This window comes from Hymenobacter arcticus (assembly GCF_054779975.1).
In genome coordinates this window covers 1-56582 of record NZ_BAAGXF010000002.1, presented here as the reverse complement: position 1 = coordinate 56582, position 56582 = coordinate 1, and the positions used below count along the sequence as shown (strand labels likewise).

51 protein-coding genes and 1 tRNA gene (1 of these 52 running past the window's edge) are annotated in these 56582 nt (G+C 61.0%); 22 read left to right on the top strand and 30 right to left on the bottom strand.

Annotation, left to right across the window (positions count from 1 at the left end; all coding sequences use genetic code 11):
- The 4 genes in view from ACYVGC_RS03835 to ACYVGC_RS03820 are tightly spaced (at most 54 nt apart) and all read right to left on the bottom strand, a layout consistent with a single transcriptional unit that may run on beyond the window.
- Positions 1-415, bottom strand: partial view of an efflux RND transporter permease subunit gene (locus ACYVGC_RS03835; RefSeq protein ID WP_460582468.1) — the 5' end (the start) only. 2024 nt of this gene lie to the left of the window's left edge; 415 of the gene's 2439 nt are visible here — the first part of the coding sequence; it begins with the start codon at positions 413-415; its stop codon lies off the left edge, out of view.
- Between the two features lie 45 nt (positions 416-460).
- Positions 461-811 carry a helix-turn-helix domain-containing protein gene (locus ACYVGC_RS03830; RefSeq protein WP_460582467.1) on the bottom strand — a complete coding sequence of 117 codons (351 nt, stop codon included), beginning with the start codon at positions 809-811 and terminating at the stop codon, positions 461-463.
- Positions 812-822: 11 nt separating this feature from the next.
- On the bottom strand, positions 823-1119 hold the full coding sequence (locus ACYVGC_RS03825; protein WP_460582466.1) for a type II toxin-antitoxin system HigB family toxin: 297 nt from the start codon (positions 1117-1119) through the stop codon (positions 823-825).
- A gap of 54 nt (positions 1120-1173) precedes the next feature.
- A complete protein-coding gene (locus ACYVGC_RS03820; protein ID WP_460582465.1) occupies positions 1174-2685 on the bottom strand; it encodes a glycine--tRNA ligase in 1512 nt (503 codons plus the stop codon).
- A 254-nt stretch (positions 2686-2939) separates the two neighbouring features.
- On the opposite strand from ACYVGC_RS03820, the gene ACYVGC_RS03815 reads away from it, so the two are divergent.
- The 6 genes from ACYVGC_RS03815 to ACYVGC_RS03790 all read left to right on the top strand — a co-directional run bounded on the left by ACYVGC_RS03815 (position 2940) and on the right by ACYVGC_RS03790 (position 10564).
- Complete coding sequence (locus tag ACYVGC_RS03815; RefSeq protein WP_460582464.1) at positions 2940-3551, top strand: porin family protein; 612 nt, start codon at positions 2940-2942, stop codon at positions 3549-3551.
- 332 nt (positions 3552-3883) lie between these two features.
- Entirely contained in the window at positions 3884-4267 is a 384-nt protein-coding gene (locus tag ACYVGC_RS03810) for a hypothetical protein (RefSeq protein ID WP_460582463.1), read from the top strand.
- Positions 4268-4384: 117 nt separating this feature from the next.
- The gene (locus ACYVGC_RS03805; protein ID WP_460582462.1) at positions 4385-5152 is read left to right on the top strand and encodes an energy transducer TonB; all 768 of its coding nucleotides are present in this window, start codon (positions 4385-4387) and stop codon (positions 5150-5152) included.
- Positions 5153-5544: 392 nt separating this feature from the next.
- Positions 5545-7974 (top strand): TonB-dependent receptor, encoded by a 2430-nt coding sequence (locus ACYVGC_RS03800; RefSeq protein ID WP_460582461.1) that lies wholly within the window; start codon positions 5545-5547, stop codon positions 7972-7974.
- A 36-nt stretch (positions 7975-8010) separates the two neighbouring features.
- Positions 8011-9006, top strand: coding sequence for a DUF4249 domain-containing protein (locus ACYVGC_RS03795; RefSeq protein ID WP_460582460.1), 996 nt, complete (start codon positions 8011-8013; stop codon positions 9004-9006).
- 154 nt (positions 9007-9160) lie between these two features.
- Positions 9161-10564 (top strand): inorganic phosphate transporter, encoded by a 1404-nt coding sequence (locus ACYVGC_RS03790; RefSeq protein ID WP_460582459.1) that lies wholly within the window; start codon positions 9161-9163, stop codon positions 10562-10564.
- A 280-nt stretch (positions 10565-10844) separates the two neighbouring features.
- Here the strand turns inward: ACYVGC_RS03790 and ACYVGC_RS03785 are convergent, their stop codons facing one another.
- The 15 genes from ACYVGC_RS03785 to ACYVGC_RS03715 all read right to left on the bottom strand — a co-directional run bounded on the left by ACYVGC_RS03785 (position 10845) and on the right by ACYVGC_RS03715 (position 27866).
- Positions 10845-11336 carry a hypothetical protein gene (locus ACYVGC_RS03785; RefSeq protein WP_460582458.1) on the bottom strand — a complete coding sequence of 164 codons (492 nt, stop codon included), beginning with the start codon at positions 11334-11336 and terminating at the stop codon, positions 10845-10847.
- A gap of 129 nt (positions 11337-11465) precedes the next feature.
- Positions 11466-11960 (bottom strand): DUF4385 domain-containing protein, encoded by a 495-nt coding sequence (locus ACYVGC_RS03780; protein WP_460582457.1) that lies wholly within the window; start codon positions 11958-11960, stop codon positions 11466-11468.
- An 806-nt stretch (positions 11961-12766) separates the two neighbouring features.
- Positions 12767-14413, bottom strand: a complete 1647-nt coding sequence (locus ACYVGC_RS03775; RefSeq protein ID WP_460582456.1) for an Ig-like domain-containing domain — start codon at positions 14411-14413, stop codon at positions 12767-12769.
- Positions 14414-14513: 100 nt separating this feature from the next.
- Entirely contained in the window at positions 14514-15461 is a 948-nt protein-coding gene (locus ACYVGC_RS03770) for a methyltransferase domain-containing protein (protein WP_460582455.1), read from the bottom strand.
- Positions 15462-15577: 116 nt separating this feature from the next.
- Positions 15578-17446 (bottom strand): tRNA uridine-5-carboxymethylaminomethyl modification enzyme MnmG/GidA, encoded by a 1869-nt coding sequence (mnmG, locus tag ACYVGC_RS03765; protein WP_460582454.1) that lies wholly within the window; start codon positions 17444-17446, stop codon positions 15578-15580.
- Between the two features lie 185 nt (positions 17447-17631).
- The gene (locus ACYVGC_RS03760; protein WP_460582453.1) at positions 17632-18348 is read right to left on the bottom strand and encodes a GNAT family N-acetyltransferase; all 717 of its coding nucleotides are present in this window, start codon (positions 18346-18348) and stop codon (positions 17632-17634) included.
- A 21-nt stretch (positions 18349-18369) separates the two neighbouring features.
- Positions 18370-18837 (bottom strand): rRNA maturation RNAse YbeY, encoded by a 468-nt coding sequence (gene ybeY, locus ACYVGC_RS03755; RefSeq protein ID WP_460582452.1) that lies wholly within the window; start codon positions 18835-18837, stop codon positions 18370-18372.
- Positions 18834-19265, bottom strand: a complete 432-nt coding sequence (locus ACYVGC_RS03750; RefSeq protein WP_460582451.1) for an ATP-binding protein — start codon at positions 19263-19265, stop codon at positions 18834-18836. The genes ybeY and ACYVGC_RS03750 overlap by 4 nt, the downstream gene beginning before the upstream one ends.
- A gap of 184 nt (positions 19266-19449) precedes the next feature.
- Positions 19450-22959, bottom strand: a complete 3510-nt coding sequence (locus ACYVGC_RS03745) for a DUF4175 family protein (protein WP_460582450.1) — start codon at positions 22957-22959, stop codon at positions 19450-19452.
- A gap of 105 nt (positions 22960-23064) precedes the next feature.
- Positions 23065-23499: a hypothetical protein gene (locus ACYVGC_RS03740; protein ID WP_460582449.1), complete on the bottom strand. Its 435-nt coding sequence runs from the start codon at positions 23497-23499 to the stop codon at positions 23065-23067.
- A gap of 80 nt (positions 23500-23579) precedes the next feature.
- Positions 23580-23990, bottom strand: coding sequence for a hypothetical protein (locus ACYVGC_RS03735; protein WP_460582448.1), 411 nt, complete (start codon positions 23988-23990; stop codon positions 23580-23582).
- A 272-nt stretch (positions 23991-24262) separates the two neighbouring features.
- Entirely contained in the window at positions 24263-25585 is a 1323-nt protein-coding gene (locus ACYVGC_RS03730) for a M56 family metallopeptidase (RefSeq protein WP_460582447.1), read from the bottom strand.
- A 2-nt stretch (positions 25586-25587) separates the two neighbouring features.
- Positions 25588-25953, bottom strand: a complete 366-nt coding sequence (locus ACYVGC_RS03725; RefSeq protein WP_460582446.1) for a BlaI/MecI/CopY family transcriptional regulator — start codon at positions 25951-25953, stop codon at positions 25588-25590.
- Between the two features lie 162 nt (positions 25954-26115).
- Positions 26116-26568: a hypothetical protein gene (locus tag ACYVGC_RS03720; RefSeq protein WP_460582445.1), complete on the bottom strand. Its 453-nt coding sequence runs from the start codon at positions 26566-26568 to the stop codon at positions 26116-26118.
- A 41-nt stretch (positions 26569-26609) separates the two neighbouring features.
- On the bottom strand, positions 26610-27866 hold the full coding sequence (locus ACYVGC_RS03715) for a TCR/Tet family MFS transporter (RefSeq protein WP_460582444.1): 1257 nt from the start codon (positions 27864-27866) through the stop codon (positions 26610-26612).
- A 190-nt stretch (positions 27867-28056) separates the two neighbouring features.
- Here ACYVGC_RS03715 and ACYVGC_RS03710 point away from each other — a divergent pair.
- The 7 genes from ACYVGC_RS03710 (at position 28057) to ACYVGC_RS03680 (ending at position 33299) form a co-directional block, all read left to right on the top strand.
- Positions 28057-28132 (top strand) — tRNA-Met (locus tag ACYVGC_RS03710).
- 25 nt (positions 28133-28157) lie between these two features.
- A complete protein-coding gene (locus tag ACYVGC_RS03705) occupies positions 28158-29429 on the top strand; it encodes a tyrosine-type recombinase/integrase (RefSeq protein ID WP_460582443.1) in 1272 nt (423 codons plus the stop codon).
- Positions 29430-29493: 64 nt separating this feature from the next.
- Entirely contained in the window at positions 29494-29907 is a 414-nt protein-coding gene (locus ACYVGC_RS03700; RefSeq protein WP_460582442.1) for a BRO-N domain-containing protein, read from the top strand.
- A 248-nt stretch (positions 29908-30155) separates the two neighbouring features.
- Complete coding sequence (locus ACYVGC_RS03695; protein ID WP_460582441.1) at positions 30156-30449, top strand: hypothetical protein; 294 nt, start codon at positions 30156-30158, stop codon at positions 30447-30449.
- Positions 30450-30991: 542 nt separating this feature from the next.
- Positions 30992-31843: a hypothetical protein gene (locus ACYVGC_RS03690; RefSeq protein WP_460582440.1), complete on the top strand. Its 852-nt coding sequence runs from the start codon at positions 30992-30994 to the stop codon at positions 31841-31843.
- Positions 31844-31981: 138 nt separating this feature from the next.
- A complete protein-coding gene (locus ACYVGC_RS03685; protein WP_460582439.1) occupies positions 31982-32743 on the top strand; it encodes a BRO-N domain-containing protein in 762 nt (253 codons plus the stop codon).
- A 190-nt stretch (positions 32744-32933) separates the two neighbouring features.
- Positions 32934-33299 (top strand): hypothetical protein, encoded by a 366-nt coding sequence (locus ACYVGC_RS03680; RefSeq protein WP_460582438.1) that lies wholly within the window; start codon positions 32934-32936, stop codon positions 33297-33299.
- Positions 33300-33726: 427 nt separating this feature from the next.
- Here ACYVGC_RS03680 and ACYVGC_RS03675 read toward each other — a convergent pair whose 3' ends face one another.
- Together ACYVGC_RS03675 and lepB are read right to left on the bottom strand one after the other, a co-directional pair.
- The gene (locus ACYVGC_RS03675; protein WP_460582437.1) at positions 33727-34035 is read right to left on the bottom strand and encodes a hypothetical protein; all 309 of its coding nucleotides are present in this window, start codon (positions 34033-34035) and stop codon (positions 33727-33729) included.
- Positions 34036-34124: 89 nt separating this feature from the next.
- On the bottom strand, positions 34125-35285 hold the full coding sequence (gene lepB, locus ACYVGC_RS03670; protein WP_460582436.1) for a S26 family signal peptidase: 1161 nt from the start codon (positions 35283-35285) through the stop codon (positions 34125-34127).
- Positions 35286-35510: 225 nt separating this feature from the next.
- Between lepB and ACYVGC_RS03665 the strand changes: the two genes are divergently transcribed.
- From ACYVGC_RS03665 to ACYVGC_RS03645, 5 genes are all read left to right on the top strand, one after another.
- Complete coding sequence (locus ACYVGC_RS03665; protein ID WP_460582435.1) at positions 35511-36101, top strand: BLUF domain-containing protein; 591 nt, start codon at positions 35511-35513, stop codon at positions 36099-36101.
- Positions 36102-36439: 338 nt separating this feature from the next.
- Positions 36440-39481, top strand: coding sequence for a CheR family methyltransferase (locus tag ACYVGC_RS03660; protein WP_460582434.1), 3042 nt, complete (start codon positions 36440-36442; stop codon positions 39479-39481).
- A gap of 146 nt (positions 39482-39627) precedes the next feature.
- Positions 39628-42666, top strand: coding sequence for a PAS domain-containing protein (locus ACYVGC_RS03655; protein WP_460582433.1), 3039 nt, complete (start codon positions 39628-39630; stop codon positions 42664-42666).
- 174 nt (positions 42667-42840) lie between these two features.
- Complete coding sequence (locus ACYVGC_RS03650; RefSeq protein ID WP_460582432.1) at positions 42841-44427, top strand: PAS domain-containing sensor histidine kinase; 1587 nt, start codon at positions 42841-42843, stop codon at positions 44425-44427.
- A gap of 117 nt (positions 44428-44544) precedes the next feature.
- Positions 44545-44907, top strand: coding sequence for an STAS domain-containing protein (locus ACYVGC_RS03645; RefSeq protein ID WP_460582431.1), 363 nt, complete (start codon positions 44545-44547; stop codon positions 44905-44907).
- Between the two features lie 240 nt (positions 44908-45147).
- Here ACYVGC_RS03645 and ACYVGC_RS03640 read toward each other — a convergent pair whose 3' ends face one another.
- Both ACYVGC_RS03640 and galK read right to left on the bottom strand, forming a co-directional pair.
- Entirely contained in the window at positions 45148-46203 is a 1056-nt protein-coding gene (locus ACYVGC_RS03640) for a galactose-1-phosphate uridylyltransferase (RefSeq protein ID WP_460582430.1), read from the bottom strand.
- 141 nt (positions 46204-46344) lie between these two features.
- Complete coding sequence (gene galK / locus ACYVGC_RS03635; RefSeq protein ID WP_460582429.1) at positions 46345-47514, bottom strand: galactokinase; 1170 nt, start codon at positions 47512-47514, stop codon at positions 46345-46347.
- Positions 47515-47683: 169 nt separating this feature from the next.
- On the opposite strand from galK, the gene ACYVGC_RS03630 reads away from it, so the two are divergent.
- Positions 47684-47884 carry a hypothetical protein gene (locus tag ACYVGC_RS03630; RefSeq protein ID WP_460582428.1) on the top strand — a complete coding sequence of 67 codons (201 nt, stop codon included), beginning with the start codon at positions 47684-47686 and terminating at the stop codon, positions 47882-47884.
- An 80-nt stretch (positions 47885-47964) separates the two neighbouring features.
- Here ACYVGC_RS03630 and ACYVGC_RS03625 read toward each other — a convergent pair whose 3' ends face one another.
- The 5 genes from ACYVGC_RS03625 to ACYVGC_RS03605 all read right to left on the bottom strand — a co-directional run bounded on the left by ACYVGC_RS03625 (position 47965) and on the right by ACYVGC_RS03605 (position 52655).
- Positions 47965-48627, bottom strand: coding sequence for a sterol desaturase family protein (locus ACYVGC_RS03625; RefSeq protein WP_460582427.1), 663 nt, complete (start codon positions 48625-48627; stop codon positions 47965-47967).
- 86 nt (positions 48628-48713) lie between these two features.
- Positions 48714-49253 (bottom strand): shikimate kinase, encoded by a 540-nt coding sequence (locus ACYVGC_RS03620; protein ID WP_460582426.1) that lies wholly within the window; start codon positions 49251-49253, stop codon positions 48714-48716.
- A gap of 179 nt (positions 49254-49432) precedes the next feature.
- Complete coding sequence (locus ACYVGC_RS03615) at positions 49433-50494, bottom strand: ABC transporter permease (protein WP_460582425.1); 1062 nt, start codon at positions 50492-50494, stop codon at positions 49433-49435.
- Between the two features lie 368 nt (positions 50495-50862).
- Complete coding sequence (locus tag ACYVGC_RS03610; protein WP_460582424.1) at positions 50863-52026, bottom strand: BT_3928 family protein; 1164 nt, start codon at positions 52024-52026, stop codon at positions 50863-50865.
- 89 nt (positions 52027-52115) lie between these two features.
- Complete coding sequence (locus ACYVGC_RS03605; RefSeq protein ID WP_460582423.1) at positions 52116-52655, bottom strand: DUF1599 domain-containing protein; 540 nt, start codon at positions 52653-52655, stop codon at positions 52116-52118.
- 184 nt (positions 52656-52839) lie between these two features.
- Here ACYVGC_RS03605 and folP point away from each other — a divergent pair, with 184 nt between their 5' ends.
- Both folP and cdaA read left to right on the top strand, forming a co-directional pair.
- Entirely contained in the window at positions 52840-53700 is an 861-nt protein-coding gene (folP, locus tag ACYVGC_RS03600) for a dihydropteroate synthase (RefSeq protein ID WP_460582422.1), read from the top strand.
- Positions 53701-53772: 72 nt separating this feature from the next.
- Positions 53773-54576: a diadenylate cyclase gene (cdaA, locus tag ACYVGC_RS03595; protein ID WP_460582421.1), complete on the top strand. Its 804-nt coding sequence runs from the start codon at positions 53773-53775 to the stop codon at positions 54574-54576.
- On the opposite strand, the gene ACYVGC_RS03590 is transcribed toward cdaA, so the two are convergent.
- Positions 54573-55007, bottom strand: coding sequence for a hypothetical protein (locus tag ACYVGC_RS03590; RefSeq protein ID WP_460582420.1), 435 nt, complete (start codon positions 55005-55007; stop codon positions 54573-54575). The two genes, cdaA and ACYVGC_RS03590, sit on opposite strands and share 4 nt — an antisense overlap.
- Positions 55008-55358: 351 nt before the next feature.
- Here ACYVGC_RS03590 and ACYVGC_RS03585 point away from each other — a divergent pair, with 351 nt between their 5' ends.
- Positions 55359-55655, top strand: a complete 297-nt coding sequence (locus ACYVGC_RS03585) for a KGG domain-containing protein (RefSeq protein WP_460582419.1) — start codon at positions 55359-55361, stop codon at positions 55653-55655.
- A 96-nt stretch (positions 55656-55751) separates the two neighbouring features.
- Here ACYVGC_RS03585 and ACYVGC_RS03580 read toward each other — a convergent pair whose 3' ends face one another.
- Positions 55752-56396 (bottom strand): response regulator transcription factor, encoded by a 645-nt coding sequence (locus tag ACYVGC_RS03580; protein ID WP_460582418.1) that lies wholly within the window; start codon positions 56394-56396, stop codon positions 55752-55754.
- Between the last annotated feature and the right edge of the window lie 186 nt (positions 56397-56582).

The window sequence follows — 56582 nt, the reverse complement described above, 5'->3', positions numbered from 1 at the left end:
GCGAATCGAGCTGCGCCTGGCTGGTGGGCGGCCTCGCAAACACGGGCGTGGTTACGAAGCTATTGTTGACCGTATCCTTCTGAATCTGAATCAGTTTGGGTAGGCCCAGCACGCCCGACACGCCCGGCACCTTCACCAGCTCATTGGCGAGCTGGTCGTAGAGCCGAAACTGCGGCAGCTTGTAGACGGCGCTGTCCTGCATGCCCAGCACCAGGATGTTGCCATCCTCACCAAAGGTTTTTTTGAACTGCTGGAAGTACACCATGTCGGGGTCCTTCGGGCTCACCACCTGGGCAAAGTCGTAGGTCATCTGCACGTCCTTCGCTATCCAGGCCATACCCAGGGTCGAAACGGCAATGAGTATCAGCAAAATTCGGCGGAACTTGATGATAGAGAGGGCGATATGTCCCCACATAGGCTTTAGAGATGAGTAGTAACGTAAATAAAACGGGGCGCTGACCTAGGCCGCTTCCAGAATAAAATCACCCGGGATACCCAAGCGGCTGTGTAGCCGCTTGGCAAAGTCTAAATCGATAAGCCGCTGGCCGTTCAGTACGGCGCGCAAGCTTTCGGGGCTGATTCCGAGAAGCTCGGCTAGCTGCTGCTCATCTAGCTGGCGCGCTAGGCGCTCGCGCTCCAGCCGGGCGATGAGCGAGTTGGGCGGCAGGGGCCGGTGGCCATTATTGTTTTCGTACTCATTCACTACATTGCCCAGCACCGTAATCTCTACCAAGTTAGTAGGCTCGTGGTCAAGCAAATACTCCAGGCGATACAGGGCCTGCTGGTACTCGGCTTCGGTACTGATTTCCATAATAAGGCTAGCTAGATGGTAGTAATATCGGCAATCCGGTCATACTCGGCGTGGTTACCGATGAAACGCACGTACACTTGGCGGGCCGGGAAGAAAATACGAACTACTAGCCGGTAGCGGTTGCGGCGCAGATTGAACACCCAGCGGTCGCCACCAACGTAGTCGGCCGTGCGGTCAAATGCCCGCACGGCCGCACCATTTTCCCATTCGGCGGCTTCCACCGCGTCGAACCAGTCCAGGATATCGGTTGCTACATCGGGATGCAGCAGGCCAAATTCCCGCAAGGCACGCTTCGTCAGTACTTGCATAGTCGAAAGCCGATTACCTCCGCTCAGAGTTCCGGCGAAGCGCCGCCGCGTAGGTTACAGCTTTGCAAACACCGTTTTGAAGCTCACGGCCTCGCCGATATAGGCGCGCAACTCACTGACGGGCATGCGGGTTTGCTCGCGGGTGTCGCGGTGGCGCACCGTCACGGTGTCGTCTTCCAGGGTCTGGCCGTCCACCACAATGCAGAAGGGCGTACCGATGAGGTCCTGGCGCGTGTAGCGCTTGCCGATGGCGTCCTTGTCCTCAATCACCAAGCGGAAATCGAACCGCAAATCATCGAAAATCTGCTGCGCTTTTTCGGGCATCCCGTCCTTGCGCACCAGTGGGAAAATGGCGGCCTTGATGGGTGCTACCGCCGGGTGCAGCTTCAGCAGGGTGCGCTGCTTGGTGGTTTGGGCGTCGCCCTCCCCTTCCGTAATGGTTTCTTCCTGGAAAGCCTCGCAGAGCGTGGCCAGGAACAAGCGGTCGGCGCCCACTGAGGTTTCGACCACGTAGGGCACGTAGTTGCCGTAAGGCTTGCCGGTGGCTTCGTCGATGTCGTTGTCGAAGTACTGCTGCTTCTTGCGGCTCAGGTTTTGGTGCTGGGTCAGGTCGAAGTCGCCGCGCGAGTGAATGCCCTCCATCTCCTTGAAGCCGAAGGGAAACTCGTACTCGATATCCACGGCGGCCTTGGCGTAGTGGGCCAGCTTATCGTGGTCGTGGAAGCGCAGCTTGGCGGCCGGCAGGCCCAGCGCCTCGTGGAAGCGGCGGCGGGCCGCCTTCCAGGTGTCGTACCACTCGCCTTCGGTGCCGGGGCGCACGAAGAATTGCATCTCCATCTGCTCAAACTCCCGCATGCGGAAAATGAACTGCCGGGCCACAATCTCGTTGCGGAACGCCTTGCCAATCTGGGCGATACCGAACGGAATTTTCATCCGCGCCGACTTCTGCACGTTCAGGAAGTTCACGAAAATGCCCTGCGCCGTTTCGGGGCGCAGGTATACGGGCGGCGCGTCCGAGTCTACGGCCGAGCCCTGGGTCGAAAACATGAGGTTGAACTGGCGCACGTCAGTCCACTTGGTCGAGCCGGAGAGTGGGTCGGCGATTTTTTCGTCGAGGATGAGTTGCTTCACGCCGGCCAAGTCGTTGGCCGTGAGCAGGCGGCCCATCTCGGCCGTGAGGGCCGCGCCGCGCGCCGGGTCGCCGGCGTTTTCATACTCGGCGGCTTTTTCTTCGAGCAGCACGTCGGCGCGGTAGCGCTTCTTGCTGTCGAGGTTGTCGATGAGCGGGTCGTTGAAGCCCGCCACGTGACCGCTGGCCTCCCAGGTTTGGGGAGCCATGAAGATGGCCGCGTCGATGCCCACCACGTTGCCGTGCAGCTGGGTCATGGCTTCCCACCACAGGCGCTTCAGGTTATTTTTCAGTTCCACGCCGTTGGGGCCGTAGTCGTACACGGCGGCGAGGCCATCGTAAATCTCGGAGGACTGGAACACGAAACCATATTCCTTGGCGTGGGCGACAATATCCTTTAGCTGAGTATTCTCAGGAGTAGATGCGGGCTTGCTCATAAGTGGCAAAGGTAGATAATACCGTTCGGGCCTCCGCGCGCCAAAACCACACGCCCGACCGGGGTATCAACTATTTTCCGGGATAAAAGCAACCGGACGACCCAGCATTGGCTCATTTCAAAGCCAAGGTTGCCGCACGGGCACCGTGCCGATAACCATCGCCAGCCACCGCGGGGCTCCAAAGGCGATGCGGGTCAGCTAGTACTTTTAGCGCTTATCCTAACTTTTCCACGCCTGTTTTCCATCTTTTTTGCATGAAAAAAACACTTCTATCCACGGCGCTGCTAGCCATGGCGGCCAGCGCAGCCCACGCGCAAAGTCCGTCGTTTGGCATCAAAGCCGGCGTTTCGCTCACCAATGCGGTCGGCAGTGGCTATGACTTCAAGAATAAGATAGGTTTTCACGGTGGGTTTGTGGCTAACCTACCCATCAACGGCGTTTTCTCCATTCAGCCCGAGCTTTTATACTCTATGAAGGGCTACAAATTCAGCGGCCCCGACCCTATCGATGGTACCCCGCTGAGCAGCCAACAGACCCTGCACTACATCGACGTACCCATACTAGCCCGAATCAAAGCCGGTGGGTTATTTTTTGAAGCTGGCCCCCAGATTGGTTACCTGGCAGCGGCCAAGTTCTCGCAGGATGGCAACGCTAACATTCCCGCCAGTTCTTACAGCACCCGCAACGGCTACCGAAAAATGGACTATGGCTACGCCGCGGGCCTAGGCTACCAGCTGCCCCAGGGGCTGGGCATTGGCTTGCGCTACAACGGCAGCTTCCGAAATTTAGCTGAATACTCCAATGGGCAAGGCGCTCGCAACAGTGCCTTCCAACTGTCCCTGTCCTACATGTTGGGCGGCAAGTAAGCTGGCGGGCGGTACCAAAAATCCTGGCTCTTCGTGAGGGCTTGTCCTTACCCAAAACTCAAACGCCCTTCCGGCCATGTGGCTGGAAGGGCGTTTTTGCGCGGTTGCCTAGCTGGTTTGCCACTTTTCAAGCGGGGTCAGCCAGCCAAAAATGGCCTTTGCGTTGCCTCAGCAAATTCGGGAAAAGTTTTGGGTAAGGACAAGCCACCACGGGGCTTTTTTATGCTAGCCCCTTTCCCGTAGCTTCGTACCCCACCATTTCAGTAGCCTAGCCGGCCCATGAAGAACTACCCCAGCAGGTAGTACCGATTCCAGAGGCGTTCCAGGCGCAAATGCTGGCACTCAATACGCTGCTGGCTGCCGTGCGCGGCCAGGACGTGCTGGCGGGCACCGACGTGCGCGATGCGTCCAACCGCTCGAACCGGGACTGGCCCTTGTGGGAAGTCGAGTTCAGCCATACCTATGCCCACGGGGTGGAATCCTGCCGCATCGCCGCTACCATTGCCCAGGCCTGCTCCGTGCAGGAGGAAATAGGCGCATTAACGGGTAGCTGGCGGGCCGAAGTCTGGATAGACGTTGCCCCCAACCGCCTCGACCTGCGGGGCTCGCAATTGCTGGCGGATGGCGACTTAGCTACCCCCACTGCGTTCCTAGCGGTAGTGGTCACCCTGCTCGACTATGCCCGCATGGCGCTGGCACAGGCAGCCCAGCAGTAGCCAAGAAACCTCATGGCTTCGTTTCCGGCTGTGCTTTTTCCTGCCTCAAGACTCCCGTAGACCCGCGAGTAGGAGAGTAGCCCCGCTCACCCTGAGGATTTCTATACCTTCGCTCGCATGAAAGCCCACCTCCTGCTTGCCCTAGTGCTCCTGCCTTCACTGGCGCACGCCGATGCGCTCAGTGCGTATGGGGCAGGCTTAGCCTTTTTCGCGCTGCTTATGTTAGGGGTGACGCTACTAGTCGTCATCGGCTTCCTTTTCGTGATATATAACTGGCCGCGGTGGTCAGGAGTGCCCTATGTATTGGGTGTTCCCCTGCTGGTACTGACCTGGGTGCGCTTGCAAGCCGACTATCCTGGGCAAGTGCTCAACTCACTGTGGCTGCTAGTCCTGCTGCTCAACGGCCTAGTGTGGGTCCAAGCATTCCGGCCTCGGCCGATACGACTATTGGGGACGCTGGCTATCCTAACCGGGAGTATAGGTATAGTAAGTACGCTTTTCGACTTTCCCGTCTTGCCGCCCTACCACCATTCTGAGTACGCCGCCGAGCCGGCTCCCCCGCCCGAGCGCCCCGTAATGCCCGCCGTAAGCGATAAGGTGTACACCTACGTGGAGGACATGCCCAAAATAGCAGATATTAAGTCCCTTATCGAGCAGCGGCTGGTGCTGCCTCCCAAGACGCAGCGCGGGCACGTATTCGTGCAATTCGTGGTCACAAAGGCAGGCGTGGTGCGCCACCCGCAGATTGTGAAGGGGTTGCGGTCCGGTGTAGATTCGGCCGTCGTGGCGGCTGTGCGCCACCTGCCGGCTTTGGCACCCAGCACGCAGTATGGGCAGCCGGTGAATGTATCCTTTACCATATCTGTCGATGTGGGGAAGGAATAGTCGCACTAGCCCATCCGAAATCAAAAAGCCCCGTCGATTACTCGCTTGTCCTTACCCAAAACTTTTCCCGAATTTGCTGAGGCAACGCAAAGGCTATTTTTGGCTGGCTGACCCCGCTTGAAAAGTGGCAAACCAGCTAGGCAACCGCGCAAAAACGCCCTTCCAGCCACATGGCCGGAAGGGCGTTTGAGTTTTGGGTAAGGACAAGCTCTTCGTGAGGGCCGGGCTTTTTTACGCTCTTCTTTTGGCTTTCCAGAAGATGGGAAAACGACTATTTTGCGGCTACGAGCAACCAACTGAATACACAGTTACTCACCAAACGCTCACCGGGCGGGCGGCGGCCTTGTATCTTGTGTAGAAATAGCCTATTCCTTCTCTTTTCCTTTTCCGCTATGAAGCAGCTTTACCGCTGCCTGCTGCCCGGCTGCCTGCTGGGCGCGGGTGTGGCGCGGGCGCAAGCCCCTACTCTTACCCCTACTCCGCCGCCGGCGCGCGTCACCATCAGCGGGTACGTGCGCGACCAGGCTACGGGCGAAAACCTCATTGGGGTGGCCGTGGTACAGGCCGGCACGGGCCAGGGCACGGCCACCAATACCTACGGCTTCTACTCGCTCACGCTGCCCACGGCGGGGCTCGACTCGGTGCGGCTGGTGGCCAATTACGTGGGCTATGAGCGGCAGCGCTGGGCCGTGCCGGCCACTGGCAGCGCCAGGCACGACTTCCGGCTGCCCGCCGCTACCAACGAGCTGGCTGGCGTGGAAGTAGTGGGCGACCGCCAGGCCGCCGCCGACGACCACGGCCCGCGCAGCACCCGCATGGGCACCATCAACGTGCCCATCGCCCAAATCAAGAGCCTGCCCAAGTTCATGGGCGAAACCGACGTGCTGAAGGTGCTGCAACTGCTGCCCGGCGTGCAAAGCGGCGGCGAGGGCACCAGCGGCCTCTACGTGCGCGGCGGCTCGCCCGACCAAAACCTGATTCTGCTCGATGGCACGCCGGTGTACAACGCGGCGCACCTGTTCGGCTTCTTCTCGGTGTTCAATGCCGATGCGCTGAACAACGTGGAACTCATCAAGGGGGGCTTTCCGGCGCGGTACGGGGGACGGCTGTCGTCGGTGCTCGATATTTCGATGAAGGAGGGCAACGCCCAGCAGCTGCACGGCGAGGGCGCCATCAGCCTGGTGGCCTCGCGCCTCACGCTGGAGGGACCGATTAAGAAAGACGTGGCCTCGTTCATCATCTCGGCGCGGCGCACCTATATCGATGTGGTGGCCCGGCCGTTCATTCAGGCGCAGCTCAAGCGAGAGCAGCAGGCTGGCTCGGTAGGCTACTACTTCTACGACCTCAATGCCAAGCTCAACTGGAAGGTGAGCCCGCACGACCGCCTCTACCTGAGCGCCTACCGGGGCTACGATAATTTTTACGCCAACCTGCACGATGCCGACGAAGCCTCCACTGATTTCCGGCGCTCGGATAGCCAACTGGGCTGGGGCAACCTCACCAGCGCGCTGCGCTGGAACCATGTAGTGAACGACCGGCTGTTTGCCAACACGCACCTCACCTACAGCCAGTACCAGTTCGATATTGGCGAGGGCAATGAGCGGCGCTACCTCAGCCAGGGCCAGCCCACCACCAGCACCAGCGCCCTCAGCTATCTATCTAGCATCAAGGACTTTACATTTAAAACGGATTTCGACTATTTGCCCTCGCCCGACCACTACCTGCGGTTTGGGGGGCAGCTGATTCGGCACGCGTTTCGGCCGGGTGCGGTGGTGCAGCACGGTAACACCGACAACCTGGCCAGCGCCTCGGCGTCGGGCAGCCGCACGGCGGGCACCGAAAGCGCTGTATATGTGGAGGATGACTACCGCCTCAGCGCGCGCCTGAAAGTAAATGCCGGCCTGCGCCTGAGCAGCTTCTACGTCGAGAATAAGCTTTACCCCTCCCTGGAGCCCCGGCTGGCCGCCCGCTACATGCTCACCGATGAGTGGGCCCTGAAGGGCTCCTACGCCCGCACCACGCAGTACGTGCACCTGCTCACCAACAGCGGCATTGGGCTGCCCACCGACTTGTGGGTGCCGGCCACGGCTGCGGTGCGGCCGCAGGTGGCGCACCAGTTTAGCCTGGGGGCGGCCCGCACGCTGCGCCACGGGGGCGAGGAGTTTGAGTTCAGCTTCGAAACGTATTACAAGCCCATGCAAAACCTGGTGGAATACCGCGAGGGCGCCAGCTTTTTGAATACTACCGACGGCGACTGGCAAAGCAAAATCACGAGCGGCCGGGGCTGGGCCTACGGCGGCGAGCTGTTTTTGCAAAAGAAAACCGGCCGCACCACCGGTTGGCTGGGCTACACCCTGGCCTGGAGCAACCGCCAGTTTTCGGAGCTGAACCAGGGCCGGGTTTTCCCCTATAAGTATGACCGGCGGCACGATATTTCGCTGGTGGTTATTCACCATTTCAGCCCGAGTGTCACGCTGTCGGGCACCTGGGTGTATGGCACTGGCAACGCCACCACGCTGGCCTCGGGGCGCTACCAGCTGGGAACGGGGCAGATTTTTGACGATTACGGCGACCGCAACTCGTTTCGGATGGCGGCCTACCACCGCTTCGACCTCGACCTGAGCAAGACCAAGAAAAAGCGCTGGGGCGAAGTAGTCAACAGCCTGTCTATCTACAATGTGTACAGCCGCCAGAACCCGTACTACCTGTACTTCGATGCGGCTTACGTGGACTCTCAGGGGGTGGTGCAGAAACCGGCCACTTACAGGCAGGTGTCGCTGTTTCCCATCATTCCGTCGGTCAGCAAGGCGTTCAAGTTTTAGGTTGCTGCCCCCTTCTCTTTTGCTTCAGCTCACTCTATGAAATCAGCTTTTCTTCTGCTCGCCCTGGCGGCTTTGGCCAGCTGCGAAAGCGTCGTGACCGTGACGCCGCCGGCGCACACGCCGCGCCTGTCGCTTAGCTACACGCTCAGCAACCAGCCGCCCACTGCCGGCTACCAGCAATATTTCAGCGAGCGCGGGGCCTTTGCCAGCACCAGCCAGGCCATTCTGGCTAATAAAAACCTGGAGGGCCGCGCCGATGCCACCATCGAGCTGCGCGATGCCAGCGGGCAGGTAGTGGAAGAGTTTCGGCCCGATACCAGCCGCTACGCCCGCCTGCCCACCGATTACCGCTACGGCAGTTACATCCCGGTGCGGGGCTACGTGGGCGTACCGGGCCAAGCCTACTTGCTGCGGGCCAGTGCGCCCGGCGTCGAGGCCACAGAGGCCTCGATGACCCTGCCGCTACTACCAGTTGTGGAGGCGGTTAGCTACGTGCCGCAGCCCCCGCCCACTACTAGCAACTTCCTCGCTACCCCTTACTACGGCCAGTTATCGTTCGCGATTGCCGACCCGGCGGCCACTACCGATTACTACGTGGCCTACGCCACGGCCCTCGACGCGGCCGGCCGGCCCTGGGGCTTTGCTGGTGAGGACGAAGGCCCGCGCACTACCAGCGGCCCCACCGTCAATCTCAACCGCTTCGCGCTTTCCTCACCCAGCAACACCACCGCCATTATGCCCGTGAGCGACGCCGGCCGCCAGGGCCAGCGCCTGCTGTATAGCGGCCCCATCTGGCTATACTACGGCGGCGGCTATGCCTCCAACCAGCCCGCCCCGCCCCCGCCGACCTACCTAGAACTCACGGTGAGCAGCATCCCGGCCAGCACCTACAACTTCTACCAGTCGGTGCAGCGCTACCGCGAGGCCAATGACAACCCCTTTGCCGAGCCCGCGCCGCTGCGCTCCAACGTGCAGGGCGGCTACGGCCTGTTTGGGGGAGCCACCGATGTAGTGCTGCGCATTAAGCTGTAAAAAGAAGCCAGCTTGGCGCAGCCAAGCGTATCTGCGTAATCCGTTAAATCCGTTTGAATCTGCGGTCAATCAGGGGGTCACGATTCGGTAACATTCCGTTTGCACAATAGCAGGTTAATTTTGTGGGCCGGCTACCCACTCCGGTTTCTTTTATATGTTCGGACTTGAACCCCATGTGTTGCTGCTGCTAGCAGTTTGTTTGCTAGCAGCTTGCGCGTTTGAATTTGTCAACGGCTTCCACGACACGGCCAACGCCGTGGCCACCGTTATCTATACCAATACGTTGCGGCCCTGGGTGGCCGTAGTGTGGTCGGCGTTCTGGAACTTCATCGGCGTGTTTGCCGGCGGCATTGGCGTGGCCATGGGTATTGTGTACCTGCTGCCCGTCGAAAGTTTGGTGGACCAGAACGTATACCACGGCATTGCCATGGTGGGCGCGCTCATTGTGGCGGCCATTATCTGGAACGTGGGCACCTGGTACTACGGCATTCCGTCGTCGTCGTCGCACGCGCTCATCGGCTCCATTCTGGGGGTCGGCATCGCGTTTTCGCTGCTGCCCGGCGGCAAGGGCGCGGCCGTAAACTGGAGCAAGGCCGGCGAAAGCGGGATGTCCTTGCTGCTGAGCCCGGTACTCGGCTTCACGTTTACCATTCTGATGATGTTCTTGCTCAAGCGGTTTTTCCCGAGCAAGGCGCTGTTTAAGGAGCCTCACAAGCGCAAGCCGCCGCCCCTGTTCATCCGCCTCACCCTCATTGTAACCTGCACGCTGGTAAGCTTCTTCCACGGCTCCAACGACGGGCAAAAAGGCGTGGGCCTTATCATGCTGATTCTCATTGGGATAGTGCCCGTGCACTTTGCCATCGACAGTTCCAAGAACCCCCTCGACCTGCGCGACTCGCTCACCCGGGTAGAGTACGTTATCAACCGCCTCAACCCAGCTGACCTAAGCGCCCCCGACCAGCAACTGCTGGCTGAAGTGCGCGCCCAGGCAGCCGACCTCGACCGCGTATTTGCGGGCAAAACCAAGGTGGCGGAGCTGCCAACCAATGCCCGCTTCGAGATTCGGCGCGACATCCTGCTGCTCGCCAACCGCGGCAAAAAGCTGCTCGGCTCTGAGCGCGTGAGCCTCAGCACCGCCGACCGCACCAACTACGAGGCGGCCGTGGCTCAGATGAAAACCTTCACCGACTACGCCCCTTGGCAAGTGCTGCTGATGGTATCGCTGTCGCTGGCCTGCGGCACCATGATTGGCTGGCAACGCATCGTAAAAACCATTGGCGAGCGCATCGGCAAAGAGCACCTCACTTACGCCCAGGGCGCCAGCTCGGAGCTGGTGGCCGCCATTATGATTGGCGTCAATACCCAGTTTGGCCTGCCGGTTTCGACCACGCACGTGCTCACCTCGTCCATTGCGGGCAGCATGGTGGCCAGCCGCGGCGTCAAAAACGTGAACCCCGAAATGGTGCGCAGCATCGCCTTGGCCTGGATACTTACGCTGCCCGTTACCATGGTGCTGTCGGGCGCGCTGTTCCTGTTGTTCCGCTCGTTTACGGGGTAGTGAAATATAGCGCGGACTTTGAGAGTCCGCGCGTAGAACGACCCACGCGCGAACTCTCAAAGTTCGCGCTACCAACAAAAAAGCCAACCTGGTTAGGGTTGGCTTTTTTTGCTAGGCAGGTTGGCTAAGTCAACTAGTGGTAACCTGGGAATAATCCCAGCTTCACTGAGTTATCCACTTATCAACACTAAAAAAGGGCCTTTTTGTGGATAACTTTTCAGTCAGTGGGTCCCTTACAGGATAATGCCAGGAACTTTCGAGTTTTCCACCAGAAATAAGTCTACTTGGGCCACTGCACCTCCAGGTCATCATTAATGAAGACGCCGAAGTTGACAAATTGCAACATCCCTTCCTCGAAGTACATGTCAATCATCGACTTTTCGTAGGACAAGCGCACCTCGCCGCCTTCCATCGTTTCGACTTCGGGGGCGGCCTGGCCGTGGCGCTTCATGAGGTCTTTTATCCGGTCGAGCGGCTGACCGTGGATAACCTCACCAAAGAGGCGCAAGTTGGGGTTGTCGGTTTCAATGCAACTCAGGCGGAAGTCGTCCTCCCGGTCGAAATACAGCGAGAGCAGGTGGTCTTCCTCGTAGTAGTTCCAGGCCTGGTGCTCGAACTCGTCCTCGTCTTCAGACTCGTCGATTTCCTCGGGCTCACCCACCAGGGTGCGCACCTCGTCCATGGTGGTGCCAAAGCGCAGCGGGCCCATGCCGGTGCCCAGAATGATTTCGTTTTCCTCGATGCTGCTGGGAGTGGTCGTCGGGGTGCTCATGGGAAAGGGGTTTTGTAGTTAGGGCAAAGGTAGAATGTGCAGCGTGTAGGGTAAGCTTCAGCTTGCCGGGCATCCGCACCGGCGGGGCACTTGCGCGGGTGCCCGGCAAGCTAAAGCTTACCCTACATTTCACTTGCCATACTGCGCCTCGAAGGCGGCTTTTTGGCGTTGGTAGTCGGGCAGGGCCACGGCGGCGTCCCACTTGGTTTTGAAAATGGCGGCGGCTTCTACTTTATCCACATCGGGATGTGGATTACGGGGCAATTCGGCGCGGCCGTGGGCACCGCTCTGGCCTTTTTTGTCGGCGGGCACGGGGCCGGCGTATTTCTTGCCGCCCGCGTGGTTGGCGTAGCGCCGGGCGCGGGTGTAGCCCATCTGCAAAAACTTGCGGGCCATGTCGGCCCCCACAAAGTCCTCGGCCTTCAGATAAGCTTCCAGCAGGCTCCAGATGGCCGCCGACGACTCCTGGGCTGCCGCCGCATCCTTGAAGCGCCAGTGGGGCAGGATTTCGCCCTTGTAGGGCTGCACCAACAGCACGCCCTGCTCGCCCCGGCCCACGCGGTACAGCTCGGGGTGCGCCCGAAAATCAACGGTGTCAAAGTCCAGGGTGTAGTCGAAAGGCATGGCGGCAGTTTTCTTTTTGGGCGCAGTGGTTTTCCACAGCCGGTTTCTCAGCGGCCGCTTTTTCAACGGCCGCCTCTGGGCCAGGGTTGGCCAGGGCAAGAGCAAACGCGAGTTTTCCACGAACCGAAGTTTTCCACAGGTTAATAAGATGAATTAATTTCTTTTTAAAAAAAGCTCTTCTTATTCTCATCCATCAGGGCAGTGGATAAGTTGATAACTTTCAATAGTTATCCACAGCGTGGATAACAAGTGGGTAACTACGGGCTTATCCACCACCTATCCACAGGCAATGTGCATATCATTCGGGTCATTCTGAATAACTTAACCTAGTTATCCACTATTCACATTAGTTATCCACTATTCACAATCCACAGGGGGCAGGGTGTGTGGATAGTGTTCGTGGACGGTGGAAGTTATCCACCGTTATCCACAGCGCTGATTAGCTGCTAGCCGGGTCGGACTACCAAAAAAACTTGTCCCCATTTTATCCACAGGTTGCCCACACCTTTCCCCAGGGTTATCCACACAAACCCGCTCCTCTCCCGTTGCCGGTGGATAACTCGGTGGATAACTAGTGGAAAAACGCCAAAAGCCGCGCCCAGTAACTGGAAACGCGGCTTAGTTATCCACTTTTTATGAAAGGCACCGGCTCAAAACCAGAATTTGGTGTGTCTTATGCACAATCGCCCACCAAACCGGGCAAGTAGCTGAAAAACGCCCAACCGCCCCCGTGGGCTACCAGCGGGCGGCCGGCGGTAAGGGGCAACCCGGCGGCGGCCCACCCGCCGGCAGCGTAGCGCGGGCGGCTAGAAGCTGAGCTTGTTGCTCAACTCGAAGCCGGAGCGCACCTGGATTACCTCGGGGTAGAGGTAAATGGGCTCGGCGGGCAGCACGAGGTCGGGGTCGCCGCTGCGCCAGCGGCCATCGCCATCCTGGTCGATGAGCACGCGCAAGCGGTATTTGCCGGGAGCCAGGTAGGCGAAGCGGTAGGTGCCGCGCGGCGAACGCACTTGCGCCACCACTTGCAACTGCTCGTTGAGGAGCTGCAAGTCGAAGGTCTTGACCTGCGTCTGGATAGTGCCGGTAATGAGGCCGCTGGGGTCCTGGTCGACCACGGCTAGGCGCAGGGGCCGGCGCAAACCCAGCGACTGCCCCGTAACGGCCAGAATAGCCATAGTATCGAGGCGAATTTCCACAGTTTTGAGTGCTTTCGTATCCAGGGTCACCAGCAGCTCGGTGCGGCTGGCACTCAGCACGGCCTCGGTGGGCACTTTCAGGGCGTGGGTTTTGAGCGAGTCCTCGGTGAGGGTGCCGGGGCTACGGCCGGCCACCAGCTCCACGGGCACCGGAAACACGAATTTTACCTGGCCCTGGCGGTACACGGTGCGCGGGTTGCCAGCCACCAGGGTGCCCGCCACAAGGGTCTTTTTGCCCGCCGCCGTGGGCACCGGGAAGCGCAGGTTGAGGGTGTCGCGGCGCTCGTTGCCCGTGCTGTCGGTGGCCGTGAGCAGGTAGCGGCCATCGCTCAGCACTGGGGTTTTGTAGATGAGCAGCGAGCGGCCAACGTCGGCCGGCTCGGTGGCATTTTGGATGGCGGCTGGCGTAGCGCCGGCCGCCGGGGTCAAGGCTGCCAGCGTGGCCGTGCGCAGGCCTTCGTTGAAGGTTACGCGCGCCGAAGTGGCCGTAGTTTCGAGGCCGGTGCGGCGCGGGGGCAGGCGGTCGGGCCGCACCAGGTGCAGCACGCGCGGCCCGGTGGTGTCGGTAACTGCGAGTGGTTTAGGCAGATACGCGATTTTTTCGCCGTCGTCGAAGCGGTTGTTGTTGTTCTTATCAGTCCAAGCGTAGAGCTTGTAGGCCGCCACGCGCACAAAGTTGATTTGAAACGCGCCCTTGTCGTCGGTGCGGGTGAGGTAGTAGGGCTGGCCCCGGCGCACGGTTACCGTGTCGGTGGTGCGGTAGAGGCCCACCACCACGTCTTTGGCGGGGCGGGTGGTGAGCAGGTCCACCACCGAGCCACTCACCCGGCCCGAGTCGAGGGTGGCCCCGGTGCTGAAGCTCAGGGCCTGGTACTTGGCCGGCAGGCTCTCGGTCACGTCCACAATGGCGTTGCGAAAATTGAACGAGTAGGTGGTGTTGGCCTCCAGCGGCTTCTTAAAGAGCAGGGTGACGAAGTCGCGGTCGGGCCGCACCGAGTACGAGTTATCGGGGGCCAGCTGCGGGGTAATGAGCAGGTTCTTAGGCAAATCCTTGACCTGAATGGGCTCCGAAAACGTGAGGCGGATAAACTGCTGCTTCACGTTGCGGGCGGCGCTGTCGGGCGAGGTAGCCACGAGGCGCGGCGCGGCTTTGTCGCGCGGGCCACCCTGCGGCGAGCTGATGGCCGCGCAGCTGCCCAGCGCTAGCAAAGCCAACAGCGCCAGTCCCGAGCCAACCCATTCCGGGCTAGCAGTCAACTTATTACTCACTAAAAAACGGAAAGGAGCGCGAAAACCCATCAGAAATACCAGCGGCGGAAAAACGTGTGCAAAAGTACCTCGCCGGCTACGGCCGGGGCTAGCGGCCCGCGGCCGCCCGCTCGGCTACGTACACCAGGCTCGAATATTGCCCGCCGTGCTGCGCCGCGTACTGGTTGGATTTGTAGCCCGCCCGCAACACCGCCAGCGGCCCACCGGCCCGCTCGGCCGCCCGGTTGCGCTCGCTCAGCATACTCACGTAGTAGGCATCGAGCCGCAGTGGCAGGGTTTGCGTAATGCGCAGGCCGTGAGCCGCTAACAGCTGGCGCATGGTGGCCGGCACGAAGTGGTAGAGGTGGCGCGGCACATCGTACGCGGCCCAATCCTGGCGGTAGTGCTGGGCGTCGAGGCTATCAGCGTTGGGCACTGCAATCAGCAGCTTGCCACCCGGCTTGAGCGCCGCAAGTAGCTGACTGAGTGTATCATTAAGCGTATGCACGTGCTCCAGCACGTGCCACAGCGTAATCACATCGAAGCTGGCGGCGGGCAGCGTGGCCAGGGCCGTGGCCTCCAGAATGGGCTGGCCCACGCGGGTGGCCGCGTCGTGGCGGGCGCGGTCGTTGGGCTCCAAGCCCGTTACTTGCCAACCGGCGCGCTTGGCCCCGGCTAGGAAGTGGCCCGTACCGCAGCCGTAGTCGAGCAAATTGCCCGTGCGGCCCGCATTAATCCGGGTAATGAGCGCCACCTTGCGCCGCACCGTGAAGTAGCGCGCCGCCTTGTACACCCGGTTTACCAGGCCCTGCGCCGCTGAGTTATGCGACACATAAGTATCTGACTCATAATACTTTCCAATAACCGCCGCCGTGGGCCGGGGATTGGTAAATTGGAACCCGCAGGCCGCACACTGCTGAATGGTAAACGTTTCCTGGCTCACCGACCGGTCTTGCACGCGCAGCTTGTCGCGCAAGTCGGTACTGCCGCACACCGGGCAGACGGGTAATAATTCGGTCACTTTGTTGAAAAAAGAAAAATCAAAGTAGACCGTCATGCTGAGCTTGCCGAAGCATCTCTGCCACGAGGGTAATCCTAATAATTAGAGAATACTCTCGTGGTAGAGATGCTTCGGCAAGCTCAGCATGACGGTCTTTTTCAGGGCGTTATCATTCAGCGATTCAGATACACCATCAGCACCGACACATCGGCCGGGCTTACGCCGCTGATACGGCTGGCCTGGCCCAGCGTTTCGGGCTGAATTTTGAGGAGCTTTTCGCGGGCCTCGTGGCTGAGGGCCGGCATGGCCCCGTAGTTCAGGCGGCCCTGAATGTGGAAGTCTTCCAGCTCGCGCATGCGCTGGGCCTGCTGCTGCTCCTTCTGCAAGTAGGTTTCGTACTTGGTCTGGATAATAGCCTGTTCCTGAGCCTCTTCGCTGAAGGCGGCCAGCTTCTCAGCCAGCTCGGGCAGGTAGGCCGTAAGGTGCGGCAGCTCGATATTGGGCCGGCGCAACAGGTTGAGGGCCCGCGTTTTCTCGTGGATTTCGGCCGAGCCCTGCGCCGCCAAAAAGCCGTTGATGGCCGCGGGCTCGATGCCAAAATTGGCGAGCACGGCCAGCACGGCGGCCGTGTCGGCCTCCTTTTGCTGCACGCGGGCCAGGCGCTCGTCGCTGGCCAGGCCCAGGGCGTGGCCCAGCGGCGTAAGGCGCAGGTCGGCGTTGTCCTGGCGCAGTAAAATGCGGTGCTCGGCGCGGCTCGTAAACATGCGGTACGGCTCGTCGGTGCCCTTGTTGATGAGGTCGTCGATGAGCACGCCGATGTAGGCCTCGTCGCGCCGCAGCGTGAAGGCCGGCTTGTCGTGGGCGCGCTGGTGGGCGTTGATGCCGGCCATCAGGCCCTGGCAGGCAGCCTCCTCGTAGCCGGTGGTGCCGTTAATTTGGCCCGCCAGCCACAGGTTGCGCACCGGCTTGGTTTCGAGCGTATTCGTAAGCTGCGTGGGCGGGAAAAAGTCGTACTCAATGGCGTAGCCGGGCCGGAACATCTTGGCCTTTTCAAAGCCCGCGATTTCGCGCAGGGCGCGGTACTGAATGTCCTCGGGCAGCGAGCTGCTGAAGCCGTTCACGTAGCATTCCACGGTGCTCCAACCCTCGGGCTCCACAAAAATCTGGTGGCGGTCCTTGTCGGCGAAGCGGTTGATTTTGTCTTCCACGCTGGGGCAGTAGCGCGGCCCCAGGCCCTTGATGCGCCCCTGAAACATGGGCGATTTCTCAAAACCCTCCTTCAAAATCTCGTGCACCCGCTCGTTGGTGTACGTGATGTAGCAGGGCCGCTGCTCGGTGAGCCGGGGCGTGTCGAGGTACGAGAAGCGGCTGGGATTTTCGTCGCCGGCCTGCACCTCCATTTTGGAGTAGTCGAGCGAGCGGCCATCCACGCGGGGCGGGGTGCCGGTTTTCATGCGCCCGGCTTCCAGGCCCAGCTCCACGAGCTGCTCGGTGAGGCCGCGGCTGTTTTTTTCGCCGGCCCGGCCGCCCCCAAAGTTCTTTTCGCCAATGTGAATGAGGCCGTTGAGGAACGTGCCGTTGGTGAGCACCACCGTTTTGCTGCGGAACTCGATGCCCAGCGCCGTGCGCACGCCCACGCACGTGCCGTCCTCTACGAGCAAGCCGGTAACGGCTTCCTGCCAAAAATCGACGTTCGGAATCTGCTCCAGGGTCAGGCGCCAGGCCTCGGCAAAGCGCATGCGGTCGCTTTGGGCGCGCGGGCTCCACATAGCGGGGCCTTTGGAGCGATTCAGCATCCGAAACTGAATCATGGTGCGGTCGGTGATGATGCCGCTCTGGCCGCCCAGGGCATCTATCTCGCGCACTATCTGGCCTTTAGCCACGCCGCCCATGGCGGGGTTGCACGACATCTGGGCGATGGTGTTCAGGTTCATCGTGGCCAGCAGCACTTTCGAGCCGAGGTTGGCGGCGGCAGCGGCGGCTTCGCAGCCCGCGTGGCCCGCGCCCACCACAATGAGGTCGTAATCTTCTTGCTGGAACATAAGCGCAAGGTTTCGCAAGGGTAAAAGAGGTTTCGCAAAGGTACGTCTGCCGGTAAGGGCGGCTCACGACCCCAAGTTGGTGACAACGCGCCCGGCCGTAACTTAATTCTCACCGCTTCCCGAACTACCCCGCGAAACCTCTTTTAACCTGGCGAAACCTTGCGCGAAAACGGAGTGGGCCAGGGCTACTCAGCCTCGTCGGCCAGGTCCTGGGCCTGCCGCTCGCTGTGCAGGAAGGCGGCCTGCCGGTTCACGTCCTCCCAGTTGAAAGGGCGCCAGCGGTGGGTGCGTGAGTTGAATACCTCGGTGGCCGTGGGGCAGGCCCACAGCTTGTAGTCGAACTTGGGGTAGCCGTGCACCAGGTAGCCGGGGTAGTAGTAGGCCAGCCCGTGGCGGCGGGCGTGCTCTAACTTAAGCAGCATTAGGTACTTGCCCAGGCTATGCTTGTGGTAGCTGGGGTCGTAGAAATTGACGATGCCCGCGATGCTGTCCGTACCGTTGTCGAACACGCCGGCCGCAATGAGCTGGGTGCCGTCGCGCACCTCAATGACGTGGGTGTCGAAAACGTTGTGAGTGCCGCCATCCAGCAGCAAGTCGGCCAGCGAGGGGTTACCATCGAAGTCAACCGACTGATAATAAGTATTATACAGGTTGTTCAATTCCGGCGAAAGCCGAAATGGCCGGGTAACTACTTCAAACCGCTCGTTGAGCCGAAATAGGCGGCGCTGCTTGGGGCCGTAGGCGACCTGGGCCACGGCCAGGCGCAGCCAGTGCGTGGTGTAGAGGCCGGTTTCGAGGGGCAAAAACTCGCAGGTGAACAGGTTTTGCCCCATGCGGTAGTAGCCCTGACCGAGGTAGTAATCCAGAAAATCGCCGGGCAGGCGGGATAGCGCGACACTCATGCCAGCAAAACGTGCCCCGCCCTAAAAGGTGCGCAGCGAGAGGCAGTAGTCTTCTTTGCGGCGCATGGCCGTCTGGCTCAGCAGGTCCTTGTCGTGGTAGCCCAACAGGTGCAGCACGCCGTGAATCATGACGCGGTGCAGTTCGTCGCGGAAGCTGATATTCAGGTCTTTAGCATTGTCAGCCACGCGCTCTACGCTGATGAATATGTCGCCTTCGAGCACTTCGGCATCGTCGGCGTTATCAAACGTGATGATGTCGGTGAGCGTGTCGTGGTTGAGGTACTCCACGTTGAGCTTGTGTAGGTACTCATCCGAGCAAAAGATGAACGTGAGCTGCGCAATGCGGTACTCGTGCACCACGGCAATGCGCTCAATCCAGGCCACAAGGTCTTCGGCGTCGTGCAGGCCGAATTCGGGCACGTCTTCGACTACAAACTCAATACCGGGGGCTTCGAAGTAGCGGACGCCGGCGGCGGCTGGTACGCTCATGCGGCGGCTTGCTCGGGGGTGGCGGCGGGGTGCAGGGCAAACGTCAACTCCAGGCGGCGGCCGTCTTTGCTGAACTCCACCTCATCGGCCAGGTGGCGAATGAGGAAGATGCCGCGCCCACCCGGGTTTTCGAGGTTTTCGGGGGCCGTGGGGTCGTCGAGGTTGTTGAAATCAAATCCGGTACCCTCGTCCTCAATCTCAAACTTCAGCTGGTTTTCGTTGACGTAGAGCGAGAGGTACACGTTTTTGTCCTTGTCGAACTTGTTGCCGTGGCGAATGGCGTTGTTCACGGCCTCCGTCACCGCCACCATAATATTGCCGTAGATGTCGTCCTCAATCTGGAACGTGTCTTTGGAGTTATCAATGAAGCTCTCCACGACGCGGATATTTTCCACGAGCGATGGAATCTGAATTTTAACCTGCTTCATACTGGGGGTAGCGAAGGAATAGAGAGGGCGGCGCGGCTAACGGACGGCAAAAGTAGAAAATGTCGGGCAAAAAAACAGACTGGGCCGTAGCATCGTGGTTTTCGGCCACTTGGCCCGGCTTTGCCTGAATTATATTAGTAGCAAACCGCCTCTACGTACGCTGGTTGATGAGGTTACGGTTCAGCTAGCGATTTTTTTGGAAATACTCACTCACTTTCTGCTGATAGTAAGGAGTTAGCGTGGGTTGCTGTCGGCGCAATATTTCTGTTTGTTGGTCGGGAGCGGCCGTTTTATACTTCTCGAAGGCCGGTGGAAAGACGGGCGGATGATTCTGCGCTGACTGCGCCTCGCGCTTGGTGTCCTGGTCGCGCTCGCGGGCCGATTTTTCGGCTTCGAGCAGGCGCGTCAGTATCTGACGCTGGCGCTGAATGGTTTCTTCGGTGAGGCGCTTGTTGACGAGGTCCGTCTCGGTTTGCTCCATCATCTTCTTCATTTCGGCGGCATTGCCACCGCCGCCCTTGCCGTCTTTTTCCTGGCCCGGCTTGCCCCCGTTTTTACCCCCGTCTTTGCCATCCTTGCCTTCTTTGCCGCCGGGCTTGCCGCCGCCGGGCATGTTGCCCAGTTGCTGCATGGCCTGGCGCAGCATCTGCTGCTGGCCGGCCAGCTTGGCCAGCTCCTGCGAGAGGGCGCGGCCGGTTTTGCCGCTTTGCTGGAGCTGCTGAATCTGCTCGTTGAGCTGCTGCTGCATCTTGCCCAGGCCGCCCGCGCCGGGCGAGCCGCCCTTGCCTTTTTTCTTGCCCTTGCCGCTGCCGGGCTTGGCGGGGCCTTTGCCCTGCATCTGCTGCATATCCTGCTGCATCTGCTTGAGGGCGTCGGAGAGCATGAGGGCCAGGTTGTTGACGCTCGTCATGGCCTGCTGCTGGGTGGTGGTGGCGCGGGCCACGTCGCGCTGCTTGATGTGGGTGAGGCTTTCGTCCATGCGGCCGTTCATCTCGCCCACTTCACGGGTCACGAAGCTCTGAATCCGGGTTTCGCGCTTGGCCAGGGCGTAGAGCGAGTCCTGGATAATCTGGGCGTCGTCGCGCAGCTTGCGCTGGGTTTGGCCCAGCTGCACAAAGCGCGGGTCGGTCTGGTCCACGGCCCGGAAGTCCTTCATCAGCTTTTCCTGGTCAAAGCTGAGCGTCACCAGGTTATCGAGAATGTCGCGCAGGTCGTCGATGTTCTGCTGCTTTTTCTGCTGCTCGTCATCGCTGGCCTCCTCGCGCATTTTCTTGGCCATTTTGGCCATACGCTCGGCAGCGGCTTTCTGGCTTTGGCTGGCCTTCTGGTTCTGGTTTTTGCTGAGCTGCTGCTCGCCTTCCTGCATCTCCTGGTCGGCCTGCTGCTGGTCGGCCTTTTGCTCGTCCAGCTCATTCTGGTCGCCCATCTCCTTGTCCTGCTGCTTGAGGTCTTTAAGGTCCTCCTTCAGCTGGTTGAGCTCTTCGCGCCGCTGGGCCTGCTCCTGCTGAAGCTTTTGGTTTTCAGCTTTTTGCTGCTCAGCACTCTGCTTATTATCGGGGTTGTTCTTGTCGTTTTCGGCGGTTTTTTCGGCTAGCTTCTGCTCGTCTTTGGCGAGTTGGTCGAGGCGGTCGGCAGTTTTCTCGGCCTTTTGTTCAAACTGCATCTGCTTGAACATTTCGAGGGCGCGGTCCAGCTCCTTTTGCAGCGTATTTTCTTTGTTTTCAAGCTGTTGCAGCAGCTTCTGCATTTCGGCGTCGGGCTTCTTCTGCTCGTCGAGCAGCTTTTGCAGCTTCTCGTATAGCTTCTTGGTTTCGGGGTCGAGCAGGTCGCTCATCAGCTTTTTCAGCTCCTCCGCTTTTTGGGCCAGCTCCTCGCTTTTGGGGTCGAGCTGGTTTTGCTGCTTTTGCAGCTGGTCGAACTGCTTCTGCATCTGCGACACCTGCTGGTCCATCTGCTGCTTCTGCTCCAGCATGTCCTGGAGCTGCTTGCGGTCCTGAAAGCTTAGGTCGCGCTTGGTTTTGAGCTTGTCCTGGCTTTGGGCCAGCTCACGCTCCAGCTGCTTGCTCTGCTTGGCCGCCGAGCTGAGCTGGCTGGCCACCGCATTAGCCGCCGAGGCCAGCTGCTTATCCTGCTCGCGCCGGCTAGGCAGCCGGAACTCCAGGGGCCGAGAGCGCGTGCTCTTCGGCCCGTGAATACCATCATTATCAACGGCTTCCACAAAGTATTCGAGGCGGTCGCCGGGGCGCAGGGTTAGCGGGGCCAGGTTCCAGGTGTAGGCGTAGGTGCCGCCCGCGCCGCCGGGCAGGCTTAGCGCTCGGCTGGTAAAGCCGCCGCCCGCATTGGGGCCTGTGCCGGCCCGGTGCAGGCGGTAGTGCAGGCGCAGCGCCGTAAGGCCATAATCATCAGTAGATGAGCCGCCTAGCGCCAGAAATCGCAGCGAGGTAGTATCCGAAAACGCTTCCACCGTGAGGCTGGGCGGCGCGTCGGGCACCACCGTGAGCTGGTAGCTAATGGGGTTGGCGTTGGCGCTGGCCGCGTTGCGCAGCTGCACTAAGTAGGGCTGCGAGCGCAGCGCCCGTCGCTCGGCCACGAAAGTCTCGCCGTTGCGGGTGGCCTGCACCAGTTCGGCGGGGTTGTCGAAGCGCAGGGCCAGGGCCTCGGTGGCGGCGGTGCTGAACTCCCAGCGCAGCTGGCTGCCCTCGGGCACGGTGAGGTTGCCGCCGTTGCGCAGGGTTTCAGTGCCGCGGCCGGTATAGCTGGGGTAGGTCACGCGCACCGTAAAGTCGCGCAGGTCAGGCCGTTCCACTACCGTGAGCTGGTACTCGTCCGACACGAAGCCCGCGCCGCTGAGCTGAAACGTTACGTCCTGCGCGGGCTGCTCGAAGGTGTAGCGAAACTCGCCGGGGTGGCCGGGCACTGGCGTCAGGGGGCGCTCGGGGCCGTCGGGGGTAAGCAGGCTGAGGGTGGCGGGCAGGGCTTTGCCGGTTACGGCGGCGTTTAAGGTAAAGCTTTCACCTTTAAATACTTGTAGCTGCTTGTTCTTAATGACAAAGCTAAACGGCGCGGGCCGCGAGTAGCGGCGCTGGTAGTGCCAGATGCGGCTGGTGGGCTGCGTGATGAAGCTCGGGAAAAACGCCAGCGCCAGCAGCAGCACCGCCAGCGGCGGCAGTACGTACTTCCATAGCGGCCGGCTTTGCTGCTGAATGTCAATGCCTTGGGCAAACGACACGCCTTGCAGCTGGGCGGCGCGCTGCTCCAGGCTGGCCAGCAGCAGCTCGTTGCCGCGGGCCTGGCCTTGCAGCTGGAGGGCGTTGAGCAGGCGGTCCTGCACCTGCGGAAACAGCTCGCCCACCTGGCGGGCGGCCTGCTCGTCGCTCAGCAGGCGGCGCAGGTTGGCCAGCGCCGTCAGGGGCTGCCACAGCCAGCGCCCCACCGCGTACACGGCCAGCGCCAGAAAGCCAAACAGCAGCCCCGCCCGCACCACTGGGGGCAGGTAGAGGAAGTATTCGAGGGTGTTGAAAACCACGAACAAGCTCAGCAGCAGGGCCGCCGCTACCAGGCCGCCGCGCACCAGCAAGCTGAGGTAAAACTTGCGCTTGTAGGCTTCCAGCTCGGCTCGCACTTGAGCCAGGGCCGGAAAATCAGTTGAAGAAACCCCGGCTGCCGCAGCCGGCCGGTCCGCTACCATCGTCATAGGCTAAAGGGGGCGGGCGTGTGGCGGCCCGCGCCGCAACAAGTTACACCCACTCGGCCAACGCCGCCGGGGGGGCGGGTAGTTCGGCCGCGCCGCTGGCGGGCGCTAGTTGGGGCCGTAGGTGGGCGGGGCCGCGGGCGGGCCAGGCGGTCGCAGCTTGCGCAGGCGCTTGTCGAAGGCGCGGGTGGAGTGCCGGTGCTGGCCCGCCTTGGTAGTGATAACCACTACGCCCAGCCGGGCCTCGTCGGGGCCCAGCTGGCGGGCGGCATCAGCCTTCAATATGCTGACGGTGGCAATATCATTAGGGTTAAGGTCGGCCAGCTTTGTTGAGTCGCGGCGCTGGCCATCTACGTAAATCACCGCCAGCGGACCTTTGTGCCGCCGCTCATCTATCGTAAAGTGCATGCCGCCCGCGGATAAGGCGGGTGCTGGCTGACCGCGCAGGCCCCGCACGGTATCCGCCGCCTGGGCGCGGGCGGCGGCTGGCAGCAACGCCCCCGCTACCGCCAGGGCGACCAGTTGACTCAAAAAGTATTTCATTAATACAAATTATTGATTGATAATAAGTTGTATAAAAATCGCTTTTAGCTTAACGCCACCGTGTAGGCCTGGTCAGCCGCTCACTCCTCGTTCAGCCACTTCATGGCCGTCCCTTCTTCGCCAAAAAAACCGACGATGAACGGCCGGCCTTGGTAGGCCGCCAGCGGCTGAAAATCGGGGCCGGCCTCAATAAGGCCGCGCAGGGTAGGGCCTACCAGGTAGGCCACCCGCAGCGGCCCGGCCAGCTGCTCGGCCATGTCGGGGAAAAATTCGGTGAGCAGCCACTGCGTGGTGTGGGGGTCGTTGAGGTTGCGGCGGCGAATGTCTTGCAGCCAGCGCCGGGCTCCGTGGCGCAGCGCGGCGTCGGCCAGGCGCTCATACTGGGCGGGCAGCTCGGTGGGGGCGGGCTGGTAGCCCCAGCGGCCCACCAAAATGGCCAAATCGGGGCGATAAGTGAGTTGTAGCAGCTCGGGAGCCGGGTCAGTCGTCATGCAGAAAGCAGAAAAGGCGAACCGCTAATGTAGCAGGGCCTTTCCCAAGTGGCGAGCAGCCCAGGTTACTTATTTCTGAAGACTTTTTGAAGTTTAATGCGCCAGGGTCAGGCGCTCGCGCACCTGCTGGTAGCGCTTTTCGCCGTTGCTGAGGGTGGGTGGGTGGCCAGGCCGGTGAGGGGCCAGTTAAGCCCAACCAGTAGTCAGCCCGAAACAGGAAACGGGCGGGCAAAGGCCGCGTACTGCCTTCACCCGCCCGCCTAACCGCTAGCTTACTTCGCTACGGGCTGGCCTTGCTCATCAAACAGCAACTGCTGCCGTTGCCCACCATCCGTAAAGACGGCTTGGTAGCGCCCAGGCTTGCTCCCATCTATCAAAACGCTTTCCAGCTTGGCGTTGGGATACGTTTTGGTGACGTAGGCCGTGGTGGCAGCCAAGCCGGCCTGCTGCGCCGCCGTAGCCGCCTGCACGGGAAACTGCTCGTTAAAAGCCAGCACGGCCGGCGCATTGGCGTTGGCTTTGGTCGTAATCAACACCGCGCCCTCGGCCGAAGCCTGCCCCAGCCCCAGGGCCTGCAAGCGCTTCGCATCCTTCACAACACTTACGGAGGCAATATGGTCGGGGCTAATCTTGCTGAGCGCATCAGAGGTAGTGACCTCACCGTCAACGTAATAAGTGGCCTTGCTGAGAGATTGCTTTTGTGCCGACACCGGCGTAGGAGCTACCTGCGCGTGGGCCGCTGAGTAGCACAGCGCCAGTGCCAGCACGAGCGGCGCGGCTAGTAGGTAGCGCCCCAGTTGGCGCGTAGTCGAAGCGGGTTGGTTGAGCATGGTAATGCGGTTTTTGAGGGTGAGAAAGGAGAAGTGAAATGCCAGGGCGGGCGCGGGCACGCCGCCCGGCTGCTGCCGCAGCAGGCTGTATTGGTAGGCGCGGCGGTCGAGGCCGGTTTGCAGGGCCGCGTGGTCAGCCAGGTATTCGAGGTTGTCGAGCACGGCGCGGCGCAGCAGCCAGGCCGCGGGGTTCATCCAGGCCAGGGCGGTGGCCAGCTGGGTTAGCAGCACATCGAGGGTATGGAGCTGGCGCACATGGGCTTGCTCGTGGCGCAGGGCCGGGGCCAGGCCGGCCGCATCGGCCAGCGTGGCCGTACTTAGGTAAATGGTGCGGCCAAACGAAAACGGCCCGCCCGCGCCCGCCAGCACCCATACCCCCTGGCCCAGTACCACGGCCGGCCGCGCGCGGGCCCGCACCAGCACCAGGCTCACCAGCTGGCCCACCAGGCGCAGCAGTAGTAAGCCCGTGCCCAAGGCATAAATACTTAGCACAAGTAACTTGTAATCAATACTATGTATTTGTGCAGCGCTTGCCACCGGGCCCGCAGTAGTAACCAGCCCAGCCGCTGGCAGCAGCGCCGCCGGAGCCGGCAGCCACCCGGGCACTGGCAGCGCCGGGTACCCGGCCGCAAACAGCAGCGCCAGCAGCAGGTAGGCGCGGTTCAGCTGGAAAAACGTGAGCCGGCGCAGCAGCCCGTAGTAGGCGGCCGCAAACAGCAGCAGCACCGCATTGGCCCGCAGCAGGTAGTCAAAAAGGGCCGCCATCGCTACTCGGGCTTTTGCTGTTCGATGAGCCGGATAATCTCCTGCAAGTCGGCGGCGCTCACCTTTTCCTCCTTGGCAAAAAAGGAAACCAACTCCTTATAAGAGTCGCGGAAGTGCTCGCGCACCAGCGCCCCCAGCGAGCGGCGCTGGTAGTCCTCGGCGCTCACCAGGGCCGCGTAGCGAAAGGAATTGCCCAGCTTTTCGGCGCGGCAATACTGCTTGCGCTCCAGGTTGCGCAGCGTGGAAGCCAGCGTGGTGTAGGGCGGCCGCGGCGCGGGCAGCGCCTCCAGCGCCTCTTTCACAAAGGCCGGGCCGGTGTGCCAGAGTGCGCGCAGGGCGTCTTCTTCGGGTTGGGTGAGGCGTTCCATTTTACTTATTACGAATTTTTCGTAATACTACGAATAATTCGTAATAAGTAACGCAATTCATCCCAACTTTTTTGTTGATGCATTAAAAAAGGGGCTCCTCCTCACTGGAAAAGCCCCTTTTCATCTCAAAATAAATCGGAGTTATCAGCGCTAACCTGGTGGCTACCGGCCTGACTGCGCTGGCTGGTGGCCCGCTGGCTGGTGCGCTTGTAGCCATTGAATAGCATCGCCTTCGCTACCAAAAAAATCGAGCGCGTAAGGGCCGTCATTGTAGGCCTCGGGCGGCGCGTAGTCGGGCGCCTCCACTATTTGGGCGTGCATGGCGGGGCTGAACAGGTAGGCCACGAACAGGCGCTGGCCCAGCCATCGGGCCACGCCGGGGTAGTAATCTTCCAGCAGCCAGCGCTTGGTTTCCTGGTCGGGCGAGGCCCGGCGGCGCAGGTCTTGCAGCCAAAACCGGCAGCCCGTGGCCAGGGCCAGGTCGGCGAGCTGCTGGTAGCAGGGCCGCAGCGCCGCGGGCTGCTCGGGCTGGTAGCGCCAGCGACCCAGCAAAATATCGAGGTCGGGGCGCGGCGTGAGTTCTAGCAGGGGCGGGTGGAGCGGCTGGTCGGGCATGCGGCGGGCGAAGTCAGACGGTACACCTTCCCTAACGAAAATCAGTGCCCGGCGGGTGCCCCGGCCGCCGGCCGCGGCGCGGCATCGGCAGGCAGCCGGCGCAGTGGGCCGGCCGCCACCAGCAAGGCCAGCAGCGTGAGCCCCGCCCCCACCAAAAAGGGCATCCCCGGAAAGTAAAGCGGGGCCTGGGGCCGCGTGAAGTAGGCAAACAAACTCGTCATCACCAGCGGCCCCACCACGCCCGTGGCGCTGATAAGCGAGGTGAGCGCGCCTTGCAGCTCGCCCTGCTCATCGGCCGGCACCTGGCCCGAAATGCTGCCCTGCAAAGCTGGCCCCGCCAGTCCGCCCAGGCAGTACACGCCCGTGAAGGCAAACATCATCCAGCCCCGCGAGGCAAACGCATACAGCACAAAGCCAAGGATATAGCACACCAGACCCACCGCCACGGCCTTAGCCGCGCCCAGCCTGGGGATGGCCACCCGCACCAGCCCGCCCTGCACAATGAGTGCGCCCAGCCCCACCGCGCCCAGCGAGTAGCCGATGAGCGTCTCGTTCCAGTTGAACTTGAGGATGGAGTAGAACGTCCAGACCGACTGCGTGGCCGAGCCCGCCAGGTAGAGCAGCACCAGGGCCACCACTAACCCAATGATTTTGGGGTACTTACCCAGCCGCACCAGCGAAGCTACGGCGTTGGCCCGCGCCCACTCGAAGGGCCGCCGCCGCTCCACGGGCAGCGACTCGGGCACCAGAAAGAAGCCGTAGAGGAAGTTGCATAAGCTCAGCACCGCCGCCACCACAAACGGTACCCGCGGCCCAAAGTGCGCAAACAAGCCCCCCAGCACCGGCCCGATAATGAAGCCCAGCCCAAACGCCGCGCCCACCAGCCCAAAGTTCTGGGCCCGCTTTTCGGGCGTGCTCACGTCGGCAATGTAGGCGGTGGCCGTAGTGAAGCTGGCTCCCGTAATGCCCGCAATCACGCGCCCCACAAACAGCCAGGCGATGGTGGGTGCCAGGGCCAGAAAAATGTAGTCGCACCCCAGCCCCAGCAGCGAAGCCAGCAGCACCGGCCGCCGCCCAAAGCGGTCGGATAGCCCCCCAATGACCGGGGCAAACGCAAACTGCGCCGCCGCGTAGGCAAACGACAGCCACCCGGCGTACTGCGAAGCCCGGCTCACGCCCTCGCCCGTGAGCTGCTCGATGAGCGTGGGCAGCACCGGGATAATGACCCCCAGCCCGATAACGTCGATGAGAATGGTGACGAAGATGAAGGCGAGCGCGGCGGGGCGTTTGGGCGACATAAAGCAAAAGGCAATTAAACAGCAAAGCTGGCGATAAAACCCTGTCGGGCCGGGAGTATGCTCTGGTGTTCACCTGGTGTTACGTTATTTTTAAGCCTGAAAATCAGGCCACAAGCCTCCGCGCCCCACCTTTTACCAATCTACTACTTGCAATTTCAGGATTTTTCAGTACTTTTGTATTACCAAACAGTGCGGGGTGGAGCAGTTGGTAGCTCGTTGGGCTCATAACCCAAAGGTCACTGGTTCGAGTCCAGTCCCCGCTACCAGTGAAAAAGAGGTTGTACCTAGCGTATGGCCTCTTTTTCTGTTTTACTAGGTCAGTCTGTGACAGATTTGGGGACACTGCTTCCCCTGCTGCAAATGGTGGCCCCGGTGCCAGGGGTGCCCCTCACCTACAAGCCCGCCGCACTGGTGAAGCCTTCCAAGGAAGCAAGAGATGGAAGATGGATGATAGTATGGTGGCAGTATTCCACCGAGGAAGGGAAGGTAGTGAGAAGGAGGCAGGGGTTTGACCTGAACTCCATCACTGACCGGAAGAGCCGGGAGAAGCGGGGAAGTGACTGGTGTACGGCCATTAACAGCCTACTCAAGCAGGGCTACACCTATTCCTCCCAGCCAGTAGCTTCCCTACCCGATGCTAGGCCCGTTCCTACCACTGTGGAAGAGGTATGGGCTGCCTTCCTCCTGACCAAGCAAACCCTGAGCAAAGGCGGGAAGTCCAACTACAAGGGAATAGGAGATATACTACTGCCCTGGTGTGGAAAGCAGGGGGTAGGGAAGCTTACCGACCTTACCCCGGCCGTTGGGAAGAGCTTCCTTGACCACTTGCGCCGTAGCCATATTTCTTCCCTCACTGGTAAGCTTCTCTCGGCCAAGTCCACTAATAACTATGGCTTCTGCCTAAAGACCTTCCAGGGGTGGGCATTGGAGCAGGGCTATTTCAAGCTGGGAGCCCTACCCTTTGCTTCCATGAAGAAGGCTAAGACCGGGAAGAGTGAACACCATAAGCCCTATACCCAGGCCCAGCTAACCACCATTCTGGAAGTGGCCCAGGCCGACGCACAATTTCACCTCTACCTACACTTCCTTTACTACACTTTTGCCCGGCCCAGGAGGGAAGTGAGATTATTGCGGGTGAGGGACTTGCGGGAAACTACTCTGTGGATTACCCAAGACCATGATAAAAACCGGGTAGGAAGGTTCTGCGATATTCCCCCGCACCTTAATTCCCTGATTGAGGAAGCCGGGTTGAGGAGCTTCCCACCTGACCACTACCTATTCACCCGGCAAGGGCAGCCCGGCCCTACCCCTGTGGGCTTCAATTACTTCTACCGGAAGCTGGTGCCCATCCTGCTACAGTTGGGCCTCAGTGACCAACACTATACACTTTATGGGTTTAAGCACAGTGGCAACATCCAGCTATGGCTAGCCACTAAAGACCTGCGGGCCATCCAGAAGCAAAACGGCCATACCACAATGGCAATGAGTGAGACTTATTTACGCGGGTTGGGCCTGCTACAGAATGACCAAGCCCTAGCTCACTTCCCCAAGATGGGTGGGTAGTTGGGAAGAAGGCAAACCCTATGTTAGAACTTTAGCTTTGAGCAGTGTTCACTATGTATGGAAAATGACAGTCACCCTCTTTGAGTTTACAGGCATTAATTCTCCTAGCACTATATCTGTCATTCCACTTGGGGAAACCCTGTGGTTTAACCCTGAGCCCTTTTTCTGGAAGCTGAACGTATACGAGCGAGGGGAAGACCTAGGAAGGTCAAAATTTCTAGCAAGCCTAGAAGACTACCAGAAAAGGCAGTTTACTTGGGAGGTAGAACAGCTTGGAGCAACCAGAGCTTATATTACCACAGTAATTAGTGAAAGTGGGCTATATGCGCTTCTGTATGAATTACCTTACCATGAGGAAAGGAGAGCCTTAATGCGCAGATTTGTAGACCAGGTAATTCTTCCATACATGAGGTTTGGAAGGAAGATAGGTGGGGTATCTATTAAAACAGAAGAGAAGGGATACAGCTTAGTTATTTGACCCCACAATTACCTTAGCTGCTGGCATCTGGTGGAAGTAGAAAAAGAAGGGATTTGGGAAGGCTATACCATGAGGGAACACTAAACCAGAAATGGCTTGCCTACCCACTGAAATACCCGTAGCCCCAGGCCCCACAGCTACCCTAGTTTCTGGCCTCTGTGGAAGTGAGGAAGAGAGAGTAGTTTAGGGCCATGAAAGTCTTACTCTTACTCCTCCTTCCCTTTCTGGGATGGGGGCAATCTAGGTATGTGAAAATTACTTCTACTCACGCTAGAATAGGTGCTAAAGCTCAAACAGGAATAGTACTTACTAGGGTACTGCCAATAAGTGTATTTATTTATAATAATGGTATAGTTCTTATGTCCGATAAAGGAGTTAGTACCTACCCTATAGCGAAAGTAAAAATTAAAGGGGTGCTTACAAACTATATTCTGGAAGGAGGTGGAACAGCTCAATTAAAGGATAATCAGACTTTTACTCTTGCTATTCCTCAAAAAGCGATATTGATTAAATTGGAAGATTGTACAGTGACATATGATTGATAGGTGAGGAATAAATTATTGAACTGATGAGATGGGTGAAGGTATTTGGTGATTCATAAAACCACCGCAACTCAAGGCCCAGCAGTTGCCACAGTTTCACCTCTTTTCCTGGCCACTGTGGAAGTGGAATGGTGATTGAGGAAATGAGCCTGCCTGCTACCCTCTGAGGCTCTTAAAACCCCACTATGGGAGTTGTGGAAGGTTACCACTCTTATTTATTTAATAGCTTTGTTGGCAAATTTTCTGGTAGTCCAAATAGTCACTACCTTACTAGCGGCCCCCCTATACTCTACTTGACCGTTGGGTACTACGCCCAACTTACACACTATTAACTTAGTACAGGAAATAGGAGTCACGTGAAGTAGCGAGGAATTATGCCCATGCGGTAAGATTTTCTTGGAATAATGATACTTTCTGCGTATCTTTGTATCACTCTTCCGAGTAGCTAGGTACCACTAGTTGATGATTTAGCCTGAGCCATCTCAGGACTACGCCCCTGGACACGTCATGGTACTGACTGTTTGGGGGCTTTTTGTTTCCTCTTGCTAGTACCCTCTACTCCTTACATCTCCATTCCGAAAGGTCTGGCTACTCACCTAGTCAAGAATGACAAGGAGTTGAAGGCCATTTCTTTCTGGTATGGGTTAAAGTCTCTCCGGGTAGGGGGTTACATCAAGGATTTTTCCAAGCAGGCCAAGGACATTGCCCACTATCTGGGTTGCAGTGAAAGAACACTGTGGACTTATGTAGGAATCTTGAAAGAGATGGGCTACTTGGAAAGACCCAATAAGCAGGATATTTCTTTGAAGGCTTCCCGACTATTAGCTGAACAATATGGAGTGTCTACCAAGAAGTATTACCAAGTTCCCCTTAGTGAAATTCCTACCCTCAAATATTACATCACCACTCTAGCCTATCAGGAGAACATTAACCGGCAGGAATACGCCCAAAAGAAGAAGTTAGAAAATCAGTACTTGTCTACCAGAGGCATCCATTACTCATCCCTCCAACCTGCTGCCCGCCACCGTTATTTACGGGGTTTTTCAGTGGAAAAGGAGTTGGCTCAGGCCACCAAGCATTTTGAGAAACAGGTATCTGACTACACTTCTTCCAGGGCTATTCCTGCCTTTAATCCTCATGCTACCCTCTCCCGGCTAGGGATGGCTAAGGCCAGAGGGAAGAAAGACAAGTCCTCAGGGAAGTATATGGTGGAGATACTTAAGGAACTAGGGTACATTGAGGAACAGGAGTGCCAGCTTGACCTAGGCCCCATTACTCCCCAAGAAATGGGCCTTATAAGGGAGTTGGGAGCAGATTATACCTTCCGCTGTTACAAGGGAAGACTGGTGAAGAGTCTCTCTAACCTGATTACCACTACTCTCCCTAAGGTGTAGGGATGAGTAATGATAGGGGTAGGATTTGCAAAAGGGTTGTTAGCTGATGGAGGTATTCCTACTAGGGGCCACTCACAAGAAGATTGGAGTAAGGTCAACAGTCTTACCTTAGCAGTCCACTTTTAGACCTTCCCTTTCATGCAACTGGTTATTTTTGAGTATGAGGACAACCTGGAAAGAGAAGACCTTACCACTATTGACATTGACGGGGAGGTATGGTTTATTGCCCTGGAAGTCTGTAAGGTGTTGGATATACAGAATGTCAGTGATGCAGTCAGTAGGTTAGATGAGGATGAGAAGCAGGTTACTATGCTTCCTCGGTCAGGTCAGCTAAGGGCTACTAATATTATCAGTGAGAGTGGTCTTTACAACCTGATTCTTCGCAGTAATAAACCAGGAGCTAAAGCATTCAGGAGGTGGTTAACTAAAGTTGTACTTCCCGCTATTAGGAAGAGGGGAGGGTATGGGACTACCAAAACCCCTACCCACAACTTTGTCCTACGGTATAATGCTAACTGGAATAGGACTTCCCCAGGGTACTTCTCTGTTATCAGTGAGCTGTTTGTAAGGCTCTATGGGAAGTTTGAGATGGTGGGATATGAGATTCCTACCAAAGCACTAACCGGGAAAGAAATTAGGCCAGATGTAAGTGTAGGAAAGCTCTTCTCTACCTACCTAACTAAGTTCCATGAGGAAGAGGCTGCTAACTACACTAAGTACCCACACCTGTTTCCAGATGGGTCCGAGTATCTCTGCCGACAGTATCCCAACTCTCTACTTCCAACTTTCATTGACTATGTGGAGAATGAGTGGATACCTAAATGTGCGGCCAACTATCTAAAGGATAAGGACCCTAAAGCATTAGAGTACCTACCCTTGCTATTGGGTCCCAAAGGTTGACCTCTGTTCTACCGATAGTAGAGGTATCTAACCCTACCCTCGGCTTTAAGGATATCAGGTTATTTAACACCTACACTAGCTACCCTCGGTTATATCGAGGTCAGGTGCGCTACTAGCTACCCTAGCTATAACCGAGGGTAGTTTCTCAACTTCTTGATTAACAAGAGCCATAATTTGCGCACCCCTTCACTTGAAAGCTCTACTACTCTTCCTCTTACTTCCCTTCTTTGGTTGGGGGCAGTCCTCTGAAATCCTTACAGTAGCTAGCAATAAGGTTAGGCGGGGAACCATGAAACAATGGGGAAGAATTCAATTGCTTCCTAACCCATTGGGAATAAGAGAAATGCGGGATGAGAAAGGTGCTTATATTGAGTATTATCAGGACAGGTACTACGTGGTGGAAGTAAAGCGGGAAGTAAACAAACTGGTTCTTCTGCTGGAAGGTGAAGGAGTGGCCGTATTAGGAAAGGTACCTAATAAGTTTACTCTCACCCTTCCACAGAAGAACCTGAGTTTAGTGTTTGAGGATTGCACTTATATAAAAGCTGAGGATTAGGTGCCATTCCTGTGTTTTATTCTATTCCCAGTAGTTATTACAGGCCGGGGTAACCCTCTAGGAAGTGAGTAAGGACAGGGTAATAAAATGTACGGCTTGTGTCAGAATCTGTGTCACCACTTCCCCATCTTCCCCCTACATTTGCCCACATACAGCCTTCCAGTAGTAGCTAGAACCGGTTTCCAGGGGCTCATAACCCAAAGGTCACTGGTTCGAGTCCAGTCCCCGCTACCGAAAAAAGGCCGTTCTCTACCGAGAGCGGCCTTTTCTTTTGCCCATTGTACACAGTACTCCAGTTGGTACGGAGCCTGTGCCGGCCGCCGGGTGCATCGCGGCTTACCGAATATAACCAACCAAAAAGGCCGCTCTCGGTAGAGAATGGCCTTTTTTAGTTTGTATAGCGCAGTCCAATGGCAGCGCCGGCAAGCTACATTTTGGCTTTCATCTTGGTTTTGCCGTCGGCTTTCATCGCCTTGGCTTGCTGACGCTTCATGCGCCGCTCGTCGGCGGTGGCGCTGGTGGGGGCGCCTTTGGTGAATACCTCGCCGGCGCTTACTGCTCCGTTGGGAGTTGCTTGCTCGGGAGCGGTACCGCTGGGCACGGCGCTGGGGCTAGCCGTGGTGGTGCCGGGTGCGCCGGGCGTGGTGCCGGGCGTAGTAGTGGTAGGAGTGGTTTGGGCAGCAGCCGTACCGAAGGTGAACAGGCTGGCGGCGAAGAGCAAATGCGAGAATTTCATAGGAAAAGGAAAAAGTGATTAGCTGCGGATTTTACTCCTAAAACCGTAATAAGGTTATCGTTGGAGCTAATTTGTTGGTTAACAATAAATTAGGTAATGGGCTGCAGCAGGCGGCTCCAGCGCACCTTGTGCCAGAAGTCGGCGTAGGGGTCCAAGGACAGCCAAACGAACACGGCTTTGCCCACGAGGTGGTCTTCGGGCACGAAGCCCCAAAAGCGCGAGTCTTCCGAGTTGTGGCGGTTGTCGCCCATCATAAAGTAATAGTCCTGCTTGAGGGTGTAGCGGGTGAGCGGCCGGCCGTTTTGCTGCATCATGCCACCCTTCCAGCTAATGCCAGGGTTGTGCTCATACTGGCTCACTATTTTGTAGTAAATGGCGGCATTAGCCGGCGTGAGTACGATGGTCTGGCCTTTCTTGGGCACCGGCAGCGGGCCATAATTGTCTAGCTGCCAGTGGGTAGGTACGGCGCTGGCGGCCCCGGAAACGTCAAAGTCGGCCACGTCGGGGAAGAGGGCCGCGGCTGGCGCGGCCACGGTGAGCGCCCGCACATAGGGCTGCTTTTTGAAGAACTCAGCCACGGCGGCCGGGCAGCTGATGAAGTAGCCGAGCTGGCCGGTGGCGGGGTTGGTGCTGGTCGCGGGCAGGCCGTCGGGCTGGGTGTAGTCCACCACGCCCTGGTCGTGCAGGGCCTGGCGCACCTCGTCATTAGGCTGGGCCACGGCCAGGAAGTAGGTGGCTTGGGGCGCGCCGGCAATGGCGCCGGGCCGGCCGTTGAGGAAAACCTGGCCGTTGCGGATGGCCAGCGTGTCGCCGGCCACGGCTATGCAGCGCTTGATGAGGAAGGTGCGCAGGTCGGCGGGCCGCTGCTGCTCGTGGGGCACGTGAAACACCACCACGTCGTTGCGCTGCACCGTGCTGAAACCAGGCAGGCGGTAAGTGGGTAGCTGGATGGCCTCCGAATAGCTCTTACTATTGAGTACCGGTAGCGTTTGGTGCGTGAGGGGCACTTGCAGCGGCGTTTGGGGCGTGCGGGGCCCGTAGTGCAACTTGCTCACAAACAGGTAGTCGCCCACCAGCAGCGAGTGCTCCATGCTTTCGGATGGAATGACGTAGGCCTCCACCGCCGACCAGCGGATGAGCGTGGCCACCACCACGGCAAACAGCAGGGAGTTGGCCCACTCGCGGGTTTTGCTGGGGGCGGCGGCGGGGGTGGGTGGGGCGCTAGGGCGCCGGGGCGAAAAAAAAGCCATGCTGCGTGGGAGAAGGTAAGGGAGTGGTAGCGAAGGGGCTGGTAGTAGCGGTAACTCGCAAGCCGTGAAATTAGTATGGGGCGCTACGGCTTGGGTTAACGAGGTGCTGGCGCACGCCGCCCGGTGCCCGTAGCGCCGGGGTGGGCGGCGTAACTACTGGCCGAGTCCGTATTTTCCGGTCTAAAATAGGTATATCTCGTAGCCCGGCCCGGCGTAAACAAGCAAATGCAACCACCCGAAAGCGAAGAACAACGCCGCCGTGCCGTGACCGCCGCCGTGGCCCTCACGGCCAATACGCCCCAGGCCCCGCAGCGCTACGAGCGTCAGCTGCTAGACCGCTATCAGCGCGGCGAAATCACTATCGAGCAGGTTATCAGCTTGTTGAATGCTAGTATTTACCAGGTGCTTTACCACAGCCAGGCCACTGGTACCGTAAGCGAGGGCGAGCTGCAAAGCCTGCTTGCCGAAGCGCGCAGCTTCAACACCCGGCACCAGCTCACGGGTATTCTACTCTATAGCGACGGCCGGTTTGTGCAGCTGCTGGAGGGGCCCGAGCCCGAAGTGCGCGCCCTGTACGCCAAAATTCAGCAAGACCAGCGGCATACCCAGGTGGTGACGGTGAGCGAGGGCCCCGGCCCCGGCCGCCGCTTTGCCGACTGGAGCATGGGCCTGGGGCGCACCGCCGGCCCGGCCGCCGCTAAGGCCCTCGATGCCCTGCTGGTACAGGAAGACCTGCCTGCCCCCGAGCTGGCCGAGCCCTACCTGCGCGCGCTGCTCCAGGCGTTTGGCGTGGCCCTGGCCGAGCCGGGCTGCTAGTCGGGAGCCGGGGTGCCGCCTGCGGGGCGGGCTAGCAAAAACGCGCGCAGGCGCTTGATGCAGTGCCTTATTTCCGCTGTCCGGGCGGGGTGCTGCGTGTTCCGGTGGCCTTCGCCGTGGGTTGCTGCGCCGCCAAGCTGGTGGGGGCTGGCCAGCCGCCAACGGTAGCAGTGGGCCTACGCCATACTGGGGCGCGTGGGCCCGGCCCCAACAACGCGGCCGGGCCGCTAACTTAGCAAGGCGTTTTGGCTAGCCCGCAAGTGAGGCGCTGCCGAGCTTTTGGTAGCGGGCAGCTGAGCTATCGGTATAGCAGGGCAAAGGCAGCCCGCCTATTCTCTATGAAAAATATTCCCGTGCCCGAAAACGCACCGGGCCCGGATGAGTCGGTGGCCGCGCCCATCGCGGCCGACTCCGTCACGCCGCGCTCACCCCGCGACCAGCGCGCGGCCACGCTCGCCCGCGATGGCCGCCCCGGCAGCCCCGACAAGTTTGCCGTGGTGGCGCTCTGCGGCTCGGCGGGCGCGCTGGAGGCCTTTGAGAAGTTCTTTGCCCACCTGCCGCCCCTCAGCGGGCTGGCCCTGGTGGTGGTGGTGCACCGGCCGGCCGCGCCCGCCCACGGCGAGCAGCTTACGCAAGTGCTGCAGCGCTTTACGCTGCTGCCCGTGGCCGAGGCCACCGACGGCCTGCGCGTGCGGCCCAACCACGTGTACGTCATTCCGGCCGACCACGACCTGAGCCTGCTGCACGGCTGCCTCTACCTGCTCAAGCCCACGCAGCCGGCCAGCCGCCGCCAGCCCATCGACTTTTTTCTGCAAACCCTGGCCAAGGATGTGGGCGAGCGGGCGGTGTGCGTCATCTGCTCGGGGCTGGGAGCCGATGGCACCGTGGGCCTGAAGCTGATAATGGAAAACTTTGGGATGGTGATGGTGCAGGACCCCGCCACGGCCCAGTTCGACGCCATGCCGCGCGCGGCGCTGGCCACCGAGTTTGTCGATTTTATGCTGCCCCCCGAGCGCCTGCCCGCCCAGCTGCTCGATTACCTGGTGTGTCCCCTGGGGGCGCGCCCTGCCGCCCGCGCCGCTGCCTCGCCGAGCCAGCCGGGCCACGCGCTGCAGAAAATATTTCTGCTCATTCGCTCCCAAACCGGGCACGACTTCAGCTTTTACAAGCGCAATACGGTGTTTCGGCGCATTGAGCGCCGCATGAACTCGCACCAAATCAAGGACTTCACGCAGTACGTGCGCTACTTGCAGGAAAACCCCGGCGAGGTCGAGCAGCTCTTTCACGAGCTGCTGATTGGCGTTACCAAGTTTTTCCGCGATGCCGAAGCCTTTGCCAGCCTGAAAGCCCTGCTGCGCCCGCTGCTGGCCGCCAAAGAAACCGACGGCCCCGTGCGGGTGTGGGCCCCCGGCTGCTCGACGGGCGAGGAGGCCTACTCGTTGGCCATGACCCTGCTCGAGTGCCTCGACGAGCTCAAGCCCGATGGCCACCACCTGCGGCTCCAGATTTTTGCCACCGACATCTCGCCTGGTGGCATTGCCTTTGCCCGCGCCGGGCTGTACCGCGAAAACATTACGGCCGACGTGAGCCCCGAGCGGCTGGCCCGCTTTTTTCAGAAAACCGACGACCACTACCAGATTCGCAAGGAAGTGCGCGACGTGGTGGTGTTTGCCCTGCACAACCTCAACAAGGACGCGCCCTTCATCAAGCTCGACCTGCTGGTGTGCCGCAACCTGCTCATCTACCTCTCGGCCGAGCTGCAGAAAAGCCTGCTCCCCATTTTTCATTATGCCTTGAATGCCAATGGGTTGCTATTTCTAGGGCCCAGCGAAAACATTACCGGCTACCAGGACTTGTTTCAGCCCCTGGATGTGAAGTGGAAAATATCGCGGCGCACCAGCCTGCCCGCCGCGCTGCCCCACGTCCTCAAGTTTGCGTTTGCGCGCCAAGCGCCCGCGTCCCCTACCACGGCCCTCATGTCTGCCTCCGCCTCCGCCAACCACCGCCAAACCAGTTCGTTTGCCTCGCTGGTGCAAAAAAAGCTGCTGCAAGCCTACGCCCCGCCCGCCGTGGTGATTGATGCCAAGGGCGAAATCCTGTACGTGAACGGCCGCATCGGCAAGTACCTGGAGCCCGCCCCCGGCCTCAGCGGCATGAACCTGTTTGAGATGGCCCGCGAGGAGCCCAACTTCGAAATCAGTGGGGCGGTGCACCGCGCCACCCAAACCCACCAGGACGTGGTGGTGGACAACGTGCGCGTGCGCACCGACGCCGGCCAGCAGGTGCTGCGCCTCTCGGTGCAGCACCTGGCCGGCCTGCTGCTGGTGGTGTTTGAGGACCAGCCCACCCCGCGCCGCCTGCGCGTGGCCAAAAGCACCCCCAGCCCCGACGGTGCGCCCCGCGAGGCCCTGGTGGCCCTCGATAAAGAGCTGCAACACACCAAGCACCGCCTCCAAACCACCGTGGAGGAGATGGAAAGCAGCCTCGAAGAGCTCAAGAGTACCAACGAGGAGCTGCAAAGCGCCAACGAGGAGCTGCAAAGCACCAACGAGGAAGCCATGACCAACAAGGAGGAAATGCAGAGCCTCAACGAGGAGCTCATGACCCTCAACATGCAGTACCTGGCCAAAACCGAGGAGCTGGGCCAAACGGCCAACGACATGAAGAACCTGCTCGATGCCACCGAAATCGCCATTATCTTCCTGGATAATGATTTGGTAATCAAGCGGTTTACGCCGCCCGTGGGGCGCATCATCAGCCTGGTGCCGGCCGATGTGGGCCGGCCGCTGGCGCACTTCACCAGCAGCCTGCGCTACGAGCACCTGCTGCGCGATGTGCAGCAGGTGCTCGACCGCCTCACGGTGGTCGAAACCAACATCCAAACCACCCGCGGCGAGTGGTACGCGCTGCGCATTTTGCCCTACCGCTCGCTCGACAACTACACCAACGGGGCGGTGCTCACCTTCACCGACATCACGGCCCTGAAGGTGCTTGAAACCCGCCTGCAAGATCACACCCGCTTCACCGACAGCCTGCAGGACGGCGGCCGCGAGCCCCAGCTCACGCTCGATGCCCAGTTGCGCGTGCTCGGGGCCAACCCGGCCTTTGCCCACACCTTTGGCGAGCCCCTGGCCGGGCTGCCGGGCCGGGCGCTGGCCAGCCTCAGCGGAGCGGCCTGGCGGCAGCCGGCGCTGCACCAGCAGCTGCGGCGGCTGCTGGACGAAACCAGCCCGAGCGCCGAGTTTGAGGGCTTCGTGCTGGAGGCCGAGTTCCCAGGCCTGGGCCGGCGGCGCGCCCTGCTCTACGGCCGCCGGGTGCTGCACCAGGGCCAGCCCACCCACCAGCTGATGCTGGGCGTGCGGGCCCTGGAAGAAGTGTAGCCCGCGGCCCGCGGGTTTTGCTTAACTTGTAATGGGTTGGCCCACACGAAGTAACAGACCAAAAGTAAACGAGTAGTAGTAGTGCTGCAACCGTTTGTTAATCAGAGTAAAAGCTAAGGGCTCACTACTTAGTTTAGTTTTAGATAATGGCTGATTTAGATTTCCGGCCGCTGCCGGCCGATGTGCCGGTTTCGGAAGCGTTGCTCCAGGTGCTGCTCACCGTGTCGGTGGCGGGCGTTATCCTGTTTCGGCCGGTGCTGGCCGCCAACGGTACCGACGTGCTCGACCTCACCTACGAGCACCTCAACCCCGCCGCCCAGCGCATGCTGCGACTGCCGGTGCGCCCCCCCGAATCGTTTCTGACGCTGTTTCCGCACGCCCGCACCACGGGCGTGTTTGCTTTTTATGCGCAGGCCTGGCACTCGGGCCAGCCCGCGCAGTGCCAGGCCAACTACCAGCACGACCAGCTCGACGGCTACTTTCACCTGGCGGCCCAGCGCCACGGCCCGCTGCTGCTGGTGAGCTTTACCGACACCAACGACCAGCCCCGCACGGCCGTGGAAGAAGCCCTGCGCCAGAGCCAGGCCCGCGAGCAGCAGGCCCTGGCCGCCGCCGAGGCCGAGCGTACCACGCTGCACGCCCTGCTCACGCAGGCCCCCGTGGCCATTGGCCTGTTTGAAGGCCCCACCCTGCGCATTGCGGCCGCCAACGCGCAAATGGCTGCCCTGTGGGGCCGCACGCCCGAGGCCGTGGTGGGCCAGCCCCTGCTGCAAGCCGTGCCCGAGCTGCGCGGCCAGGGCTTCGACGCGCTGCTGCACCAGGTGCTGGCCACGCAGGTGCCCGTGACGGGCACCGAAGCCCCCGCCCAAATGCAGCGCGATGGCCGGCTGCAAACCATCTACTATAACTTTGTGTATCAGCCCATTTACGATGCGCAGGGCCGGATGCTGGGCGTGGTAGATGTGGCCGTGGAAGTGACCGAGCAGGTGCTGGCCCGCCAGCGCGTGCAGGAGCTGCACGACGAGCTGGCCGTTATCAACGAAGAGCTGCGGGCCAACAACGAGGCGCTGCTGGCCACCAACCAGGCGCTGGGCGAAACCCAGCACGACTTGCAGCGCCTCAACGAGGAACTGGAGGCCCGCGTGGCGGCCCGCACCGCCGAAGCCCGCGCCGCCCTGCACGAGGCGCAGGGGCAGCGCGAGCAGTTGCGCGTGCAGCAGGGCCTGCTCAGCCAGATTCTGGGCCAGGTGCCAGCCGCCATTGCCGCCCTCACCGGCCCCGAGCACCGCTACTCGTTCTTCAACGACCAGTACCACAGCCTGGTAGCCGGGCGCACGGCCCTGGGCCGCCCGGTGGCCGAGGTGGTGCCCGAAGTGGTGGCCCAGGGCTTCATGGGCCTGCTCGACCAGGTGTACGCCACTGGCCAGCCCTTTGTGGGCAGCGAAATGCCGGTGCTGCTGCCCGGCCCGGCCGCCGGACCCGGCCAGCAGCGCTACTTGGATATGCTTTACCAGCCCCTGTTTGATGGGCAGCGGCAGCCGCAGGGCATTCTGGCCTTTATCGTGGACGTGACCGATAAGGTACTGGCCCAGCGCCAGGCCAGCACGCTGCAAGCCGCCGTGCTGGCCGCCGTGCAGCGCCAAAGCCAGGAGCGCGAAAACCTCTACCAGCTTTTTGAGCAGGCCCCGGCCGCCATTTGCCTGCTGCGCGAGCCCGACCACCGCATCGAGTACCTCAACCCGGCCTACCAGGCGCTGTTTCCGGGCCGCCCGCTGCGGGGCCACGGCATGGCCGCGGTGCAGCCCGAAGCCCACGAGTTTCTGGCCCGGCTCGACGAAGTGTACCAAACGGGCACGCCCTACCACGGCGTGGAGGAGCAGCTGGCCAGCGCGCCGGCCCCCGGCCAGCCGCCCCGCCCGCGCTACTACAACTTCACCTACCAGGCCTACCGCGAGGAAGGGGCCATTGTGGGCGTGGGCGTCTTTGCCTTCGACGTCACGGACAAGGTGCTGGCCCGCCAGCAGCGCGAGGCGCAGCAGGCCGAGCTGCAGCGCATTTTTGAGCAGGCCCCGGTGGCCATTGCCATCCTGCGCGGCCCCGCCCTGGTAGTGGAGCTGGCCAACGCGGCGGTGGGCCGCATCTGGGGCCGCGTGCCGGCCCACGTGCGGGGCCGCCCCTACTTCGAGGCCGTGCCCGACACGGCGGGCCAGGGCTTTGAGCAGGTGCTGGCCGAGGTGCTGCGCACGGGCCAGCCGCACACCGTCACCGAGGCCCCCGTCACCTTCGCGCGGGCGCACACGGGCCAGCCCACGCAGGCCTACGTTAATTTCGTGTTTCAGCCTTTGCTTGGTGATAACCAGGCTGTTAGCGGTGTCATTGCCATTGGCACCGAGGTAACCGAGCAGGTGCTGGCCCGCCAGCAGGTGCTGGCCCTCAACGAGGCGTTGCAAGCCACCAACGCCACGCTGGCCGACACCAACGCCCGCCTGCTGCGCACCAACACCGACCTCGACACGTTTGTGTACACCGCCTCGCACGACCTCAAAGCACCCATCACCAACATTGAGGGGCTGCTGTCGGCCCTGCGCGAGCAGCTGCCGCCCGCCGCCCTGGCCGCCCCGCTGGTGCCCCGCATCCTGGGGTTGATGCGCGACGCGGTGGCCCGCTTTCAGCAAACCATCGGGCACCTCACCGACATTGGCCAGCTGCAGCAGGAAGCCGCCACCGCGCCCGCCGAGGCCGTGGATGTGGCCGCCCAGGTAGAGGCCGTGCGCCTCGACCTGGCTCCGCTGCTGCTGGCCGCCCAGGCCACGCTCAGCGTGGATAGTGCGCCGGGCCTGGCGGTGCAGTGCCCCCCCAAAACCCTGCGCTCGGTGGTGTACAACCTGCTCAGCAACGCCGTGAAGTACCGCGACCCCGCCCGCCCGCCGGTGGTGGCCCTGCGCTGCTACGCCCACGCCGGCCAGGTAATGCTGGTGGTGCAGGATAATGGCCTCGGCCTGAGCGAAACCCAGCGGGGCCAGCTGTTTCGCATGTTTCGGCGCCTGCACAGCCACGTCGAGGGCTCGGGCGTGGGCCTCTACATGGTGAAGCGCCTGGTCGAAAACGCCGGCGGCACCATTGCCGTGCAGAGCCAGCCTGGCGTGGGCTCTACCTTTACCGTGACGCTGCCGCTGGCCCGCTAACGCCGTTTTCTGCCCCCGCGCGCTCCCGCGGAGAAAGCTGGCTGGTGTGCTGCCGGCCCCGCGCAAGTATTGATTAAGTAGCTTATAATCAATAAAATACTCGTAAATTAGTGCTGGTGGGCTCCCAGCCGCCCGCCCGGCCGCCGCTGGGCCCGCGCTCACCTGCTTTTGCCTATGAAACGCCCTGCCCCCACCCCACCGCCGCCCGCCGACCCCCACGCCGCCCTGCAAGGCCTGCGCGCCCGCGCCGAGCGCCGTGGGCTGGTGGCGGTCAGCCTGCCCCCCGGCACTGCCCCCGATGTGCAGCAGTTGGTGCAGGAGCTGCAAGTGCACCAGATAGAGCTCGAAATGCAGTACGAAGAGCTGCTGCTGGCCCAGGCCGAGGCCGAGCATAGTCGCCTGCAATACCTTGACCTCTACGACTTTGCGCCGATAGGCTACTGCACCCTCGATGCCACGGGCACGCTGCACCAGCTCAACCTGCGCACCGGCCAGCTGCTGGGCCAGGAGCGCCGCCAGCTGCTGGGCCGGCGGCTGGCCCTGTTTGTGGTCCCCGCCGCGCGCGACCAGCTAACCCACTTTCTGGCACGCCTGTGGGCCCAGCCCGGCCAGCGCCAAAGCTGCGAGCTGGCCATGCGCCGCGCCGACAACTCGCCCTTCGTGGGCCAGCTCGAAGGCGTGGTGCTGGCCGAGGGCGATGCCCTGGACCAGCTGCCGGGCAGCTGCCGCCTGGTGCTGCTCGACGTGACGGCCCGCCGCCAGGCCCAGGACGAGCTAAGTGCCAAAAACCGCCTCCTCGATACCATTGTGCAGCAAATGCCCGTGGTGCTGGCCCGCCTGGGCCCCGATGGCCGCTACCGCGAGCTAGCCGGCTCGGCCCTGCGCCGGCTGGGCCTGGCCGACAATGAGCTGGTGGGCGAGGTGGCGGCCAAGCTGTTTCCGCCTACCTCGCCCCACTTTCAGCGGCTGCTGGCGGGCCACCGCGAAAGCTACGTGCTGCACCTCACCTACCAGGAGCAGGCGGTGGTGCTGCACTGCTCGGGCTTTTTCGACGCCCAGCGCCAGGAAGTGGTGGTGTTTGCCCTCGACATCACCGACTCGGAGCAGCTGAAGGAAGCCGCCGTGCGCCAGCAGCAGGAGCTGCTGGCCGCCATCCTGGCTACCCAGGAGGAAGAGCGCCGCCGCATTGCCGAGGCCCTGCACAACAGCGTGGGCCAGCTGCTCTACGGCACCCGCCTTCACCTCGATGCCCTGCCCGCTACTGAGGCCGTGCGGGCCAGCCAAGCGCTTATCAATGAGGCTATTGTGGCTACGCGCAGCATATCTTTCGAGCTCACGCCCACCATCCTCGAAGACTTTGGCCTGGCCGTGGCCCTGCAAGAGCTGGTGAGCCGCATGCCGGGCAGCCTGGCCGTCGACCTCAACCTGCGGGGCCTGAATGCGTCGCTGCCCTCGTTGCTGGCTACGGCGGTGTATCGCATTGTGCAAGAGCTGCTTAATAATGTGATGAAGCACGCGCAGGCCCAGGAAGTGTTTGTGCAAGTGAGCCAGGAAGACGGCCAGCTCTACCTCAGCGTGGAGGACGATGGCGTGGGCCTGGCCCCCGAGGCCGTGCAGGGCCCGCCCCTGGGCATTGGGCTGGCCGGCATTCGCACGCGGGCGGGGCTGCTGGGCGGCACCGTCACGGTGCAGTCGCGGCCGGGGCGGGGCACGGGTTTCTTCCTGCAAATACCGGTAGTGGCCCCGGCGGGCCCCAAATAAGCCGGCGATTGCGGATTATTACTAGAAAAAATCAGTAATTACCGCACTTTTGAAACTTTCCTACGCAGTAGTTTTGTGTAAGTTAATCTCAAAAAGATTACACAAGCTCGCTCTGCTATGGAAACCACCACCGTTTTTACGGTTCACCTCAGTAATAACCCCGCTGCGGCTGGCCTTAGCCTACGTGGCAATTGCCAGGGCACCGGCCCGGCTCAGCAGCTCGAACGCGCCATTGATGAGATGGTCGCCGCCGGCTCGACGCTCATTTGGGTGGATTGCCGCTACCTCACCTCGCTCAACTGGCAGGGCCAACGGGCCATTTTCAACGCCAACCAGCGGGCGCGGCTGGCGGGGCGCACCCTCTACTGGTGCGGCCTGGAGCCCGCCGTGCTCACCCAGCTCACCACCAACGGCCTGCACCTGCTGCTGAGTTTGCTGCCCGCCACGGGCTACCAGGGCCCCGCCGCGCTGCTGCTGTAGCTAGCGTAAAAATTGATTGACACAGCAAGGCATAAGACGGGCCATGCGCCGGTCCGACGGCGAAGCCGGCCGACCGGTTGACATAGGCGCCGCGTGGTTAGTCGTGCCGCCATCGTTCACGCGCCAACCGGTCGGCCGGCTTCGACGTCGGACCGGCGCGCGAAGCACCCGCACCAACGCAAGACTGCCCCGGTCGCTTAGCGGCCGGGGCAGTCTTGCGTTGGTGGCAAAAGGCGTGGGCTACTTGGCTGCCGCCGCGGCCGCCTTGTAGTGCACGGCGGGCAGCGCGCGCAGGCGCTCGGCGGCCTGCTCGGGCGTGATGTCGCGCTGGGCATTGGCCAGCAGTTCGTAGCCCACCATGAACTTCTTCACCGTGGCCGAGCGTAGCAGCGGCGGCATAAAGTGCATGTGCAGGTGCCACTCGGGGTAGTCCTGGCCATCGGTGGGGCGCTGGTGGAAACCGGCCGAGTACGGGAAGCTGATTTCGAACAGGTTGTCGTACTTGATAGTGAGCTGGCTGATAATATCGGCCAGGTCATCGCGCTCGGGCTCAGTGAGTTGGGTGAGGTCCTGCACGGCGCGGCGCGGCAGTACCAGCGTTTCGAAGGGCCACACCGCCCAGAAGGGCACCAGCACCACCCAAGTGTCGTTTTCGACCACGAAGCGGGTTTTGGTTTTCTCCTCAATGGCGAGGTAGTCGCTGAGCAGTGTGCGGCCGTGCTGGTCGAAGTACGCTTTCTGGGCGCGGGCTTCCTTGGCGGGCAGGTCGGGTACGGTGCGCTCGCTCCAGATTTGGCCGTGCGGATGCGGGTTCGAGCAGCCCATCACAAAGCCCTTGTTCTCAAATATTTGCACGTAGTTAATGTTCGGGTCAGCCCCGAGCGTGCGAAACTCGTCGGTCCATACGTCCACCACGCGGCGGATTTCCGACACCGGCATTTCGGGCAGCGTCAGGTCGTGGCGCGGCGAAAAGCAGATGACGCGGCAGTGGCCCGTTTCGGCTTCGGCGCGCAGCAGGCCGCCCTCCTCGTAGGTGCCGCCTTCGCCTTCGGGCAGCAGCGCCGCAAAGTCGTTGTCGAACACAAACTGGTGCTCATACTTTGGGTTCACGTCGCCGCTGGTGCGGGGGTTGCCGGGGCAGAGGTAGCAGGTGGGGTCGTAGGCGGGGCGCACCTCGGCCTTATCCTCTTCTTGCTGGCCCTGCCAAGGGCGCTTGGCGCGGTGCGGCGACACGAGGACCCACTCGTCGAGCAGGGGGTTGAAGCGGCGGTGCGGCTGTTCGGTGAAATCAAACATAGGGATAGGTAAAAGTCGGTGGTGGGCTTTAGCGTGTGTCGTTCGGGAAGTTCCCGCTGAGGTGCGCCGAGGAAAATCGCAGAGGTACGCTGAGTTTTAACGTTCGCGCTTAGCGTACCTCTGCGGGAAATTCCCAAAGCGCTACTCCTCGTTCAAAAACTCGCCCACGCCGTCGGCCAGGGTGGTCACGTAGGTATCGAGTTTAAGGCCTAGCTGGTCGTGGTAGCCCTGCTTCATGTGGGCTAAAAATTCCTTTACCTGGTGGGTGGCTACCAGGTTGAGGGTGCAGCCGCCGAAACCGCCGCCCATCATGCGGGCGCCGTAGCAGCCGGGGGCCTGGCGGCTCAGCTCCACCAGCACGTCCAGCTCATTGCAGCTCACCTGGTAAAGGTCGCGCAGGCCGGCGTGGCTGGCGTAAAGTAGCTCGCCCACTTCGGCCAGCGACTGGTGCTCGGCGAGGCGGGCCGTGAGGTCGCGCACGCGCTGGTTTTCCTCCACCACGTAGCGGCAGCGCTTGGCTACTACCTCGCCTAGCTCGGCCTGGGCGGCTTCAATGTCGGGCAGCGTGGCATCGCGTAACGAATTGATTTTTGGGTTTTTAGCTTGCAGTATATCCACGCCGCGGGCGCACTCTTCGCGGCGGGTATTGTACTCGCTGTCGGCCAGCGCGTGCTTCACGCCCGAGTTGCAAAGCACCAGGCGGCAGTCAGCGGTGTTGAAGGGAAAGTAGGCGTATTCGAGTGAGCGGCAGTCGAGCTCTACCACGTGGCCGGCCCGACCAAAGAGGCTGGCAAACTGGTCCATGAGCCCGCACATCACCTTGGCGTACTCGTGCTCGGCCATCTGGGCAATGTGGGCCAGCGTCATGGTGTCGAGGCCCAGGTGCAGCAGCTCGTTGAGGCCCCAGGCCACGCCGCACTCCACGGCGGCCGACGACGACAAGCCCGCCCCGCTCGGAATATCCCCCCCAAAGGCGCAGTCGAAGCCCGGCACCACGGCCCCGCGCTTCAGCAGGCCGGCCACCACGCCCAGCTGGTAGTTGGCCCAGTGGCCGTCGGGGATGGGCGCAATATCGGCTACCGCCACCTCGTGGGTCGCGTCAAAGTCGAGGGCCGCCAGCCGGATGCGGTCGGTGCCGTTGAGGCGCATCGCAAAACGGATTTCCTTGTCGATGGCGGCTGGTAGCACCAGGCCATCGTTGTAGTCGGTGTGCTCGCCAATGAGGTTGATGCGGCCGGGCGCGCGCAGTACCAGGTCGGGCAGCGCCCCAAAGTGGCGCTCGAAAGCAGCCGTCAGCGTGGGAATAGTCATAGTGAGCGCAAAAGTGCTGTAAAAAGCCCGGATGCGCTACTTTTTACGCAGTCCTGCCCTACGGCGGGCACGCCTGCGCCAACCTTTTTCGGGGTATTTAAGTAAGTCCAATTCACGGGGCGCGCTCGGTAGCGCCCCTGCGTATTTTCTTCATCTTCTGCTTATTCTCATGACTACTTCGCGGTTACTTTCGCTGTTTGCATTGATTTTGATGGTGACCACGCTCAGCAGCTGCTCGGCTATTGGTGACATTTTTAAGGCGGGTGCCTGGGTGGGTATCGTCGGCGTATTTCTGGTAGTGCTGCTGGTGTGGTGGCTGGTTACCAAAATGGGTGGCGGCGGCGGCAACAGCAACGGCACGTCGGTATAAGATAATTACCTGCTTGATGCTAAAAAGGCGCGGCCCCCATTCGGGAGCCGCGCCTTTTTTAATGCTACTACTGCTGCGGGTTACTCGGCCCGCTTGGTGGGCATGGTGCCGATAACGTGGTCCCAAAGGGTGCTGCTCACGCCAAACGCCACCTCGTCCTGGCGGTAGTGGTGCTGGGCGTGGTGCGTCCACCACACTTTGAGGAAGTTTTTGGGCGGCGCGTACATGTGAATGGCGTAGTGCACAAACAGGTACATGGCGTAGCCAAACGTGAAGCCCGACAAGATGCCGAAAGCCCAGGTACCGAACACAAACCGGAAAATGAAGAACAGCAGCGACGCCACAAACACCGTCAAAATAGGCGGCATGGCCAGCCGGGTTTCGTCCTTCGGATACTCGTGGTGCACGCCGTGCATGGTGTACTGAAATTTGGCCCGGCCGGCCGTAGTGGCCGGAATGTGGTACACGTAGCGGTGCACCAGGTATTCAACGAACGAAAACAGCAGCAGCCCGCTCAGGAATAGCCCGAGCCCCGCCAAGCCCGATACGAAGCCCCGCGTGATGCCGTAGTACAAGCTCACCAGGGCGGTAGCGATAAAGATGCTGACCGGCAGCGCGATGTGGGTGTGCGAAAGCCGCTCCAGCACGGGGTTCTTGAAAAGCTGGGCCGAGCCCTTGTGCTTGGGCCGGACCGGGGCCGCTGCCGGTTTGGCCGGGGCAATAGTGTCGGATTGGGTAGCCATAGAAAAGCTAAAATCTTACTTAATACCTAAAAAATCAATCTTATTCCACAAAGTTACGCCGTGCGCTCCGGTGTGGTTGTGCGTGGCTACGGCTGAAAGCCAGCCGCTTCGAGCGCAGTAGCCACCTCGTCGGCCGGGCCACCGGGGTGGCGCAGCCGCGCCTGAGCATAGAACTGCGAACGGGCCGCCAGGGTTCGGTCGAGCCAGTCGGCCAGGGCCTCCTGGGGCGTGGCGGCGGCCGCGGTGGCGGCCAGCAGCGGCCGGGTGGCGGCCTGGTTGCGCCGGGCCAGGCGGCGCTTTAGCTCCCGTAGCGGCACATCGAGCCACAGCACAAAGCCCGAGGCGTGCAGCACCACCAGGTTATCGTGAAAGCAGGGCGTGCCGCCGCCGGTAGCCACCACCAGCGGCCGGCCGGGGTGCTGGGCCACGGCCGCCAGCGCCGCCGCCTCGCGCCGCCGAAACCCTTCTTCGCCCTCCGCGGCAAAAATTGCGGGTATCGACTGCCCCGCCTCAGCCACAATGCGCTGGTCGAGGTCGAGAAAGCCCCGGCCGTAGTGCGCGGCCAGCTGCCGCCCCAGCGTGGTTTTGCCCGATGCCGGCAGGCCGATGAGGTAGAGGTGGTTCATTTGGTCAAATCCTAGTTCAGTTTTAGTCGCCCGTCATTGCGAGCGCAACGCAGTGGAGCGCGGCAATCTTTCCTGGTCGTCCTCGGCATTGGAATTATTACCCCCAGCGTGAAGGAAAGATTGCCGCGCTCCACTGCGTTGCGCTCGCAATGACAGACAAATACCAAGCCGACTGCTGATTAGCTAATGCGCACGCGCGGGTCGAGCACGGCGTACAGCATATCGACGGCGATGTTGACCAGCACGAAGATGGCCGCTACGAAAAGCGTGGCGCCCATTACGACCGGAAAATCAAGGTTTTCCACAGCCCGTAAGGTGGTAGTACCCAGGCCTTTCCAGTTGAAAATGTATTCGATGAAGAACGCGCCGGCCATGAGCGAGGCCAGCCAGCCCGACACGGCCGTAACCACCGGGTTGAGGGCGTTGCGCAGGGCGTGGTGCCACACCGTGCGGCCGGGGCTCAGGCCCTTGGCGCGGGCCGTGCGGATGTAGTCCTGGCTCAGCACGTCGAGCATGCTGGAGCGCGTGAGCTGCATGATGATGGCCAGCGGCCGCACGCCCAGCGCAATGGCCGGCAGCAGCAGGTTGCGCAGCACCAGGTGGCGCTCGGCGGTGAAGGGGTCGGTTTCGTAGAGCTGGCCCGTGAGGCTCAGCCCCGTCCAGTGGCTCCAATAAAAGCCAAAGCTGACGGCAATGAGAATGGCCGCCACAAACGACGGCACCGAAATGCCTAGCACCGAAGTAGTTACTAGTATGCGGTCGAGCCACGACTGGGGCCGCAGCGCTGCGGCCACGCCCAGCGCAATGCCGCCCACGGCCGCCAGCAGCATGGCCGCCAGCGCCAGCCACAGCGTGCCCGGAAAGCGGTCGAGCAAGATGCTGAGCACGTCCTGGTTGCTCTGAAACGAGCGGCGCAGGTAGGGCCACTTCAGCACCAGGGCGCGCTGCGCGCCCAGCGGCAGCAGCGCCACGCCACCGTAGCGCGCCACCCCGGCCGAATCGCGCGGGTGCACGCCCAGCGGCGAGGCATCATTCAGGTAGCCCAGCAGGCGGGCGGGCAGCGGCTGGTCGAGGCCCAGGTCGGCCCGGATGGCGGCCTTGGTGGCCACGTCCGAGCGCTGGCCGGCCAGCAGGGCCGCGGGGTCGCCGGGCAGCACGTTGAATAGGAAAAAAACCGTGCAAGCCACGCCCACCAGTACCAGCAGGCCCTGGCCCAGGCGGCGCAAAAGGAAGAAGAGCATGTTAGGTGATGGGGTAATGGATAATTTACCAATGCTGGCTAGCAAGATGACGACAGGTCACCTTCGTACTTGTCGAGGCTATTCAGGAAGTAGTCAGGCGGGCCTACACTAGAAAAGACTCCCATGACCACTCGGATAGGCCCTGCTTTACCTGTCACCTCCCAAGGACGTCGGCAGGCTGTCCAGCCGGGAGGAGCGTACAGGAAAGCGCATAATCGGGCAGCGGAACGCCTGTCTTGAGGGCTCCAACGCTCGGCGCGTACGCCTCGAAACCTGTCGGGCAAACCAGCTCGTTTTTGCCGGGCTGCTATTGCATAAAACTGCCCACCGGCCCACTTTCTGAGTGGCTACATTACCCCATTGCTTCCTTACTGCAAGGCCTTCTCGACCTGGTAGAGCGCCGGAATGTCGTGGTAGTGGTACTTGGCCACCACCGTGCCATTGTGCAGCACCAGCAGGCCGGGGTTGGAGCGGATGATGGACTTGAGCACTGTGGCATCGGCAAAGGCGTAGGGTGTGGCCAGGTTCACGTCGTGCCGAAACGAGTCGAACTTGCTGGCCGCCGTGCTCGTGATGGTGAGCACCCCAATGTTTTTGCGCGACTTGGCAGCCTGGGCAAACAGCGCGTTGAGCTGCTCGAAGCGTTCGCGGTCAGCCTTGTTAGTGTTTTGAACGATGAGAATCAGCTTGTTACCAGTTAGTATCTGCTTGGTCACGTCGTTGCCCTCGGGGTCTGAAATCACGAAGTCGGTGATAGCGGGCGTCGATTTCAGTGGGTTGAGCACCGTCATGGCCTTGTATTTCCAGGTCGAATCGGTCGGAAACTCGCTCGCTTCCATCGTTTGGCCGTTGCGCTCAAAGGTGTAGCGGTAGCGCGGGGCCTCGGCGGGCTTCATCAGCTGGGGGATATTGTTGCCCACTTTGTAGGGCAAAAAGTCGAAGTACGGCAGGTGCCCCAGCGCCCGCACCCCAATGCCAATGGCCAGCGCGCTGGCAAACGTCATGGTCATGAGCCCGGCCATGCCGCTCACAAAAGAGTGGCGCAAAAACCGCAGGCCCTTGAACGTAAAGCCCCACAATACCAGCAGAAACACGTCTTTCGCAAACGACGTCCAGGGCGTGAGCTTGATAAAATCGCCGAAGCAGCCGCAGTCCGTCACCCGGTTGAGGGCAGCCGAATAAAAGGTGAGAAACGTGAAAAACACGAGCATCGCCAGCAGCAGGTACAGCACCCGGCGCAAAAACCAGCGCAGCAGCAGCGCCACCCCCAGGATTACTTCGAGCGAGCTAAGCGCCACGCTCAGCAGGCGGCTAGAGTCCTTGAGGGTGTTGAAAAGCCAGCCCAGCCAGGGCACATCAATGGCAAATACCTCGAAGTATTCTTCCAGCTTGTAGGCCGTGCCCACCGGGTCGTTGAGCTTGATAAGGCCCGAAAAAATAAACAAAACGCCCAGCAGCAGCCAGCACACCCGCGTAAAAATGCGGAGGCGATGCTGAGCAGGAGGGGCGGGCGCGAGGCTAGAAGTGGGCATATACAAAGGAAGTAACCAAGACCATAACAGGGGGCGGCGCAAGAAGGTGGCACCGCGCCAATCGCTCCGCAATACGCACAAGCGCCGGCTTATGCCGCGTTTTCGCGCAAAATGAGGGCAAACACGGCGTAGTTGAGCATGTCGCGGTAGCCACCCTCCACGCTCTCGCTCACCAGGGCCGCGCCACCCAGGTTTTCGAGCTGCTTGATGCGGTGCAACTTCATGAGAATGAGGTCGGTGATGCTGCTCACGCGCATCTGGCGCCAGGCTTCGCCGTAGTCGTGGTTTTTGGCCAGCAGCAGTTCGCGGTTGAGCGCATTTTCGTGGTCGTAGACGGCGGCCACCTGCTCGGTAGGCAGGTCGAGGGGCGCGCCAGCCGGCAGCCGCAGCTGCATAAGCGCAATGAGGCAGTAGTTGATGATGGCCACGAACTCCTCGTCCACGCCATCGGCAATTTTCTGGGTGCCCACTTCCTGGATGGTGCGGATGCGGTTGGCCTTGATAAAAATCTGGTCCGTAACCGAAGGCAGGCGCAAAATGCGCCAAGCGGTGCCGTAGTCGTGAGTTTTGGCCAAAAACAGCTCGCGGCAGCGGCTCAGAATCAAGTCGTAGTGGGCAGGGGTAGTCAAGGGTGAAGGAGCGAATGAGTGAAGGAGTGAATGGGCCGGCCGCGCGCTGCGGTTCTTCTGCGTACCCTTCTGCGTGTTCTGCGGTGAAAGCACCCACCCGAAAACCCCCGCAAGTTCGCGCCCAACGCCGGATATTTACCCCTCCCGCTCCTCCTACCCCGCCGCCCTACCCCCACCCACGCCGTTGCAAAACTCACTCACTCATTCACTAAAGAGCCCCCACGGCCGCCTGCTCGACTTGCGCCGGCCCCAGGTAATGGGTATTCTCAACGTCACGCCCGATTCGTTTTACCCTGGCTCGCGGCTCGGCGGCAGCCCCGCGGCCGACCTGCTGCGCCGCGCCGAAGCCATGCTCGCGGCCGGGGCCGCCGCCCTCGACGTGGGCGGCTACAGCTCGCGCCCAGGGGCCGATGACATCAGCCCCGCCGAGGAGCAGGCCCGCCTGCTACCCGCCATCGAAGCGCTGCGCCGTGAGTTTCCGCAGGCGTTTATCTCGGCCGATACCTTCCGGGCCAGCGTGGCCGCCGCCGCCGTAGCCGCTGGCGCCGACCTCATCAACGACATCGGCGGCGGCACCCTCGACGCCAACATGCTGGCCACCGTGGCTCGCCTGCGGGTGCCCTACTGCCTCATGCACATCAAGGGCAACCCCCAGACCATGAGAGAATTAGCGCAGTATGACGATGACCTGGTGCTCACGCTGCTGCGCTTCTTCCGCGACCAGCTCGCCAAGCTGCGCCAGGCCAATGGCGGCCAACCGCTGCCCGACGTGCTGCTCGACCCCGGCTTCGGCTTTGCCAAAACGCCCACCCACAACCACGCGCTGCTGCGCCGCCTGCCTGAGCTGGCCCCGCTGGGCTACGGCCTGCTGGTGGGCCTATCGCGCAAGGCCATGGTGTACAAGCCCCTCGGCCTGGGCCCCGAAACGGCCCTCAACGGCACCACCGCCCTGCACGTGCTGGCCCTGCAAGGCGGCGCGCGCCTGCTGCGCGTGCACGACGTGGCCGAGGCCCGCCAAACCATTGACCTGGTGTGCGGCCACTGAAGATAACCGGGCCGCACCTTGCCTGCGGCGGGGGTGAGGCCGTTCTTTGTTGTTCCAATTGCCGCCGCTGCCTTGTCCCTCCCTTTTCCCTTTTACTTCCTGCACATTGGGCTGGTCGATGTGGCCGATGTGCTGCTCGTAACCTGGCTGCTCTACCAGCTTTATAAGCTGCTGCGCGGCTCGGTGGCCCTCAACGTGGCGCTCGGGCTGCTAAGCTTGTACCTGGTGTACCTGGTGGTGAATGCGCTGGGCCTGGGGCTATTATCGGCCATTCTGGGGCAGTTTATGAGCGTGGGCGTGCTGGCCAGCATCATTTTATTTCAGCAGGAAATCCGGCGGTTTTTGCTGAATGTGGGCAAGGCGGCGCTGGAGGGCGGCGGCCCGCTGGGCTGGTGGCGGCGGCCCAGCGGCCAGCCTACGGGCACGGCCAGTGTGCTGGCCTTTGTGGAGGCCGCCAAAAGCCTGGCCAGCAAAGAAACCGGCGCACTCATCTGCTTCACCCTCACCTCCGACCTCAGCTCCTACGCCGAATCGGGCGACCGCCTCGATGCTGAGCCCAGCAAGCGCCTGCTGCTGGCCATTTTCAACAAGACCTCGCCCCTGCACGACGGTGCCGTCATCGTGGCCCAGGGCCGCCTGGTGGCCGCCCGTTGCATCTTGCCGGTGAGCCAGAACCCCGAGGTGCCCGCCGCCCTGGGGCTGCGCCACCGCGCCGCCCTGGGCCTCACCGAGGCCACCGACGCCGTGGTGCTGGTAGTGAGCGAAGAAACCGGCCAGATGAGCCTCGTGCGCCACGGCGAAATCTACCGCGGCCTGGCCGCCCCCGAGCTCAAGGCCCGCCTGCAAGAGTGGCTACTGGCCGGCCCCGCCGCCTAGGCGGTCGGCAGCTGCCTGGGTGGGGGCGGGCTGGCAGTGGCCCGGGCGGGCAGCAGGAAATCTGGTCCTTCGTAGCTGCTGGCCGGCTGTAGGTCAAGCTGCTGGGCAATGCCGCTGGCGCTCAGCTCGTGCCGAAGCACGGCGGGCAGCCCGCACCAGTGCACGGCTACGCCGGCTTGTTTGCCGCTGGTATCGGCCCGCAGCAGTGCTTGCTGGCCCAGCTGGCTGAGCGAGTGCAGCTGCTGCGTATCAATCCAGGCTTGGGTGGGGTGGCGGTCAAGCAACAGCTGCATAGCCTGGCCCAGGTGCGCCGCGTCGGCGGCGCTCGAGCAGCCCCCGCGCAGGCTAAGTCCCATTCGCTTCTGGTGGCTGCCCAGGTGAATGGTGAGCGAGCGCGTGGGCAGGATGAGCAAGAAGAAGGCGTTGGTCATAGCAAGCGGGAAGATAGAAGTGCAATAAAGCAAAGATACGGCTACCAGTCAAGGAGTTGTATGCGTTTTATACGTGATTTTGCCTAAGTATAAGTACCTGTTTATTGCCTTTGCAACGGCGCTCAAGGCCGGCGTATTGTTCAGCTACGTGTTTTCCGCAATTTGCTGCACGCGCTACGTAAGCTAGCCGCGAAAAACCCTGAGAGGTGGTCCGTATAAGTTGGTAATTAGCTTGAAAACTAGCTTTTTAGGCATAAAAAGATGGACGTTGTTGCCTTGTTTGCCGTTGGGCAGCATAGTACCAGTTACCTGCCTCCGCAGCCCAGTTTTCCATCTTTTTCCGCTACTCCTATGAAACCGGTTCAGAATTCCGCCGCCGCCAGTGCCCTCCCGCTCAAAGCCCGCCCGGCCGCCCGCATCGGCGATGGCAGCCGCACCAGCCGCCGGGGCTTCGCCAGCATGGACCCCGCCGAGCAGCGCCGCATTGCCAGCGAAGGCGGCAAGGCCTCGCACGCCAGCGGCCAAGGCCACAAGTGGACCGCCGACGAGGCCCGCGAAGCGGGCCGCAAAGGCGGGCTCACCAGCCGGCGCGGCCCCGTTCGCGCTGCGGAAACGCCAATTGCTAAAGCCAAAAAAAATCAGATGTAATTTAGTAGCTAACTGTTAGTTAGCTACTTAACACAAGTAAGCCTGGCCCCATAGGGGCCAGGCTTACTTGTGTTAAAAACGGTACCTGGCTGCTGCCTACGTAAGCAGGCCCTGCGTCACGGCCAGGCGAATGAGGGCTGCGGTATTCTTCGTCTGAGTCTTTTCCAGAATGTTCTGGCGGTGCGTTTCGATGGTGCGCTTGCTGGTGAAAAGCTTTTCGGCTATCTCATTGGTAGTCAGGCCTTCGGATAGTAGTTGCAGTACCTCGCTTTCGCGGCGCGATAGCTGGCTTGCCTTCGTAGTGGCGTCCATTTCGTCATCCTTCGCCAGAACTTTGCGCAACATATTGAGGCCCAGGTCACTGCACAAAAATTGGCGCCCGGCAATCACCGTCTGGATGGCTACCAGAATCTCCCCTTTTTCGGCGCTTTTGAGCACGTAGCCCAGCGCGCCCGCATCAAACAGCTGCCCGATGTAGCGCTCATGCGCCAGCATACTCAGGATGAGCACCCGCACTTCGGGGTACTCGGCCCGCAGGCGCAGGGTGGTGGCCAGGCCATCGAGCACGGGCATGTTGGCATCGAGCAGCACGAGGTCGGCGGGGCAAGTGGGCAGGCGGTCGAGAAGCTCCTGGCCATTGCTGGCTTCGCCCACTACCTCAATATTGGGCTCACCGGCTAGCAGCGCCCGCAGGCCATCGCGCACAATAGTGTGGTCATCAACCAAAAAAATACGGCTCATAATAACAGGTATACGGGCCGGGCCGGCCGCACGATGCGCAGCGCAACGGATGGCGGGCAAGCCAGCTAGCTTTCCACAGCGTGTAAAGAAAGCTCCCCGTACTTTACTTAGAGGCTATCCAAATAGGCAATTATACCAAGTGATTCGAGCGCAGGCAAAATGGAGCATGGCGAGGTAGTTTTCGGG

Coding starts and splice junctions, on each gene's coding strand:
- ACYVGC_RS03795 (WP_460582460.1), top strand. CDS start 8,011: ATGAAATCAGCTTTTCTTCTGCTCGCCCTGGCGGCTTTGGCCAGCTGC.
- ACYVGC_RS03725 (WP_460582446.1), bottom strand. CDS start 25,953: ATGGAACGCCTCACCCAACCCGAAGAAGACGCCCTGCGCGCACTCTGG.
- ACYVGC_RS03750 (WP_460582451.1), bottom strand. CDS start 19,265: ATGAAGCAGGTTAAAATTCAGATTCCATCGCTCGTGGAAAATATCCGC.
- ACYVGC_RS03620 (WP_460582426.1), bottom strand. CDS start 49,253: ATGAACCACCTCTACCTCATCGGCCTGCCGGCATCGGGCAAAACCACG.
- ACYVGC_RS03705 (WP_460582443.1), top strand. CDS start 28,158: ATGGCCTCTTTTTCTGTTTTACTAGGTCAGTCTGTGACAGATTTGGGG.
- ACYVGC_RS03640 (WP_460582430.1), bottom strand. CDS start 46,203: ATGTTTGATTTCACCGAACAGCCGCACCGCCGCTTCAACCCCCTGCTC.
- ACYVGC_RS03790 (WP_460582459.1), top strand. CDS start 9,161: ATGTTCGGACTTGAACCCCATGTGTTGCTGCTGCTAGCAGTTTGTTTG.
- ACYVGC_RS03655 (WP_460582433.1), top strand. CDS start 39,628: ATGGCTGATTTAGATTTCCGGCCGCTGCCGGCCGATGTGCCGGTTTCG.
- ACYVGC_RS03675 (WP_460582437.1), bottom strand. CDS start 34,035: ATGAAATTCTCGCATTTGCTCTTCGCCGCCAGCCTGTTCACCTTCGGT.
- ACYVGC_RS03740 (WP_460582449.1), bottom strand. CDS start 23,499: ATGAAATACTTTTTGAGTCAACTGGTCGCCCTGGCGGTAGCGGGGGCG.
- ACYVGC_RS03810 (WP_460582463.1), top strand. CDS start 3,884: ATGCTGGCACTCAATACGCTGCTGGCTGCCGTGCGCGGCCAGGACGTG.
- ACYVGC_RS03585 (WP_460582419.1), top strand. CDS start 55,359: ATGAAACCGGTTCAGAATTCCGCCGCCGCCAGTGCCCTCCCGCTCAAA.
- ACYVGC_RS03805 (WP_460582462.1), top strand. CDS start 4,385: ATGAAAGCCCACCTCCTGCTTGCCCTAGTGCTCCTGCCTTCACTGGCG.
- ybeY (WP_460582452.1), bottom strand. CDS start 18,837: ATGAGCGTACCAGCCGCCGCCGGCGTCCGCTACTTCGAAGCCCCCGGT.
- ACYVGC_RS03715 (WP_460582444.1), bottom strand. CDS start 27,866: ATGTCGCCCAAACGCCCCGCCGCGCTCGCCTTCATCTTCGTCACCATT.
- ACYVGC_RS03770 (WP_460582455.1), bottom strand. CDS start 15,461: ATGACGGTCTACTTTGATTTTTCTTTTTTCAACAAAGTGACCGAATTA.
- ACYVGC_RS03720 (WP_460582445.1), bottom strand. CDS start 26,568: ATGCCCGACCAGCCGCTCCACCCGCCCCTGCTAGAACTCACGCCGCGC.
- ACYVGC_RS03730 (WP_460582447.1), bottom strand. CDS start 25,585: ATGGCGGCCCTTTTTGACTACCTGCTGCGGGCCAATGCGGTGCTGCTG.
- ACYVGC_RS03830 (WP_460582467.1), bottom strand. CDS start 811: ATGGAAATCAGTACCGAAGCCGAGTACCAGCAGGCCCTGTATCGCCTG.
- ACYVGC_RS03685 (WP_460582439.1), top strand. CDS start 31,982: ATGCAACTGGTTATTTTTGAGTATGAGGACAACCTGGAAAGAGAAGAC.
- mnmG (WP_460582454.1), bottom strand. CDS start 17,446: ATGTTCCAGCAAGAAGATTACGACCTCATTGTGGTGGGCGCGGGCCAC.
- ACYVGC_RS03745 (WP_460582450.1), bottom strand. CDS start 22,959: ATGACGATGGTAGCGGACCGGCCGGCTGCGGCAGCCGGGGTTTCTTCA.
- ACYVGC_RS03610 (WP_460582424.1), bottom strand. CDS start 52,026: ATGCCCACTTCTAGCCTCGCGCCCGCCCCTCCTGCTCAGCATCGCCTC.
- ACYVGC_RS03650 (WP_460582432.1), top strand. CDS start 42,841: ATGAAACGCCCTGCCCCCACCCCACCGCCGCCCGCCGACCCCCACGCC.
- ACYVGC_RS03760 (WP_460582453.1), bottom strand. CDS start 18,348: ATGAGTGTCGCGCTATCCCGCCTGCCCGGCGATTTTCTGGATTACTAC.
- ACYVGC_RS03615 (WP_460582425.1), bottom strand. CDS start 50,494: ATGCTCTTCTTCCTTTTGCGCCGCCTGGGCCAGGGCCTGCTGGTACTG.
- ACYVGC_RS03700 (WP_460582442.1), top strand. CDS start 29,494: ATGACAGTCACCCTCTTTGAGTTTACAGGCATTAATTCTCCTAGCACT.
- ACYVGC_RS03800 (WP_460582461.1), top strand. CDS start 5,545: ATGAAGCAGCTTTACCGCTGCCTGCTGCCCGGCTGCCTGCTGGGCGCG.
- ACYVGC_RS03625 (WP_460582427.1), bottom strand. CDS start 48,627: ATGGCTACCCAATCCGACACTATTGCCCCGGCCAAACCGGCAGCGGCC.
- ACYVGC_RS03590 (WP_460582420.1), bottom strand. CDS start 55,007: ATGACCAACGCCTTCTTCTTGCTCATCCTGCCCACGCGCTCGCTCACC.
- ACYVGC_RS03645 (WP_460582431.1), top strand. CDS start 44,545: ATGGAAACCACCACCGTTTTTACGGTTCACCTCAGTAATAACCCCGCT.
- galK (WP_460582429.1), bottom strand. CDS start 47,514: ATGACTATTCCCACGCTGACGGCTGCTTTCGAGCGCCACTTTGGGGCG.
- ACYVGC_RS03785 (WP_460582458.1), bottom strand. CDS start 11,336: ATGAGCACCCCGACGACCACTCCCAGCAGCATCGAGGAAAACGAAATC.
- ACYVGC_RS03665 (WP_460582435.1), top strand. CDS start 35,511: ATGCAACCACCCGAAAGCGAAGAACAACGCCGCCGTGCCGTGACCGCC.
- ACYVGC_RS03735 (WP_460582448.1), bottom strand. CDS start 23,990: ATGACGACTGACCCGGCTCCCGAGCTGCTACAACTCACTTATCGCCCC.
- ACYVGC_RS03580 (WP_460582418.1), bottom strand. CDS start 56,396: ATGAGCCGTATTTTTTTGGTTGATGACCACACTATTGTGCGCGATGGC.
- lepB (WP_460582436.1), bottom strand. CDS start 35,285: ATGGCTTTTTTTTCGCCCCGGCGCCCTAGCGCCCCACCCACCCCCGCC.
- ACYVGC_RS03630 (WP_460582428.1), top strand. CDS start 47,684: ATGACTACTTCGCGGTTACTTTCGCTGTTTGCATTGATTTTGATGGTG.
- ACYVGC_RS03825 (WP_460582466.1), bottom strand. CDS start 1,119: ATGCAAGTACTGACGAAGCGTGCCTTGCGGGAATTTGGCCTGCTGCAT.
- ACYVGC_RS03815 (WP_460582464.1), top strand. CDS start 2,940: ATGAAAAAAACACTTCTATCCACGGCGCTGCTAGCCATGGCGGCCAGC.
- ACYVGC_RS03780 (WP_460582457.1), bottom strand. CDS start 11,960: ATGCCTTTCGACTACACCCTGGACTTTGACACCGTTGATTTTCGGGCG.
- ACYVGC_RS03660 (WP_460582434.1), top strand. CDS start 36,440: ATGAAAAATATTCCCGTGCCCGAAAACGCACCGGGCCCGGATGAGTCG.
- ACYVGC_RS03820 (WP_460582465.1), bottom strand. CDS start 2,685: ATGAGCAAGCCCGCATCTACTCCTGAGAATACTCAGCTAAAGGATATT.